Source organism: Pseudomonas fluorescens (assembly GCF_041354075.1).
In the GTDB taxonomy this organism is placed as follows: Bacteria; Pseudomonadota; Gammaproteobacteria; order Pseudomonadales; family Pseudomonadaceae; genus Aquipseudomonas; species Aquipseudomonas fluorescens_CE.
In genome coordinates this window covers 1-50,235 of sequence record NZ_JARZGC010000032.1, presented here as the reverse complement: position 1 = coordinate 50,235, position 50,235 = coordinate 1, and the positions used below count along the sequence as shown (strand labels likewise).

49 protein-coding genes are annotated in these 50,235 nt (G+C 61.2%); 30 read left to right on the top strand and 19 right to left on the bottom strand.

The window, feature by feature from the left end:
• Positions 1–75: 75 nt before the first annotated feature.
• From msrQ to QIW53_RS25865, 6 genes are all read right to left on the bottom strand, one after another.
• Complete coding sequence (gene msrQ / locus QIW53_RS25890; RefSeq protein WP_371052419.1) at positions 76–696, bottom strand: protein-methionine-sulfoxide reductase heme-binding subunit MsrQ; 621 nt, start codon at positions 694–696, stop codon at positions 76–78.
• Positions 696–1,709, bottom strand: a complete 1,014-nt coding sequence (gene msrP / locus QIW53_RS25885; protein WP_371052418.1) for a protein-methionine-sulfoxide reductase catalytic subunit MsrP — start codon at positions 1,707–1,709, stop codon at positions 696–698. The genes msrQ and msrP overlap by 1 nt, the downstream gene beginning before the upstream one ends.
• A gap of 57 nt (positions 1,710–1,766) precedes the next feature.
• A complete protein-coding gene (gene pssA, locus QIW53_RS25880) occupies positions 1,767–2,621 on the bottom strand; it encodes a CDP-diacylglycerol--serine O-phosphatidyltransferase (protein ID WP_371052417.1) in 855 nt (284 codons plus the stop codon).
• 146 nt (positions 2,622–2,767) lie between these two features.
• On the bottom strand, positions 2,768–3,784 hold the full coding sequence (gene ilvC, locus QIW53_RS25875) for a ketol-acid reductoisomerase (RefSeq protein WP_003228216.1): 1,017 nt from the start codon (positions 3,782–3,784) through the stop codon (positions 2,768–2,770).
• Between the two features lie 48 nt (positions 3,785–3,832).
• On the bottom strand, positions 3,833–4,324 hold the full coding sequence (gene ilvN / locus QIW53_RS25870; protein ID WP_040064172.1) for an acetolactate synthase small subunit: 492 nt from the start codon (positions 4,322–4,324) through the stop codon (positions 3,833–3,835).
• A gap of 2 nt (positions 4,325–4,326) precedes the next feature.
• Entirely contained in the window at positions 4,327–6,051 is a 1,725-nt protein-coding gene (locus tag QIW53_RS25865; protein WP_371052416.1) for an acetolactate synthase 3 large subunit, read from the bottom strand.
• 400 nt (positions 6,052–6,451) lie between these two features.
• On the opposite strand from QIW53_RS25865, the gene QIW53_RS25860 reads away from it, so the two are divergent.
• Entirely contained in the window at positions 6,452–6,874 is a 423-nt protein-coding gene (locus QIW53_RS25860; protein ID WP_371052415.1) for a DUF4124 domain-containing protein, read from the top strand.
• Between the two features lie 13 nt (positions 6,875–6,887).
• On the opposite strand, the gene QIW53_RS25855 is transcribed toward QIW53_RS25860, so the two are convergent.
• The 3 genes from QIW53_RS25855 to mrcB are packed head-to-tail and all read right to left on the bottom strand — an operon-like array spanning position 6,888 to position 10,292.
• Entirely contained in the window at positions 6,888–7,223 is a 336-nt protein-coding gene (locus tag QIW53_RS25855) for a YqcC family protein (protein WP_371052414.1), read from the bottom strand.
• The gene (locus QIW53_RS25850; protein ID WP_371052413.1) at positions 7,223–7,951 is read right to left on the bottom strand and encodes a tetratricopeptide repeat protein; all 729 of its coding nucleotides are present in this window, start codon (positions 7,949–7,951) and stop codon (positions 7,223–7,225) included. Before QIW53_RS25850 ends, QIW53_RS25855 begins: the two co-directional genes overlap by 1 nt.
• Positions 7,952–7,967: 16 nt before the next feature.
• On the bottom strand, positions 7,968–10,292 hold the full coding sequence (mrcB, locus tag QIW53_RS25845; protein WP_371052412.1) for a penicillin-binding protein 1B: 2,325 nt from the start codon (positions 10,290–10,292) through the stop codon (positions 7,968–7,970).
• A 117-nt stretch (positions 10,293–10,409) separates the two neighbouring features.
• Here mrcB and QIW53_RS25840 point away from each other — a divergent pair, with 117 nt between their 5' ends.
• From QIW53_RS25840 to QIW53_RS25825, 4 genes are all read left to right on the top strand, one after another.
• Complete coding sequence (locus QIW53_RS25840; RefSeq protein ID WP_371052411.1) at positions 10,410–11,966, top strand: bifunctional aminoglycoside phosphotransferase/ATP-binding protein; 1,557 nt, start codon at positions 10,410–10,412, stop codon at positions 11,964–11,966.
• A 90-nt stretch (positions 11,967–12,056) separates the two neighbouring features.
• Positions 12,057–12,401 (top strand): pentapeptide repeat-containing protein, encoded by a 345-nt coding sequence (locus QIW53_RS25835; protein ID WP_371052410.1) that lies wholly within the window; start codon positions 12,057–12,059, stop codon positions 12,399–12,401.
• 242 nt (positions 12,402–12,643) lie between these two features.
• Positions 12,644–12,916 (top strand): TfoX/Sxy family protein, encoded by a 273-nt coding sequence (locus QIW53_RS25830; protein WP_009050884.1) that lies wholly within the window; start codon positions 12,644–12,646, stop codon positions 12,914–12,916.
• Positions 12,917–12,931: 15 nt separating this feature from the next.
• Positions 12,932–13,732 carry a Crp/Fnr family transcriptional regulator gene (locus QIW53_RS25825; RefSeq protein ID WP_371052408.1) on the top strand — a complete coding sequence of 267 codons (801 nt, stop codon included), beginning with the start codon at positions 12,932–12,934 and terminating at the stop codon, positions 13,730–13,732.
• Positions 13,733–13,963: 231 nt separating this feature from the next.
• On the opposite strand, the gene QIW53_RS25820 is transcribed toward QIW53_RS25825, so the two are convergent.
• The 4 genes from QIW53_RS25820 to QIW53_RS25805 are packed head-to-tail and all read right to left on the bottom strand — an operon-like array spanning position 13,964 to position 17,518.
• Positions 13,964–14,815 (bottom strand): ChaN family lipoprotein, encoded by an 852-nt coding sequence (locus QIW53_RS25820; protein WP_371052407.1) that lies wholly within the window; start codon positions 14,813–14,815, stop codon positions 13,964–13,966.
• Between the two features lie 17 nt (positions 14,816–14,832).
• Positions 14,833–15,600, bottom strand: coding sequence for a heme ABC transporter ATP-binding protein (locus tag QIW53_RS25815; RefSeq protein WP_371052406.1), 768 nt, complete (start codon positions 15,598–15,600; stop codon positions 14,833–14,835).
• Entirely contained in the window at positions 15,600–16,583 is a 984-nt protein-coding gene (locus tag QIW53_RS25810; RefSeq protein ID WP_371052421.1) for a FecCD family ABC transporter permease, read from the bottom strand. Before QIW53_RS25810 ends, QIW53_RS25815 begins: the two co-directional genes overlap by 1 nt.
• 50 nt (positions 16,584–16,633) lie before the next feature.
• Positions 16,634–17,518, bottom strand: a complete 885-nt coding sequence (locus tag QIW53_RS25805; protein WP_371052404.1) for a heme/hemin ABC transporter substrate-binding protein — start codon at positions 17,516–17,518, stop codon at positions 16,634–16,636.
• A 167-nt stretch (positions 17,519–17,685) separates the two neighbouring features.
• Here QIW53_RS25805 and QIW53_RS25800 point away from each other — a divergent pair, with 167 nt between their 5' ends.
• The gene (locus QIW53_RS25800) at positions 17,686–18,003 is read left to right on the top strand and encodes a Rieske (2Fe-2S) protein (protein WP_371052403.1); all 318 of its coding nucleotides are present in this window, start codon (positions 17,686–17,688) and stop codon (positions 18,001–18,003) included.
• Here QIW53_RS25800 and sfsA read toward each other — a convergent pair.
• Positions 18,000–18,713 (bottom strand): DNA/RNA nuclease SfsA, encoded by a 714-nt coding sequence (sfsA, locus tag QIW53_RS25795; protein ID WP_371052402.1) that lies wholly within the window; start codon positions 18,711–18,713, stop codon positions 18,000–18,002. The two genes, QIW53_RS25800 and sfsA, sit on opposite strands and share 4 nt — an antisense overlap.
• Positions 18,713–19,885: a pyridoxal phosphate-dependent aminotransferase gene (locus QIW53_RS25790; protein WP_371052401.1), complete on the bottom strand. Its 1,173-nt coding sequence runs from the start codon at positions 19,883–19,885 to the stop codon at positions 18,713–18,715. The genes sfsA and QIW53_RS25790 overlap by 1 nt, the downstream gene beginning before the upstream one ends.
• Before the next feature lie 335 nt (positions 19,886–20,220).
• Here QIW53_RS25790 and dksA point away from each other — a divergent pair, with 335 nt between their 5' ends.
• The 15 genes from dksA to QIW53_RS25715 all read left to right on the top strand — a co-directional run bounded on the left by dksA (position 20,221) and on the right by QIW53_RS25715 (position 40,075).
• On the top strand, positions 20,221–20,664 hold the full coding sequence (dksA, locus tag QIW53_RS25785; RefSeq protein WP_371052400.1) for an RNA polymerase-binding protein DksA: 444 nt from the start codon (positions 20,221–20,223) through the stop codon (positions 20,662–20,664).
• A 199-nt stretch (positions 20,665–20,863) separates the two neighbouring features.
• Entirely contained in the window at positions 20,864–21,751 is an 888-nt protein-coding gene (gene gluQRS, locus QIW53_RS25780; RefSeq protein ID WP_371052399.1) for a tRNA glutamyl-Q(34) synthetase GluQRS, read from the top strand.
• Between the two features lie 77 nt (positions 21,752–21,828).
• The gene (locus QIW53_RS25775; protein WP_003176118.1) at positions 21,829–22,005 is read left to right on the top strand and encodes a hypothetical protein; all 177 of its coding nucleotides are present in this window, start codon (positions 21,829–21,831) and stop codon (positions 22,003–22,005) included.
• Entirely contained in the window at positions 21,989–24,943 is a 2,955-nt protein-coding gene (locus tag QIW53_RS25770; protein ID WP_371052398.1) for a sensor histidine kinase, read from the top strand. Before QIW53_RS25775 ends, QIW53_RS25770 begins: the two co-directional genes overlap by 17 nt.
• 22 nt (positions 24,944–24,965) lie before the next feature.
• Complete coding sequence (locus QIW53_RS25765) at positions 24,966–26,402, top strand: sigma-54-dependent transcriptional regulator (RefSeq protein WP_371052397.1); 1,437 nt, start codon at positions 24,966–24,968, stop codon at positions 26,400–26,402.
• Positions 26,403–27,087: 685 nt separating this feature from the next.
• Positions 27,088–28,491 (top strand): polynucleotide adenylyltransferase PcnB, encoded by a 1,404-nt coding sequence (locus QIW53_RS25760; protein WP_371052396.1) that lies wholly within the window; start codon positions 27,088–27,090, stop codon positions 28,489–28,491.
• A gap of 4 nt (positions 28,492–28,495) precedes the next feature.
• Positions 28,496–28,981 (top strand): 2-amino-4-hydroxy-6-hydroxymethyldihydropteridine diphosphokinase, encoded by a 486-nt coding sequence (gene folK / locus QIW53_RS25755; protein ID WP_371052395.1) that lies wholly within the window; start codon positions 28,496–28,498, stop codon positions 28,979–28,981.
• A gap of 363 nt (positions 28,982–29,344) precedes the next feature.
• Positions 29,345–30,145, top strand: coding sequence for a 3-methyl-2-oxobutanoate hydroxymethyltransferase (gene panB, locus QIW53_RS25750; protein WP_371052394.1), 801 nt, complete (start codon positions 29,345–29,347; stop codon positions 30,143–30,145).
• Entirely contained in the window at positions 30,142–31,002 is an 861-nt protein-coding gene (panC, locus tag QIW53_RS25745; RefSeq protein WP_371052393.1) for a pantoate--beta-alanine ligase, read from the top strand. The genes panB and panC overlap by 4 nt, the downstream gene beginning before the upstream one ends.
• Before the next feature lie 146 nt (positions 31,003–31,148).
• On the top strand, positions 31,149–31,529 hold the full coding sequence (gene panD, locus QIW53_RS25740; RefSeq protein WP_371052392.1) for an aspartate 1-decarboxylase: 381 nt from the start codon (positions 31,149–31,151) through the stop codon (positions 31,527–31,529).
• A gap of 219 nt (positions 31,530–31,748) precedes the next feature.
• A complete protein-coding gene (gene pgi / locus QIW53_RS25735; protein ID WP_371052391.1) occupies positions 31,749–33,413 on the top strand; it encodes a glucose-6-phosphate isomerase in 1,665 nt (554 codons plus the stop codon).
• 211 nt (positions 33,414–33,624) lie between these two features.
• Positions 33,625–35,562, top strand: coding sequence for an acetate--CoA ligase (gene acs, locus QIW53_RS25730; RefSeq protein WP_371052390.1), 1,938 nt, complete (start codon positions 33,625–33,627; stop codon positions 35,560–35,562).
• Positions 35,563–35,725: 163 nt separating this feature from the next.
• The gene (locus QIW53_RS25725; protein WP_371052389.1) at positions 35,726–36,742 is read left to right on the top strand and encodes a class I SAM-dependent rRNA methyltransferase; all 1,017 of its coding nucleotides are present in this window, start codon (positions 35,726–35,728) and stop codon (positions 36,740–36,742) included.
• Positions 36,743–36,833: 91 nt separating this feature from the next.
• On the top strand, positions 36,834–39,779 hold the full coding sequence (locus tag QIW53_RS25720) for a DUF748 domain-containing protein (RefSeq protein WP_371052388.1): 2,946 nt from the start codon (positions 36,834–36,836) through the stop codon (positions 39,777–39,779).
• Entirely contained in the window at positions 39,779–40,075 is a 297-nt protein-coding gene (locus QIW53_RS25715) for a DUF2845 domain-containing protein (RefSeq protein ID WP_371052420.1), read from the top strand. The genes QIW53_RS25720 and QIW53_RS25715 overlap by 1 nt, the downstream gene beginning before the upstream one ends.
• 289 nt (positions 40,076–40,364) lie before the next feature.
• Here the strand turns inward: QIW53_RS25715 and QIW53_RS25710 are convergent, their stop codons facing one another.
• Both QIW53_RS25710 and QIW53_RS25705 read right to left on the bottom strand, forming a co-directional pair.
• A complete protein-coding gene (locus QIW53_RS25710; RefSeq protein ID WP_201194845.1) occupies positions 40,365–40,715 on the bottom strand; it encodes a BON domain-containing protein in 351 nt (116 codons plus the stop codon).
• Positions 40,716–41,013: 298 nt separating this feature from the next.
• Complete coding sequence (locus tag QIW53_RS25705; protein ID WP_371052387.1) at positions 41,014–41,418, bottom strand: pilin; 405 nt, start codon at positions 41,416–41,418, stop codon at positions 41,014–41,016.
• A gap of 225 nt (positions 41,419–41,643) precedes the next feature.
• On the opposite strand from QIW53_RS25705, the gene pilB reads away from it, so the two are divergent.
• The 5 genes from pilB to yacG are packed head-to-tail and all read left to right on the top strand — an operon-like array spanning position 41,644 to position 46,255.
• A complete protein-coding gene (pilB, locus tag QIW53_RS25700) occupies positions 41,644–43,344 on the top strand; it encodes a type IV-A pilus assembly ATPase PilB (RefSeq protein WP_371052386.1) in 1,701 nt (566 codons plus the stop codon).
• A gap of 2 nt (positions 43,345–43,346) precedes the next feature.
• Positions 43,347–44,564, top strand: a complete 1,218-nt coding sequence (locus QIW53_RS25695) for a type II secretion system F family protein (protein ID WP_371052385.1) — start codon at positions 43,347–43,349, stop codon at positions 44,562–44,564.
• Position 44,565: 1 nt separating this feature from the next.
• Complete coding sequence (locus QIW53_RS25690; RefSeq protein ID WP_371052384.1) at positions 44,566–45,438, top strand: prepilin peptidase; 873 nt, start codon at positions 44,566–44,568, stop codon at positions 45,436–45,438.
• Positions 45,435–46,058 (top strand): dephospho-CoA kinase, encoded by a 624-nt coding sequence (gene coaE, locus QIW53_RS25685; protein ID WP_371052383.1) that lies wholly within the window; start codon positions 45,435–45,437, stop codon positions 46,056–46,058. The genes QIW53_RS25690 and coaE overlap by 4 nt, the downstream gene beginning before the upstream one ends.
• A complete protein-coding gene (gene yacG / locus QIW53_RS25680; RefSeq protein ID WP_192308969.1) occupies positions 46,055–46,255 on the top strand; it encodes a DNA gyrase inhibitor YacG in 201 nt (66 codons plus the stop codon). Before coaE ends, yacG begins: the two co-directional genes overlap by 4 nt.
• Positions 46,256–46,264: 9 nt before the next feature.
• Here the strand turns inward: yacG and QIW53_RS25675 are convergent, their stop codons facing one another.
• Together QIW53_RS25675 and QIW53_RS25670 are read right to left on the bottom strand one after the other, a co-directional pair.
• Entirely contained in the window at positions 46,265–46,480 is a 216-nt protein-coding gene (locus tag QIW53_RS25675) for a hypothetical protein (protein ID WP_371052382.1), read from the bottom strand.
• 64 nt (positions 46,481–46,544) lie between these two features.
• Entirely contained in the window at positions 46,545–47,234 is a 690-nt protein-coding gene (locus QIW53_RS25670) for an energy-coupling factor ABC transporter permease (RefSeq protein WP_371052381.1), read from the bottom strand.
• A gap of 182 nt (positions 47,235–47,416) precedes the next feature.
• Here QIW53_RS25670 and QIW53_RS25665 point away from each other — a divergent pair, with 182 nt between their 5' ends.
• The 4 genes from QIW53_RS25665 to QIW53_RS25650 are packed head-to-tail and all read left to right on the top strand — an operon-like array spanning position 47,417 to position 50,154.
• Complete coding sequence (locus QIW53_RS25665; RefSeq protein ID WP_371052380.1) at positions 47,417–48,043, top strand: DUF1780 domain-containing protein; 627 nt, start codon at positions 47,417–47,419, stop codon at positions 48,041–48,043.
• Positions 48,040–48,579, top strand: a complete 540-nt coding sequence (locus tag QIW53_RS25660; RefSeq protein WP_371052379.1) for an MOSC domain-containing protein — start codon at positions 48,040–48,042, stop codon at positions 48,577–48,579. The genes QIW53_RS25665 and QIW53_RS25660 overlap by 4 nt, the downstream gene beginning before the upstream one ends.
• Positions 48,580–48,621: 42 nt before the next feature.
• Positions 48,622–48,795 carry a DUF3094 family protein gene (locus QIW53_RS25655; protein ID WP_371052378.1) on the top strand — a complete coding sequence of 58 codons (174 nt, stop codon included), beginning with the start codon at positions 48,622–48,624 and terminating at the stop codon, positions 48,793–48,795.
• A gap of 60 nt (positions 48,796–48,855) precedes the next feature.
• Positions 48,856–50,154, top strand: a complete 1,299-nt coding sequence (locus tag QIW53_RS25650; protein ID WP_371052376.1) for an NAD(P)/FAD-dependent oxidoreductase — start codon at positions 48,856–48,858, stop codon at positions 50,152–50,154.
• The last annotated feature ends 81 nt before the right edge of the window (positions 50,155–50,235 follow it).

Below are 50,235 nucleotides of genomic sequence, written 5' to 3'. Positions count from 1 at the left end.
CAAGGAGTTTTCCGTTTCGACTGCGCCGGAAGTGGGGCGAATTATAGACGTCCAGAATCTGCCGTCAACCCCTAATTATGCTTTTCTTGCGGAAGAGGACTTTTTAGCCGCCAGACGGGGAATCCGACGCGACACCGGCGGCAGGCGCAGCACTAATAGCAGCACACCTATCGAGGCATACACTGCCCACTCCTTGAGATCGGCACGCACAATCCACAACATGTGCACCAACCCGAGCACGAGAATGATGTACGCCAGCCTGTGCAACTTCTTCCAGCGAACCCCCAAACGTCGCTGGCTGAAGCGATTGGACGTGACGGCCAAGGCCAGCAGCCCCAGAAAGCCGAGCGTCCCGACAATGATGTACGGCCGCTTGCGCAACTCGACGCCGAGTTGAGACCAGTCGAAGCCAAGAATGAACGCCAGATAGCTGCATAGATGCAGAACAACATAGGCGAAACACCACAAACCCAGTTGCCGCCGGACCGCTATCCATCCCGCCCAACCGCTGAGCTTCTGCAGAGGCGTCATGCTCAAGGTTATCAGCAGCAGAATGAGTGTCCCGAGCCCCAGCCGATCAACCAGCACCTTGCCAGGGTCCGGCCCGAGCAAATCCGCCCAGGCCTGATAGAGCCAGAGCAACGGCCATATCGCCGTCACTGTGAATACCCCTGCTCGCCACAACGGATATCGCATCAGTAATTCTTCCGCAGATCGAGCCCTGTATATAACGAAGCGACTTCATCCGCATAACCATTGAACATCTGCGTGTCGCGTACATTGGGCTTGAACAGCCCGCTCGGCAAACGTCGCTCCCGCGCCTGGGTCCACCGGGGGTGATCCACCGTTGGATTGACGTTGGCGTAGAAACCGTACTCATCCGCCGCGATACTCTGCCAGGTGGTTTTCGGCTGTTCGCTGACCAGGCTTATCCGCACGATGGATTTGATGCTTTTGAATCCGTACTTCCAAGGCACCACCAGGCGCAAAGGCGCGCCGTTCTGGTTCGGCAACTCACGCCCATACATGCCCACGGCCAGAATGGCCAAAGGGTTCATCGCCTCATCCAGTCGCAACCCTTCTACATAAGGCCAGTCGATCAAGGCAAAACCGGAACGTTGTCCCGGCATGCTCTTGGGATCCTGCAGGGTTTCGAAGCGAATGAATTTCGCACTGGAGGTCGGCTCGACCTGCTTGAGCAGCGCTGAAATGGGGAAGCCGATCCACGGAATGACCATCGACCAGGCCTCCACACAGCGCAGACGGTAGATTCGCTCCTCCAACTGGTAAGGCTTCATGAAGTCTTCCAGCGCATACCGCCCCGGCTTCCCCACCTCCCCGTCCACCACCACGCTCCAGGGCTCGGTTTTCAGCGTACCGGCATTGGCTGCAGGGTCACCTTTATCGGCACCGAACTCGTAGAAGTTGTTGTAGTGGGTGGCGTCCTTGAACGGCGTGATGGCTTCGTCCTTGACGTTGACCGCACCCCACTGCACTGAAGGAAGCTTGTCGGCGAACCAGGCAGGCGCCTTGCCGGGCTCGACATCAGCGTAGCGTGCGGCATCGGCAGCACCGGCCCAGCGTGGCAGACCGCTCACTGCCAGACCGGCAGCCGCAGCGCCCAGCACAGCTCGACGGGATAGATAGAGGGATTCAGGCGTCACGTCCGACTCATGGCAGTCGGACGCTTTGGGGATCTTGATCAGCATGATAACTCCGCAGCACTGGAGACAGATGCACCAATAGACTGCGGAGTATGAAGGAAATTACGCGTTCTTGTGCCGACGAAGGCGTAACAGATATTGCACTGGACCAGACGCTGCATACGCCAGGAACACCAGCAGCAGAATACGAGGTGGATCACTGAACACCACGGCGAATACCAGGACGACGGCCAGGATGGCCACGAAAGGTACGCGCCCTTTCAGGTCCAGTTCCTTGAAGCTGTTGTACTTGATGTTGCTGACCATCAGCATGCCGGCAGCCGCCACCATCAGCGCCACCAGAAACGACATTTTGGAACCCTGAATGCCGTAATCGCTGAAGGCCCAGACAATACCGGCAACGACACCTGCAGCAGCCGGACTGGCCAGGCCGATGAAGTAACGCTTGTCGGCAGTCCCGACCTGAGTGTTGAAACGCGCCAGGCGCAGCGCGGCACCCGCGACATAAATGAAGGCAACCATCCAGCCGACCTTGCCCATGTCACCCAATGCCCAACCGAATGCCAACAAGGCGGGCGCGACACCGAAGGCGACCATATCCGACAGCGAGTCGTATTCGGCACCGAAGGCGCTCTGGGTATTGGTCATTCGTGCCACGCGACCATCGAGGCCGTCGAGCACCATGGCCACGAAGATCGCGATGGCGGCAAAGGCGAAATACTTGCTGGCGCCAGTGGCATCGCCGGCACTCAAGGCGCTCTGCGCGCTCATCGAGTTGATGATGGAGTAGAACCCCGCGAACAGGTTCGCGGTGGTAAAGAGATTGGGCAGAAGATAGATACCACGATGCCTGACTTTACGGCCTTCGGCGTCACGCCCTTCTTCAATATGCTCATCGATGGGCAACAGGCTTTCGGCGTCGGAAGCCTGGTTTGGCTCTTCGGGGCGTTCGCTCATGGACATTACCTTGCAACGGGGTGAAAAATTTCGACAAGTGTCTGGGACGACGGTTCGGCCACAAACGATGCAGCTTTATACCAGAACCGACCCCCTCAAACGAAAAAACGCGGCCTGGGCCGCGTTTTTTCACACAAGTGCGCGACTTAGTTTTTGGCTTTGTCGACGATCTTGTTGGCACCGATCCACGGCATCATGGAGCGCAGTTGCTCACCGATGATTTCGATACCGTGAGCGGCGTTGTTACGACGCTTGGCGGTCATCGAAGGATAGCCGGTTGCGCCTTCGCTGATGAACATCTTGGCGTATTCGCCGTCCTGAATACGTTTCAGGGCGTTGCGCATGGCCTGACGGGATTCGGCGTTGATCACTTCCGGACCGGTCACGTACTCGCCGTACTCGGCGTTGTTGGAGATCGAGTAGTTCATGTTGGCGATACCGCCTTCGTACATGAGGTCAACGATCAGCTTCAGTTCGTGCAGGCACTCGAAGTAAGCCATTTCCGGCGCGTAGCCAGCTTCAACCAGGGTTTCGAAACCGGCTTTTACCAGTTCAACGGTACCGCCGCACAGAACGGCCTGTTCGCCGAACAGGTCGGTTTCGGTCTCGTCCTTGAAGGTGGTTTCGATGATGCCGGTACGGCCGCCACCGACGCCAGCGGCGTAGGACAGGGCTACGTTCTTGGCGTTGCCCGAGGCGTCCTGGTAGATCGCGATCAGGTCAGGGATACCGCCGCCTTTGACGAACTCGGAACGCACGGTGTGGCCTGGAGCCTTCGGCGCGATCATGATCACGTCGAGGTCAGCGCGCGGTACAACCTGGTTGTAGTGAATCGCGAAGCCGTGGGAGAAGGCCAGGGTGGCGCCCTTCTTGATGTTCGGCTCGATTTCGTTCTTGTACAGCGAGGACTGGAACTCGTCCGGGGTGAGGATCATGACCAGGTCGGCCGCTGCAACAGCGGAAGCCACGTCGGTCACTTTCAGGCCATGGGCTTCTGCCTTGGCAACGGTCGCCGAACCTTTACGCAGGCCCACGGTAACGTCTACGCCGGAGTCTTTCAGGTTGCACGCTTGGGCGTGGCCCTGGGAACCGTAACCAATGATGGCAACTTTCTTGCCCTGGATGATCGACAGGTCGCAGTCTTTATCGTAGAAAACTTTCATGAATTTCCCCTATATATCCAGGCCGTTCAGGCCATTCGCTAATTTGGTTTAGATGCTGAGTACTTTGTCGCCGCGTGCGATACCGGTGACGCCGCTACGGACGGTCTCCAGGATCGAAGCGGTGCCGATGGACTGAATGAAGCTGTCGAGCTTGTCGCTGGTACCGGTCAGTTGAACGGTATAGACGCTGGCGCTGACATCGACGATCTGCCCACGGTAAATATCGGTAGTGCGTTTGATCTCGGCGCGCTGGGCACCGGTGGCCTTGACCTTGACCAGCATCAGTTCGCGCTCGATGTGAGCACTCTCCGACAGGTCCACCAGCTTGACCACTTCGACCAGCTTGTTCAGGTTCTTGGTGATCTGCTCGATGATCTCATCGTGGCCCACCGTGGTCAGCGTCAGACGCGACAGGGTCGGGTCTTCGGTTGGCGCCACGGTCAGGCTTTCGATGTTGTAGTTGCGCTGCGAGAACAGGCCGACTACACGAGACAAAGCGCCGGGTTCGTTTTCCAGAAGCAAGGAAATAATGTGCCGCATGATTAGGTACGCTCCGTCTTGCTCAGCCACATATCGCGCATGGAGCCGTCTTTGATCTGCATCGGGTAGACGTGCTCACTGGTGTCGACCGAAACGTCGATGATCACCAGGCGATCCTTCATGGCAAACGCTTCCTCCATCTTCGACTTCAGATCCTTCGATTCGGTGATGCGTACGCCAACGTGACCATAGGCTTCGGCCAGCTTGACGAAATCAGGCAGCGATTCCATGTAGGAATGCGAGTGACGACTGCCATAGCTCATGTCCTGCCACTGGCGAACCATACCCAGAACACCGTTGTTCAGGATGACAATCTTGACCGGCAGACCATATTGCAGACAGGTGGACAGTTCCTGAATGTTCATCTGGATGCTGCCTTCACCGGTCACGCAGACGACATCGGCATCCGGGAAGCTCAGCTTGATGCCCATGGCCGCCGGGAAACCGAAGCCCATGGTGCCCAGGCCACCGGAGTTGATCCAGCGGTTCGGCTTGTTGAACTTGTAGTACTGCGCCGCGAACATTTGGTGCTGGCCCACATCGGAAGCCACGTAGGCCTCGCCCTTGGTCACTTCGCACAGGGTCTCGATCACGGTCTGTGGCTTGATCTGGCTGCCGTCGCCCTTGTCGTAAGGGAACAGGCCCCGATCACCGCGCCATTCATCCACCTGCTTCCACCAACTGGCCACGGACTCCTTGTTCGGGGTCTCGCCGATTTCCTTGAGGATCGCAACCATTTCGGTCAGGACGCTCTCGACCGGACCGACGATAGGCACGTCGGCCTTGATGGTCTTGGAGATCGAAGCCGGGTCGATGTCGATATGAATGATCTTGGCGTTCGGGCAGAACTTGGATGCGCCGTTGATCACGCGATCGTCGAAACGCGCGCCGACCGCAAGAATCACGTCGGCATGGTGCATCGCCAGGTTCGCGGTGTAGCTGCCGTGCATGCCCAGCATGCCGATGAACTGACGGTCGTCGCCCGGGTAGGCACCCAGGCCCATCAAGGTATTGGTCACTGGCAGGTTGAGCATTTTCGCCAGCTCGGTCAGCGGCGCGGAGCCGCCACCGAGGATCACGCCACCGCCGGAGTACATCACCGGACGCTTGGCCGCCAGGAGCATTTCGGCTGCCTTGCGGATTTGCCCGGAGTGCCCACGAACGGCCGGGCTGTAGGAACGCAGCTTGGCTTTTTTCGGGAAGATGTATTCGAACTTCTCGGCCGGGTTGGTCATGTCTTTCGGAATGTCGACAACGACCGGACCTGGGCGACCGGATTGCGCCAGGTAGAACGCCTTCTTCATGACTTCCGGAATTTCCGACGCGTGCTTGATCATGAAGCTGTGTTTCACGATCGGCCGGGAAATACCGATCATGTCGGTTTCCTGGAATGCATCGGTACCGACCATGGTGCTCGGCACCTGGCCGGAAATCACCACCATCGGAATGGAGTCCATGTAAGCGGTGGCAATACCGGTAATGGCGTTGGTCGCGCCCGGACCGGAGGTCACCAGTACTACGCCGGCTTTACCGGTGGCACGGGCATAACCGTCAGCCATGTGGGTCGCGGCCTGTTCGTGACGAACCAGGATGTGGGTCACTTCCGGTTCTTTGAACAGGGCATCGTATACATGAAGAAGAGCACCACCCGGGTACCCGTAGATATATTTGACGCCTTCGTCACGCAAAAAGCGGACGAGCATCTCACCGCCAGATAAAAGCTCCACGTTGTTCACCTCTAAAACGCCAGAATACCGTCCATGTCAGAAAGGACGGGTCTTAATAGGTTTACTTCTCGGCAGAGCATGAGCGACGGTGGTCGCCGACTACGTCAGCACTGACTGAGCAAGTATTGGGATCGTCCCAAGTGTTGCGGGCCTTTCCCACCCAGCGCGAGGTAACGCGTTGCGGGTGTAACAGGTCGGCGCGGATGTGCGCCTCATGATCTGCCGAGTGGGTCTGCTTCTGGCAGTCCCTCTACAGCGGACTTTGGATTCTTCTGTTTCGTCCCCTGCAAGTCAAGTCGTCTATGTGCTTTATTGAAGTAAGCACATGAGAAAGCAAGAAAAAACCGCGAAACAGCTACTGTGTTAGCTTCAATTGCGCAACCCAATACAAGGAAATGGCATGCGAACGTTTTTCCTGACCGCCAGCCTGCTGCTGAGCTTCAGCCCGCTGGGCATGGCCGCCCCCATCTACAAATGGGTCGACGAGCAAGGCGTCACCCACTTTGACGCACAACCACCTCAAGGCGGACAAGCGACGACCGTGATCACGCCCGCCGTACCGCCGGGCAAGCCGACAGCGCCCTTGCCCGCCAACACCATCGGCGATCAACAGGCCATCGACAAGTCGGTGAAGCAGCAGGTCGCCGAGCAGCAGGCGCAGCTGAAAGTGTTCTGCGAACAGGCCCGGACGAATCTGGCGCAACTGCGGAACAATCCGCGATTACGGGAGGATGTCGAAGGTGAGATGCGCCGCCTGAGCGAGGAACAGCGTCAGGAGCGCACCACCGAAACACAACGGCAGATTGCCGAGAATTGCCAATGACGAGCGAGCGGAATCAGCGTGACGCCGTGATCAGCAGGTCGAATTCCTTGAGCAGCACCTGCAACTGGCGATCCCGGCCCTGGACATTACGGGAAGCGAAGACCATCTCGGCCATCTCCTGAATGCCCGAGGCGTTGGGCAGCGGCAAGTCCTGCTCCAGGATGATTTTCATGCGAGGCAGGAAAATCCACTGCAGCCACTGTTCGAAATCCAGCGTATCGACCGAAAAGGGTTCGACACTGGACAACGCTTCGGCTGAGGGCGGGACCTCGTCCCACCAGCCCTGAACACGCAACTCGCGCTCGATCAGCAGCAGCTGTTCGGCAACCTTTGGAAAGCGGACGTCCATCACGACGAAACCTTGGCCTTCTGACGAGCCAGTGCGGCGCCGGCAGAATCACCTTGCTTCTCACGCGCCTGAGCAATCAATTCCCACAAACTGGCCTGAAGCGCCGGACGCCCGTTGGCGAACGTCAGGCCACGACGGGCAAATTGCTCGGCCTGGGGCGCGTCGCCCTGGGCCATGCGGACCTGGGCCAGGCGATAGAGCACTTGCGGCTCCCGGGGCGCAACGCGCTGGGCACGCTCGAGGCTGGAGGACGCGCCATTGAGGTCACCACCCGCCTGCTGCTGTTGGGCGGTGGTCAGCAGTGCCAACACCGGACCATCCAACTGCTCATCGGCGGACAAGCCACCGGTGCTCGCCGAGGGAATCCCGCTCGGAGTCGAAGGCATGCTGTAGCTGCCTTGATTGATCGGCGCCGACTGGACCGGCGAGGTGTCGATCGGGCCCGGCGTGATCGGGCCCGGCGTGATGGGTGAAGTGCTGATCGGAGCTGACGTCACCGCGCCACCACCCGGGACCATCACCACCACGCCCGTATCGCCTTGTGGAATCTCCTGACTCTGGACCGGACGCTGCACCGTCGTCTGACGGTAACCGCCATTGGCCGACACCCGCTCGCTGTTGGACACGGCACTGCCGGAATCCACGACCGGAATGGAGCCGCGCTGTACGGTGGAGCAACCGCTGAGCAAAGCCACGGTGGCCACCGCTGGAATCAACCACTTGTTCACTTGAAACCCTCTTTGCTTAGTTCATCCAGCCTTTGACCCAATCCATCACCGTTTCGCCGGAAGCGGGGCTTTCCCCACCACACGCAGCGCCGGGAGGCGGTTCGCTGCCGCGAATATACGGCATCTGCACGGCACCTGGGCAATTGGCATCGGAGCCCTGCCCGGTTCGCGAGTCGACCCACGCCTGAACCACGTTGTCCGGTTGCGGCATGTCCAATGGCAGCGGGTCGGCCTTGCGCATGAAGCTGGTCCAGACCTGCAACGCACCCGTGGCGCCGGTGAACGGTGTCTTGCCGTTATCATCGCGCCCCAACCAGACCACCGCCAGCAAGTCCTGACTGAAACCGGCGAACCAGCTGTCGCGCGAGTCGTTACTGGTACCGGTCTTGCCCGCCAGGGTCAGGGTTTTCGGCAGCACGTTGTAAACCGAGCTGCCCGTGCCTTCACGCATGACCCGCTGCATGGCGTTCTGGATCAGATAGATGGACGCCGGATCAAAACGTTGCTGGATCTGGAACGGATAGCGCTTGAGCGGCTCGCCTTCGGCCGTCAGTACGCTACGAATCCCGCGCATCGGCGTATTGAACCCACCGTTGGCGAGCGTCTGGTACATGGTCGCGACTTCGATCGGGGTCATGCCACCCGCGCCCAGCAACATCGACGGGAAGGCCGGGAACTCGCGGTTCACGCCCAGCCGCGCCACGGTCTTCAGGACGTTGGGCACGCCCACCGCCAACCCGAGACGTGCAGTGGACAAGTTGTAGGAATGCGCCAGCCCCTGATACAGGAAGACGGTGCCGTGGGAGCGGCGATCATAGTTCTGCGGTTTCCAGACCTGGCCGTCCGCGCCCTTGACCGAGAAGGCTTCGTCCGACAGCCAACTGGTCAGGCTGTACTGGCTCGGTTTCTCAAGCGCCGTGAGGTAAACGGCCGGCTTGATCAGCGAGCCGATCGGTCGCACCGCATCCAGCGCCCGGTTGAAGCCGGCGAAACTCGCCTGGCGACTGCCGATCATGGCCTGGACTTCTCCGGTTTCCGGATTGGTCACCACCATCGCCGCTTCGACGTCATCGGACCCCTTGCGTCCGGCCAGGCGCTTGAACGTGTCGTTGACCGACGCTTCGGCTTTCATCTGCAGGATCGGGTCGAAACTGGTGAAGATTCGCAGGCCTTCTTCGGTCAAGTCTTCGTCACGATAGTCTTCGCGCAACTGGCGTTTGACCAGATCGATGAATCCTGGGAACGAACTGTCGGCGAGCTTGCCCCGCGTGGTCACGCCCAGCGGCATCTTCTTCGCCGCCGCGACTTGCTCGGCGGTCGCAACGCCTTGCTGCTCGAGCACATCGAGTACGAGGTTGCGCCGTTCCAGCGCCCGCTCAGGATTACGCCGGGGGTTGTAATAGGACGGGCCCTTGACCATGCCGACCAGCATGGCCACCTGATGCAACTTGAGCTCGGACAATGGCTGCCCGAAGAAGAACTGGCTCGCCAGACCGAAGCCGTGAACCGCACGCTGACCGTCCTGACCGACAAACACTTCGTTGAGGTAGGCCTCGAGGATCTCGCGTTTGTCGTAATGCAGCTCGAGCAACATCGCCATCATGGCTTCGGTGAGCTTGCGGGTCAGGCTGCGTTCGCTGGTCAGGTAGAAGTTCTTCACCAACTGTTGCGTCAGGGTACTGCCGCCCTGAGTCATCTTGCCGCCCGAGGTGTTGACCCAGATGGCGCGGGCAATCGACTTGGGCGATACGCCCCAGTGGCTGTAGAAATCCCGGTCTTCGACGGCGACCAGGGTTTCGAGCAGGTAAGGCGGTACCTGATCGAGCTTGATCAGAATACGGTCTTCAAGGTTTTTCGGGTAAATCCCGCCAATCAGCAGCGGCTCAAGACGCACCACCGACAACTTCCCGCCGCTGGTCGACGAGAGTTCGGCCACATAGTCGCCGGAGAATCGCACGCGCACGGGCTGCGCCTTCTCCAGGCCTTCATAGAACTGGAAACCGCGGGTGTTCAAATCAACGGTGTTGCCATTGACCGAAGCGGCGCCGGGACCGTTGCTCACGCTTTCGCGACGATAACCCAGGGCATCGAGTTCGGTCAGGAAATCCTCTTTGCTCAGCTTCTGGCCGGTAAACAGCTCGAGCGGGCGCGCATACACCTTCGCCGGGATGGTCCAGCGCTTGCCGGAGAACTTCTCCTGGACGATGGCATCGAGGTAAACGGCGAATCCGGCGAGCAGCACAAGGCCGACCAGACTGAGTTTGATAGCCCAGCTCAACCAGGGACGCAGGCCCCGGGCAGGTGGTTTTTTGGGGGTACGGGGGGATCGGGTACGAGTCATGGCGCCGGATTATACGCACTTTATCCATCGTCAACAGGAGCCATCCGAGGTTTGCGTCGGACGGACTTGCCGCCATAATGACCGCCATGAATTTCGTCAGACTTTGAAGGAACACCTGTGAGCCAGTCACTGATCGCTGCCCTGCAAAACCCGGCCCTCTACCCGCACGCAGTAGACGGATTCCAAGTCATCGAAACGCACATCTCCTGGGTGATTCTCACAGGTCCCTTTGCTTATAAAGTGAAGAAACCGGTCAATTTTGGTTTCCTCGACTTCACCAGCCTGGAGGCCCGCGAGCATTTCTGCGGCGAAGAGCTGCGCCTGAACCAGCGCCTGACCGATGATTTGTATCTGGAAGTGTTGCCGATTACCGGCAGCGTCGAGGCGCCACAACTGGCAGGCGACGGTCCGATCCTCGACTACGCGCTGAAGATGCGCCAGTTCCCGCAAAGCCAACTGCTCAGCACCCTGCAAGCCAACGGTGAGCTGACCACCACGCACATCGACGAGATGGCCGTGCAGATCGCACAATTCCACCTCAACGCCCCGAAAGTGCCCGCCGAACACCAGGCCGGCACCCCGGACAGCGTCATGGAGCCCGTACGGCAGAACTTCGAACAGATTCGTCCGTTCCTGAGCGACAAGGCCGACCTTCTGCAACTCGACGCGCTGCAAGCCTGGGCCGAAAGCAGCTTCGAACGCCTCAAGCCCCTGTTTGCCGAGCGCAAGGCCCAGGGCTTCATCCGCGAGTGCCACGGTGACATCCACCTGGGCAATGCCACGGTGATTGACGGCAAGGTCGTGATCTTCGACTGCATCGAATTCAACGAACCGTTCCGCTTCACCGACGTTTATGCCGACACCGGTTTCCTGGCGATGGACCTCGAGGACCGCGGCCTGAAATGCCTCGCCCGTCGCTTCATCAGTCAGTATCTGGAGTTGACCGGCGACTATCAGGGCCTGGAAGTGTTGAACTTCTATAAAGCCTACCGTGCGCTGGTTCGCGCCAAGGTCAGCCTGTTCAGCATGCCGGCCGAGGCCAACCCGGTGCAGCGCGCCACGACCCTGCGCCAATACCGCAACTACGCCAACCTGGCAGAAAGCTACAGCACCATTCCTTCTCGCTTCCTGGCCATTACCCACGGCGTTTCGGCGGTTGGCAAAAGCCACGTGGCCATGCGCCTGGTGGAGGCGCTCGGGGCGATTCGCCTGCGTTCCGACGTGGAACGCAAACGCATGTTCGGTGAGCAGACAGTCGCCAACGATCCTCAGGCCGGCATCTACAGTGCCGACGCCAGCACCGCGACCTATGCCCGCCTGCATGAAATCGCTGGCGTGATCCTGCATGCCGGTTTCCCGGTGGTGATCGATGCCACGTACCTCAAGCGCGAGCAGCGCGATGGGGCTGCGCAAATCGCCGAAGCCACCGGTGCGCCATTCCTGATCCTCGACTGCGAAGCGCCGCAGGCCGTGATCGAAAGCTGGCTGGCCCAGCGTCAGGCAGACAAAAACGATCCATCCGACGCGACCCTGGACGTTATCGCAGGTCAACAAGCCAGCCGTGAAGCGCTGACGCCTGCGGAGATTCTGTGCAGCAAACGCGTCCTGACCAATGAAAGCGGGACCCTCGACACCGTCGTTGCACAGATCCGTCAACGCTTGCCGGGCCTGTAAAAAGTATTTCACTCGTGAAGCCCTCATCGGCTTCACGATTGTAACGTGGTGGCATTATACTGGCGTCATAAAACCAACAGGTGACGTGACATGAGCCAGCCCAAACTTCTCGACACACCGCTCTATGCTTTGCTGCACAAAGACGACATCAAGGGTTTCAACAACGAACGCCCAGCAGATGGACCCGTCGACATGGTCGGGGGTGATTTCCGTGGCCTGGACCTGCGTGAACTGAATGCCGACGGCGTCGACTTCACCAATGCCTATTTCCGTTCCGCCGACCTGCGCGGCATCGACTTCACCCGCTCGAAGCTGGAAGGCGCAAGCCTGGCTCACGCGCAGATCTCCGGCGCCTACTTTCCACCGGAACTGAGCGCCGACGAGATTCTCATGTCGATGAACTTCGGCACACGCCTGCGCTATCGCGCACGCTGATAAAACGGCTTGCTGAAAAGTCCGGCGCCCCCGCCTAGCGCTGGACTGCGGATGTTTTTTCGTTCGCGCACTGACGACCTCCCCTCTTTTTCCTCCTGCCGACAATCTCCCACGTCGCTCGCCCAGCGTGCGTCTTAGAAGCATTTGCTCCGAATCCGAGCAAACAATCACGCTTTTCCTACTGATGGCTACACTCCTGAGAAGCTCGTCCACGCACCGCTCGGCTATCGCAAGGAGGCTTGATGAATGATGAACTGCAGCATCTGAAGAACCTTGGCAAGACGTCAGCGCAATGGCTGCATGCCGTGGGCATTCATAGCGCCTCGGATTTGCGTCGGCTGGGGGCTGTGGATGCTTATCGGGCCGTGCGTACGCGCGGGTTTCGGGCGTCCAAGGTGCTGCTGTACGCCATCGAAGGCGCTCTGATGGATGTGCACTGGAACGACATTCCCGCCGAGCGCAAGGAAGCCCTGAATAAACAGCTGGATGCCATTTCATCACGCCACAAGAACTGAACGGGCCCTGCCACCATGTATTTGCTTGGGGAACAACCGGCCTACGCCGACGCACTGATCAATCGACTGCAAAATATCCCGGCCCGCTTGCTCGAGCATTTATCTGCGTGCGGCCCGGCATTGGAGTTTTCGGCGATCGACGATCTGGCAGCGGCATTGCCCGGCGATCAATTGTTCATTCTCAAGAACGGTCTGCTGCACGGCTGCATCGACGAGCGCCCGTTGTTCTATCTGCACGAGGGCGACCTGGTCGGTTTGCGCCAGGACGCCGACCTGCCCCGCTGTCGCCTGTGCACCGACAGCCCGATAGCCCTGACGCCCTACTTGCGTTCCGAGGTGTTCCGGCACATCTACGCCGACGCCGAGCGCTCGGAGCTGTTCCTGCAGTACCTGGCGGGGCAAACCGCCCTGCTGTCCGATGCGGTAGCACGCCTCAAACAACCGGACTTTCGCAGTACCAACGGCTTTCAGCGCGTCGCGCGCGGCGACGCACTGATCCATCAGGGCGATGAGGCCGATCACGTCTTCGTGATTATCGAGGGCCATGCCGAAGCCTTCGTCGACGGACACAAGGTCGGCGATATTCCCAAGGACGAGATTTTCGGCGCCATGGCCGTCTTCACCGGCGAGAAACGCAATGCAACCGTGATCGCCAGCGAACCGAGCACCGTCATGCTGATTCCCAAAGACCAGTTTCTCAGCCTGACCCGCAGCAACGCGAAGATCGCCCACAGCCTGATCGAGAGCATGGCCCGCAGGATAGATCTCCTGAATAAACAGGTAACACATCTGAGCTCGCTGAAAAACCTGCCTTGAGCCAATGTTTACGGGCAGTTCCTGCAACCAGGGCGACGAATCTCAAATAAATGAACAATCAGCGGTTGACTTGGTAATGAGAATCGATATGATTATCACAACTGGTCGCGAGACTGGTCGATATTTGAACAGCCCTTGGTTCGGACTCTCAGATATCTCCTCATCAGGCTAATCACGGTTATTTGACCCGGCTCTTGCCGGGTCTTTTTTTGCCTGTGGAAAAGTCCGTCCTTATTTGCCGAACTGTTTGCGCATCTGCGCACAGTAATCCGGCGCCGGCGTGACGGGGGTGTACCAGACGTAGTCGGCCTCAGCCGCCGTCACCTCGGTGCCCCGCTGGGCCAGCATCAGTACCGTCGGCGCTTGCGTCTCTCCCAGATCCAGGGCGTGTATCGGTGCCCCGACATCCTTGCGCGCGTGGTAGCCCCCCGCCAACAGCAATGCCGGGGCGGGAGCGGCCAACAATCGTTCGGCCATACGCCGGTCGCGCTGTTGCTGGACGGCGAGCATGGCCGGCATCTGCGATTCGGGCAGCAGGCCGCAATGGGATTCGCTGACCTGGGCCAGCAGTGCGGCCCTGACGGGCTCGGCGTTGGTGCGCGCACCGCTCAATGTCGGCTGATCGGCGTAAACGGCACGAACCTCGGCAGCCTCCAGATTGGCAGCCAGCAGCGGATACGGCTGGGTCAGGGCAAAACGGACGATCGGGCCATACAGGCTCCAGTCCCAACCCGACTGCCAGGCCAATGCGTCAGGCAAATCAGCCGGCAAGGTTGGCGCCCGGCGGACGTCATCGACGCGTGTCTGTTGGTCCGGCGTGAGCATTTCCAGCAACAGGCTGCCTTGCGGACGCTGATCCCCCAGCGCCTGCAACAACCAGCCCTGCACCTCGTGGTGATCGCGGTTGTCGTGCTGCTCACCGACGATCAGCCGCGAGGCGCTGGCCAGCCGCACGACCAGCTCCTGCGCCGACAGCGCCTGCCCGCTGTGCAAATCACGAATGTCAGCAACGACCGGCGGCGGCGCTGAAACATGTTGGCAGGCGCTCAGCATCAAACCCGCCAGAATCAATCCTGCACGCATGCACTCCCCCTTCAGATTCAGCGGGCGATGATCAGCGGATGCCCGCGTTCCGGATGCTGTTGGACCAACACGTCCAGGCCGAACACCGCCTTGAGCGGCTCCGGACGCAACACTCGCTCGGGCGTATCGAGTGCGACCGGGCGCCCGCCTTCGAGCAAGAGCAGGCGGTCACAATAACGCGCCGCGAGGTTCAGATCATGCAGGATCACCAGCACCGCCGCACCACGGTCGGCGAATGCGCGCACCGCTTGCAAGGTGGTGTGCTGGTGCAATGGATCGAGCATCGAGGTCGGCTCATCCAGCAAAAGTGTCTGGCCCGCCTCGCCGGGCCAGAGCTGCGCCAGCACACGCGCCAGGTGCACCCGCTGGCGCTCGCCACCGGACAACGCCAGATAACTGCGCGCCATCAGGTGCCCGGCATCGGCTGCCTGCAACGCAGCCAGGATAATTTCCTCATCCCGAGCCCGGCCACTCTGGTGCGGCAAGCGCCCCATGCCGACCACCTCTTCGACACGGAAGGCGAAGTCCAGGGTCGACACCTGTGGCAACACCGCCAGGCGCTGGGCTCGCCGGGCACCGGTCCACTCCCGCAGCTCGCGATCATCAAGCCAGACGCTGGGTTGATCGGCGTGCAACTCGCCGCCCAATGCGCCCAGCAGCGTGCTTTTTCCGGCACCGTTGGGGCCCAGCACGCCGAGCACTTCCCCGGGCCTGAGTTCCAGCGTGATGTCCGTCAGGACGAGCTTGCGGCCTCGGTGGATGTGCAGATTCTGCGTTCGCAACATCAGGCACGCCCCCTGAGCAGCAAATACAGAAAGAACGGCGCACCGATAAACGCAGTGACAATGCCGATCGGCAGCTCGGCTGGCGCCAGCGCCAGGCGCGCCACCAGGTCGGCAAACAGCAGCAGACTCGCGCCCGCCAGCACCGAGGCTGGCAACAGCACGCGATGATCGGGACCTGCCAGCAGACGCACCAGGTGCGGCACCACCAGCCCGACGAAGCCGATCATACCGGCCGCCGCCACCGCTGCACCCACGCCCAGCGCCGTGCAAAACACCAGTTCCCGCTTGAGTCGCTCGACATCGACGCCCAGATGACCGGCCTCCGATTCCCCCAGCAACAACGCATTCAGGGCTCTGGCCCGGCGCGGCAACCATAACGCCACGCCGGCCGTGATCAGCAGCAGCGGCCAGAGTCGCGAGTAACTGGCGCCATTGAGGCTGCCCAGGTTCCAGAACGTCAGGGTGCGCAGGGTCGCGTCGTCCGCCAGATAGGTAAACAGCCCCACGGCGGAGCCGGCCAAGGCGGTCAAGGCGATACCGGCCAGGAGCATGATGGCGACGTTGGTCTGCCCGTTGCGTCGCCCCAGCCGATACACCAGCGCGGTCACTCCCAGTCCGCCAATGAACGCACACAGCGACAGCAGGTACGGCCCGAAGGATTCCGGCAAGCCACCAAAGGCCATTCCGCCGACAATCGCAATGGCCGCCCCCAACGCCGCACCACTGGAAACGCCCACCAGCCCGGGATCAGCCAACGGGTTGCGAAACAAGCCTTGCATCGCCACGCCCGACAGCGCCAACACGCCACCCACCGCCAGCCCCAACAGCGTGCGCGGCAGGCGAATCTGCCCCAGAATCAGCTCGGCCTGCTCCAGCCCGTCAGGCGCAATGGGCACGCCAAGCAGGCGCAAACTGGCGCGCAGGGTATCCAGCAGAGGCAGGCTGACCGGTCCCAGCGCCAGCGACAACCAGATGGCCAGCAAACACAGGAGGCTCAGGCCGATGAACAATACACGGGGCTTTACCAGCACGGTCATGGGGCGGCGTTACCCCCAGCCAGACCGGGATAGAACAGCTCACTGAGCTTTTTCACCGCAGCAGGCAGCCTTGGGCCCAGCCCACCCACCAGCAGCGTCGGGTCAAGTTCCATGACGCGCCCATCCTTCGCCGCGCGGGTCGAGGACAGAATCGGATTTTCCTTGAACAACGCGGCGCGGGCCGCTTCGCCCGTCAAAGCGCGGTCGGCGAACACCAGCACTTCGGGGTCCAGGCTGATCAATGACTCGTTGGAGAACGGCTTGTAACCGGTGTGGGTCGCCAGATTGTGCCCACCCGATTTCTGGATCAGCCAATCGGCCGCCGTGTCCTTGCCGGCGATCAGTGGCTTGCCGCCCGCATGCCCGACCAGCAAGAGCACGCCGGGTGACGCCTGGGTCAACTGAACCTTGGTGATGCCAACCTTCTGCTGCTCGAGTTGCTGCTGGTAGCCCTGGAACAACTGCACCGCCTTGTCCTCTGCGCCGAGCAATTTGCCTAGGTGCTGCAAATTGCCCTGCAACGTCGGCAGATCGGGCTTGGCGGAAAACAATTCGACTTGCACGCCTGCCGTACGAATCTGCGACAGCACCGGCGGCGGGCCCATTTCCTCGGTGCCCACCAGTATTTGCGGGCGCAGGCTCAACACGCCTTCGGCCGACAACTGCCGCTGATAACCGATGCTGGGCAGCGCCTTGAGGGATGACGGGTGCTGGCTGGTGGTATCGACACCCACCAGTTTGGCTTCACCGCCCAGCGCACTGACCCATTCCGACAGGGCGCCACCGGCACTGACCCAACGCTGCGGCAATTCGGCCGCCGCAACGTGGTGGCTGACGAAAAGTCCGGCACACAGTGCGACAACGCGGGAACTCAGGCGCATAAACAACTTCCTTTGCAAGGTTTTTCCCAGGCATCCAGGGGCCAGGCCAAGTATCCTCGGCGTGCGCCACCTGTTTCCTACGGACAAGCGGCCATTTGATAATTGTTTTCATTTGAACGTCAAGCTCGGACATATTCAGTCACGAGCCGCCGACGTTGAGGATAGTCATGAAGTTTCTTTGCGCTGGCGCTGAGCTGGCGGACTCCAGCAGCCGCGGCTTTGACATCGACGGCCAGAAGCTGCTTGCCGTGCGTCGCAGCGGCCAGGTCTATGTCTATCTCAATCGCTGCCCGCACCGAGGCGTCGGACTGGAATGGACCCCCGACCAGTTCCTCGACCCCAGCAACAGCCTGATCCAGTGCGCCACCCACGGCGCACTGTTCCTGATCGAAGACGGCGAGTGCGTGGCCGGCCCCTGCGCCGGAGAATTTCTGACCCGCATTGACAGCCGCGAAGACGACCAGGGCATCTGGATCAACCCTTAACGGTCGAGCATCACGTCCAGACGACGCTCGACCCGCATCCCTTCATGGGTCAAACCCACGCCATAAGCCAGCACCTCGACCCCGCAGGCCACGGCTTCGCGCAAGGCCGAGGCGTAGGCCGCATCGATCTCGTCCGCAGGGCGCACTGCCTCGATACCGATGAGGCACACGCAATACAGCTGCACCGCCCGGATACCGTCCCGGGCCAGGTGAGCCAGCTCCCTCAAATGCTTGGCGCCCCGCTGGGTCACCGCATCAGGGAACGCCGCGACGGCTGTACCATCGAAGCCCAGGGTCACGCTTTTGACCTCCACGTACGCCGGCCCACTCGGGTAATCCAGACGAAAATCGATGCGACTGCTCTCCTGTCCATAGGCCACCTCACGCTTGAGTCCGGTGAAACCGTTGAGCTCGGCGATCACCCCGCCGCGCAGCGCCTCTTCGATCAAGCCATTGGCGCGCCCGGTGTTCACGCAAAACAGCCGGCCCTGCGGGGTTTCGCCGATCTCCCAGGTCCCCGGCAACTTGCGTTTCGGGTCGTTGGAGCGACTGAACCACACCTGCCCGCCTTCGACCTGGCAATTGAGCATCGAGCCGGTGTTCGGGCAATGAATGGTAAGGAACTCGCCATGAACGGTCTCGATATCGGCGAGAAATCGCTTGTAACGCCGGATCAGGCGGCCTTCTTCCAGTGGGGGATCAAAACGCATCAGCCTTGCCAGCTCCGCAAACCGCGAGCAATGCGCTCGACCGCCTCCTGCAGTCGCGGCAGGCTTTGGGTGTAGGCAAACCGCACGTGATGGCCGGCCTGGTAGCGCCCGAAGTCCAGGCCCGGGGTAATTGCCACATGCTCGGATTCGAGGAAGTGACGGCAAAACGCGAAGGCATCGCCGCCGAACTGACTGATATCGGCGTACAGATAGAAGGCGCCTTCCGGCTCCACGGCAATATTGAAGCCCAGCTCACGCAGGGCGGGCAGCAGGAAATCCCGGCGCCGTCCAAACTCAGCACGCCGCTCTTCGAGAATGGCAATGGTCGCCGGTTCGAAACAGGCCAGGGCCGCCTGCTGGGCCATGCTGGGAGCGCTGATGTAGAGGTTTTGCGCCAGCTTCTCCAGCTCGCCGACCGCCCCATCCGGCGCCACGAGCCAGCCAAGCCGCCAGCCGGTCATGCCGAAATACTTGGAAAAACTATTCAGGACAAAGGCACTGTCGTCGACTTCCAGCACGCTGGCGGCATCGGTGCCATAGGTCAGGCCATGGTAGATCTCGTCCACCACCAGATGGCCATGACGCGCCTTGATCGCGCCCGACAGGCCGGCCAATTCGTCGCGCGTCAAGATCGTTCCGGTCGGGTTGGCCGGCGATGCCACCAGCGCGCCGACGCTGTCGTGGTCCCAATGACGCTCGACCAGATCCGGCGTCAGTTGATAACGCACCTCCGGCCCCACCGGCACCAACTGCGCCGCGCCTTCCACCAGACGCAGGAAATGCCGGTTGCACGGGTAGCCCGGATCCGCCAGCAACCAGTGCTTGCCCGGGTCCACCAGCAGGGCGCTGGCCAACAGCAACGCACCGGAACCGCCAGGCGTGATCAGGATTCGTCGGGGGTCGATGTTCAGGCCGTAACGCTGTTGATAGAAGCCTGAAATGGCCTCACGCAGTTCGGGGATGCCCCGCGCTGCGGTGTACCGGGTCTTCCCCGCCGCCAGCGCCGCCTGACCAGCCTGGATGATCGGCTCGGCGGTGGTGAAGTCCGGCTCGCCAATTTCCAGGTGGATCACGTCGTGGCCGGCGGCTTGCAGTTCGTTGGCCCGCGCCAGCAGCGCCATGACATGGAACGGTTCGATTGCACGACTGCGGGCACTGTAGGGCTGAGCCATTGGCCTTCCTTCAACAAAAGGGAAAACACCGATTCTACCCAAGCGCAGGAACGAGCGAGAACCTAAAGCGGTCAGACCCTTGAGACCCTGGCCACAAACGACTCAAGCGAGTGCGCGAGGTTTGACTAAAATCATTAATTGATCAGGCCTCCATTACCGCCAGACAGGGCTTTGCGAGCATTTGCAAGCCCCCCGGGCCGTGCCCTCGACATCCGGGAGTAGCGCGGTCCGATTCGATCTGGTAAGTTCGCCCGCTTGCAGCCGCAGGGCCGGCGGGTGCCGGTGATGGAGCAATCCTGCGCAGATGGATTACAAGAGTAGAGGCGGTCTATTTCATGTCCACCCAAGCAAAGCAACAGCCAGTCCCGTCGATCAGCGGCTTCGAACCCTATGTGGAAAAGCCGGGCGAGGAGTACATGGGCAAGCCCATGCGCGCTCACTTCACCAAGGTCCTGAACAAGTGGAAACAGGACTTGATGCAGGAAGTCGACCGCACGGTTGATCACATGAAGGACGAAGCGGCCAACTTCCCTGACCCGGCAGACCGTGCCAGCCAGGAAGAAGAGTTCGCCCTCGAACTGCGCGCCCGTGATCGTGAGCGCAAGTTGATCAAGAAGATCGACAAGACCCTGCAACTGATCGAAGACGAAGAGTACGGCTGGTGCGAATCCTGCGGCGTCGAGATCGGCGTCAAGCGTCTGGAAGCCCGTCCGACTGCCGACATGTGCGTCGACTGCAAGACCCTGGCGGAAATCAAGGAAAAACAAGTCGGCAAGTAATGACGACTTGATTCAAGAACGGAGCGTGCGAACGCTCCGTTTTTGTTTCTGATATTTGCCGATCCCTGCTCTGGGTGGGAGCGGGCTTGCTCGCGAATGCGATGGGTCAGTTATTTCATATTTGAATATCAGACCGTATTCGCGAGCAAGCCCGCTCCCACAAAGGGCGTGGTGCACACCTGAAATTGATATTGCCCCCATGAAATCCTGTACCTACATCGGCCGCTTCGCCCCCACACCCAGCGGACACCTGCATTTCGGTTCGCTGGTCGCCGCGCTGGCCTCGTATCTCGACGCGCGCTCGGTGGGCGGGCGCTGGCTGGTGCGCATGGAAGACCTCGATCCGCCCCGGGAAGAGCCCGGCGTGCAGATAGCCATCCTCAAGGCGCTGGAAAGCTACGGTTTCGAGTGGGATGGCGACATGGTCCGCCAGAGCGACCGTCACCCAGCCTACGCCGAGATGCTCGATCAGCTGTTCAATCATGGCCTGGCCTACGCCTGCACCTGTTCGCGAAAACAGCTCGAGCCCTATCACGGCATCTATCCGGGGCTGTGTCGCAATGCGGGACATGGCAGCGAAGACGCGGCGATCCGCTTGCGTGTCCCCGAGCTGGAGTATCACTTCATCGACCGGGTGCAGGGGGAATTTCGCCAGCACCTGGGGCGTGATGTCGGCGATTTCGTGATCCGTCGCCGCGACGGCCTGTACGCCTATCAACTGGCCGTGGTACTCGATGACGCCTGGCAGGGCATTACCGACATCGTTCGTGGCGCCGACCTGCTGGACTCCACGCCGCGCCAGCTCTACCTGCAGGAATTGCTCGGCCTGTCGCAACCGCGCTACCTGCACATTCCGCTGATCACGCAACCTGACGGCAACAAGCTGGGTAAATCCTACCGCTCGCCGCCGCTGACCGAAGATCAGGCCACCCCATTGCTGCTGCGGGCGTTGCGCGCCTTGGGGCAGGATCCGGGGAGCGAACTGCTGTACGCAACGCCCCGGGAAGTGCTGAACTGGGGAATTGCGCACTGGGATGCCACGAAGATCCCGCGCACACTCAACCTGCCCGAAGCGCAACTACAGTGATCAGACTTGCAGTGGCGCCCCCATCCGTTACCATCGCCGCACGTTTTCGGGCACGCGCATAAAAAAGAGAGGCCGGGATGTACATCTATCGCTTGGTCCTGCTTCTGGTGGTGGGGATCTATCTGTTCTCCCCCGCCATCATGGATTGGTGGATCGACGCCACGGGCGCCTGGTATCGCCCCTATCTGCTGTGGCTGATCCTGATCGTCGTGACCTTCATCCTGCAGAGCCAAAAAGATGCCGATGAGCTTTAGCCTGACCCAGATGATCCTGATCAGCGCCGCCTACCTGGCCGTGCTGTTCGGCGTCGCCTGGATCAGCGAACGGGGCATGATCCCCCGGGCGATCATTCGCCACCCGCTGACCTACACCTTGTCGCTGGGGGTCTATGCCAGCGCCTGGGCGTTTTATGGCACGGTCGGCCTCGCCTATCAGTACGGCTACGGATTTCTGTCCAGTTATCTCGGGGTCTCCGGTGCATTCCTGCTGGCGCCGGTGTTGCTGTATCCGATCCTGAAGATCACCCGCACCTACCAGCTGTCGTCCCTGGCCGACCTGTTCGCGTTCCGCTTTCGCAGCACCTGGGCCGGCGCACTGACCACGGTGTTCATGCTGATCGGCGTGTTGCCATTGCTGGCGCTGCAGATCCAGGCGGTGGCCGACTCCATCAGCATTCTGACTCGCGAGCCGGTGCAGCATCGCGTGGCATTGAGCTTCTGTGCGCTGATTACCCTGTTCACGATTTTTTTCGGCTCGCGCCATATCGCCACCCGCGAGAAGCATGAAGGCCTGGTGTTCGCGATCGCCTTCGAATCGGTGATCAAGCTGATCGCCATCGGTGGCGTCGGCCTGTACGCCCTCTACGGTGTCTTCGACGGCCCGCAACAGCTTGAATTGTGGTTGCTGCAAAACCAGACCGCCCTCGCCGCCCTGCACACACCGTTGCAGGAAGGCCCGTGGCGCACGTTGTTGCTGGTGTTCTTCGCCTCGGCGATCGTCATGCCGCACATGTACCACATGACCTTCACCGAAAATCTCAATCCGCGCTCGCTGGTCAGTGCGAGTTGGGGCCTGCCGCTGTTCCTGCTGCTGATGAGCCTGGCGGTGCCGCTGATTCTCTGGGCCGGCCTGAAACTGGGGGCCACCACCAACCCGGAATTCTTCACCCTGGGCATCGGCATCGCCGCCAACAGCAAAGCGCTGGCGCTGCTGGCCTATGTCGGCGGGTTATCGGCGGCCAGCGGCCTGATCATCGTCACCACCCTGGCCCTGTCCGGGATGGCGCTGAACCACCTGGTGCTGCCGCTTTACCAGCCGCCGGCCGAAGGCAATATCTATCGCTGGCTGAAATGGACCCGGCGCGCCTTGATCGTCGCGATCATCATGGCCGGTTACGGTTTCTACCTGCTGCTGGGGGCGGAGCAGGACCTGGCCAACCTCGGCATCGTCGCCTTCGTCGCCACTCTGCAATTCCTGCCGGGCGTGCTCTCGGTCCTGTACTGGCCGACCGCCAACCGGCGCGGTTTCATCGCCGGCCTGCTGGCGGGGGTCCTGGTGTGGCTGGTGACCATGCTGTTGCCGCTGGTCGGCAACCTGCAGGGTTTTTACATTCCACTGCTGAACATGATCTACGTGCTGGACGACACCAGTTGGCACATGGCGGCGATTGCCTCGCTGGCCGCCAACGTCCTGATGTTCACGCTGATTTCGTTGTTCACCAACGCCAGCACCGAGGAAGCCAGCGCGGCCGAAGCCTGCGCCGTGGACAACGTGCGTCGCCCGCAGCGCCGGGAACTGCATGCCGCCTCACCCCAGGAATTTGCCACCCAACTGGCCAAGCCCCTGGGCGCCAAGGCCGCGCAGAAAGAGGTCGAGCAGGCCCTGCGCGATCTCTACCTGCCGTTCGACGAACGCCGGCCGTACGCCCTGCGTCGCTTGCGTGACCGGATCGAGGCCAACCTCTCCGGGCTGATGGGCCCGAGCGTGGCGCAGGACATGGTCGAGACCTTCCTGCCGTACAAGGCTGGTGGTGAGAACTATGTCACCGAAGACATTCACTTCATCGAAAGCCGTCTCGAGGATTACCACTCGCGCCTGACCGGCCTGGCCGCCGAACTCGACGCCCTGCGTCGCTATCACCGCCAGACCCTGCAGGAATTGCCGATGGGCGTCTGTTCGCTGGCCAAGGATCAGGAAATCCTGATGTGGAACAAGGCCATGGAGGAACTGACCGGAATCGCTGCGCAGCGCGTGGTCGGTTCGCGCCTGAGTACCATCGCCGAGCCGTGGAAAGGCCTGTTGCAAGGCTTCATCAATGTGCCGGACGAACACTTGCACAAACAACACCTGGCCCTTGATGGCCAGACTCGCTGGCTGAACCTGCACAAGGCGGCCATCGACGAACCGCTCGCGCCGGGCAACAGCGGCCTGGTGCTGCTGGTGGAAGACCTGACCGAAACCCAGATGCTCGAAGACAAACTGGTGCACTCCGAGCGTCTGGCCAGCATCGGTCGCCTCGCGGCAGGCGTGGCCCATGAAATCGGCAACCCGATCACCGGCATTGCGTGCCTGGCGCAGAATCTGCGCGAAGAACGTGAAGAAGACGGCGAGCTCAAGGAAATCAGCGGTCAGATCATCGAACAGACCAAACGCGTGTCGCGCATCGTGCAGTCGCTGATGAGCTTTGCCCATGCCGGCACTCACCAGCACAACGACGAAGCCGTCTGTCTGGCCGAAGTGGCCCAGGATGCCATTGGCCTGCTGGCCTTGAACCGGCGCAATTTCGAAGTCCAGTTCTACAACCTGTGCGACCCCGAGCACTGGGTCGAAGGCGATCCGCAGCGCCTCGCCCAGGTATTGATCAACCTGCTCTCAAACGCCCGTGACGCCTCGCCTCCCGGCAGCGCGGTACGGGTAAAAAGCGAAGCCGGCGAACACACGGTCGACCTGATCGTGGAAGACGAAGGCAGTGGCATACCAAAGAACATCATGGACCGTTTGTTCGAACCCTTCTTCACCACCAAGGACCCCGGCGAAGGCACCGGTCTGGGCCTTGCACTGGTCTATTCCATCGTTGAAGAGCATTATGGACAAATCACCATCGACAGCCCGGCTGATGTACAAAGCCAACGCGGCACCCGTATCAGGGTGACTTTGCCGCGTCATGTCGAAGCGACGTCCGCTGTGAACTGAGACCGTCGAGAGTATCGAATCAATGCCGCACATTTTGATCGTCGAAGACGAAACCATCATCCGCTCCGCCTTGCGCCGCCTGCTGGAACGCAATCAGTACCAGGTCAGCGAAGCCGGTTCAGTGCAGGAAGCACAAGAACGCTTCACCATTCCCACGTTCGACCTGATCGTCAGTGACCTGCGCCTGCCGGGCGCACCGGGCACCGAGCTGATCAAACTGGGTCAGGGCACCCCGGTGCTGATCATGACCAGCTACGCCAGCCTGCGTTCGGCGGTCGACTCCATGAAGATGGGCGCGGTGGACTACATCGCCAAGCCTTTCGATCACGACGAAATGCTCCAGGCCGTCGCCCGGATCCTGCGTGACCGCCAGTCAGCCCCGACAGCCAGCGAATCGCCGGCCGGCAAAGCCGCCAATGGTGCGGCGAAACCGGGCGTCGACAGCAGCAATGGCGAAATCGGCATCATTGGCTCCTGCCCGCCCATGCAGGACCTGTACGGCAAGATCCGCAAGGTGGCGCCGACCGACTCCAATGTCCTGATCCAGGGCGAGTCCGGCACCGGCAAGGAACTGGTGGCGCGGGCCCTGCACAACCTGTCCAAACGGGCCAAGGCGCCGATGATTTCGGTGAACTGTGCGGCGATTCCGGAAAGCCTGATCGAATCCGAGCTGTTCGGCCATGAGAAAGGCGCCTTTACCGGCGCCAGCGCCGGGCGTGCCGGCCTGGTGGAAGCAGCCGACGGCGGCACCCTGTTCCTCGATGAAATCGGCGAATTGCCGCTGGAAGCCCAGGCGCGACTGCTGCGCGTGTTGCAGGAAGGCGAAATTCGCCGGGTCGGCTCGGTCCAGTCGCAGAAGGTCGATGTGCGCCTGATCGCCGCGACCCACCGCGACCTCAAGAGCCTGGCGAAAATCGGCCAGTTCCGTGAGGACCTGTATTACCGCCTGCACGTGATCGCCCTGAAACTGCCGGCGTTGCGTGAGCGCGGTGCCGACGTCAACGAAATCGCCAATGCGTTCCTGGCTCGGCAGAGTGCGCGGATCAACCGTACCGACCTGAAGTTCGCTGCCGATGCCGAGCAGGCGATTCGTCACTACTCCTGGCCGGGTAACGTGCGCGAGCTGGAAAACGCTGTCGAACGTGCGGTCATCCTGAGCGAGAGCCCGGAGATTTCGGCCGAGCTGCTGGGGATCGATATCGAACTGGGCGACCTCGACGATGACGAGTTCATCGGTCTGGCCCCGCAGCAGGGTAACGGTGCGGCCAACAGCAGCCATGAACCGACCGAAGACCTGTCACTGGAAGATTATTTCCAGCACTTCGTCCTCGAGCATCAGGATCACATGACCGAAACCGAGCTGGCGCGCAAACTGGGTGTCAGCCGCAAGTGCCTGTGGGAACGCCGCCAGCGCCTGGGCATCCCCCGGCGCAAGACCGGGGTGGCCAGCGAGAGCTGAACGTTACCTCCGGGTGCGCGAGCCACCCATGACTGTGTGAAAAAACTGTTACCGCCGTTTTTTCACGTAACAGAAGCCGGGGCTTACGGTAACGAAGCCCCGGTTTTTTTCGGCCTCGAAAAACCCCTCCGGCAGGCCTAACCCCTTGTTTTGCTGGGCTTCACAAAAGTTGGCACGCACCCTGCTATATGTTTGGTACAAGAACAATAACAAGCGATGCATAAGACAATAAAAATAAGACGAATCGACTCACGCACAATAAAAACAAGACGGCGAGAGGCGCAGCTAACTGATTCTTTTGGAGAGGCGTTGTATTTGGGGCATGCCCCACGACCAGGCCGAGAACAACAAAAACTGTCCTAAGACAGAGCCTGAACTGGTTGGATCGCAAGATCACTGCAACACAGCGACCAAAGCAATCCGTTTGCTCTTGGCTCCCGATTGGGAGGGTCATGAAGGAAATCTTCATGGCGAGGGCACTCAACAAAAACAAAAAGCCCGAAACCAATAACAAAAATAGAGCATGCAACTACTTCTTGGGGAGCTTCGGCTCCCCTTGTAGTTTCCGCCCCTCAGGACCTTCCCTACAGTGTCCTACACCATCCTCTGACTAAATGCTAGAATCCCCGCCCATCATGCGGTCATTCTTCGTTTTGGCCGAACATTCCTTCAAACAGTGCATCCCATGCTGAAGAAGCTGTTCCAGTCACTCCGTACTCCCAAGCGTATTACGCAACACATCCGCAGCACGCCTGAAGTGCTCAACAGCGGTCAACATTCGCTGCAGAAGGCGCAATTCAGCCGTTATGCGGTGAATATCGTCGAACGCCTGCAGAGCGCCGGTTATCAGGCTTACCTGGTTGGCGGTTGCGTGCGCGACATGATGCTCGGGATCACACCCAAGGATTTCGACGTCGCCACCAGCGCCACACCGGAGCAGGTTCGTGCCGAATTCCGCAACGCGCGAATCATCGGCCGCCGCTTCAAGCTGGTGCACATCCATTTCGGCCGCGAAATCATCGAAGTCGCGACCTTCCGCGCCAATCACCCGCAAGACGACGAGGAAGAAGACAGCAACCAGTCCTCGCGCAACGAAAGCGGGCGCATTCTGCGTGATAACGTCTACGGCACTTTGGAAGAGGACGCGCAACGTCGCGACTTCACCATCAACGCCCTGTATTACGATCCGGTCAGCGAGCGCATCCTCGATTACGCCAACGGCGTACACGATATCCGCAACCACCTGATCCGCCTGATTGGCGATCCCAAGCAGCGTTACCAGGAAGACCCGGTACGGATGCTGCGGGCCGTGCGGTTTGCCGCCAAGCTGAATTTCGGCATCGAAAAACACAGCGCCCTGCCGATCCGCGACCTGGCGCCGATGCTGCGCGAGATCCCGTCGGCCCGCCTGTTCGAAGAAGTCCTCAAGTTGTTCCTTTCCGGCCACGCGGCGGACACCTTCGAAATGCTGGTCGACCTGCAACTGTTCGATCCGCTGTTCCCGGCCAGCGCCGAGGCCCTGGAATACAACCCGACCTACACCCACACCCTGATCAGCGAAGCCCTGATCAACACCGACCTGCGCATCAAGCAGAACAAGCCGGTAACGCCGGCGTTCCTGTTTGCCGCCTTGCTCTGGCCTGCCCTGCCGGCCCGCGTACTGCGCCTGCAGGAACGTGGCATGCCGCCGATTCCGGCCATGCAGGAAGCGGCGCACGAACTGATTGCCGAACAGTGCCAGCGGATCGCGATCCCCAAACGCTTCACAATGCCGATCCGGGAAATCTGGGACATGCAGGAGCGCCTGCCGCGCCGCAGCGGTAAACGCGCCGACCTGTTGCTGGACAACCCTCGCTTCCGTGCCGGTTACGACTTCCTCCTGCTGCGTGAAAGCGCCGGCGAGCAAACCAACGGCCTGGGCGAATGGTGGACCGATTATCAGGACGCCAACGACAGCGAACGGCGGGACATGATCCGCGACCTCAGCGGCAAGGACGACGGCGACTCAGGCGCTCCCCGCAAACGGCGCCGCAGCACGGGCGCCAAACGCAAGCGCACGGCCGGCGCCCCGAGCGGCAGCGGCGAGTAAACGCATGGAACGCATCTACATCGGCATGGGCAGCAACCTGGCTGACCCAGCCGAACAATTGCGCAGCGCGCTCGACTCGCTGGCGCACTTGCCCCAGACGGCGCTGGTCGGGGTTTCCGCGTTTTACCAAAGCGATTCGCTGCTGCCCGGGCAACCGCGTTACACCAATGCGGTGGCCGCCCTCGACAGCGCACTGGCACCGCTGGCACTGCTCGATGCACTGCAAGCCATCGAAAATGGCCAGGGCCGCGAGCGCCTGGAGCGCTGGGGCCCGCGCACACTGGATCTGGATATCCTGCTGTTCGGCGACCGGCTGATCGACGAACCGCGCCTCAAAGTGCCCCACTACCACATGCAGGAACGCGCCTTCGTCCTGTATCCGCTCGCCGAACTGGCGCCAGCGGACATGCGCTTCGCAGACGGCCGTCGCCTGAGCGAACTGCTCGCTGCCTGCCCGTTCGTCGGGCTGGAACGCCTGCCGCAACACTGAATAGCCACCTGTAGGAGCGAGCACGCTCGCGATAGCGGTGGGTCATTCAGTATATGTGTGCCTGAAACACCGCTATCACGAGCGTGCTCGCTCCTACAGGGAATGCCGTGACCCCAAGCCCCTCTGCTGCTGAATCGCATCAGTCCCCATCGGTAACACCCCTGTCGTAACAATGCGGTAACACACGTAATTGACTTCCCGAGTTCTCCTCACGACTATAGGCGTCCCGCTGCCGCCAACACGGCGTTAAAGGGCGCAATCCAGGCCTTAAAAGCACGACAACAGACCGTGCGCCTGTATTTATCGAAGAATCACGCGCGTTACTCGCAGTAGTTTCCATAGCGCCTGAATGAGGAACCTTTCATGCCAGCCATCACCCTGACCACGCTGCAAGGTCTGAAGCAAAAAGGTGAAAAAATCACCATGCTGACCTGCTATGACGCAACCTTCGCCCATGCCTGCAATGAGGCCGGTGTCGAAGTGCTGCTGGTGGGCGACTCCCTCGGCATGGTTCTGCAAGGTCACGACAGCACTCTGCCGGTGACCACTGCCGACATGGCTTACCACGTCGCAGCCGTCAAACGCGGCAACACCGACGCGTTGATTCTCGCCGACCTGCCTTTCATGGCCTATGCCACCCTCGAACAAACCATGATCAACAGTGCCGCGCTGATGCAGGCGGGTGCGCACATGGTCAAGGTCGAAGGTGCGCTGTGGCTGGCGGACTCGATCCGCCTGCTCGCCGAGCGTGGCATCCCCGTCTGCGCGCACCTTGGGCTGACGCCCCAGGCCGTGAACATCCTCGGCGGTTACAAGGTCCAGGGTCGTAACGAGAACCAGGCACGGCAGATGCGCGCCGATGCCATTGCCCTGGAGCAGGCCGGTGCCGCCATGCTGTTGCTGGAGTGCGTACCGAGCGAACTGGCCCAGGAAATTACCCAGGCAGTGGGCATCCCGGTGATCGGCATCGGTGCGGGCAACGGCACCGACGGCCAGGTACTGGTGCTGCACGACATGCTCGGTCTGTCGATCACTGGCCGCGTGCCCAAGTTCGTGAAGAACTTCATGCACGGCCAAACCAGCATTCAGGCGGCGCTCGGCGCTTATGTCGCCGAGGTCAAGGCGACGACTTTCCCTGGCATCGAACACGGATTCTCTGCATGAACACCGTAAAAACCCTGCGCGAACTGCGTGCCGCCGTGGCTCGCGCCCGTGGCGAAGGCAAGCGCATCGCCTTCGTACCCACCATGGGCAACCTGCACAGTGGCCATGTCGCCCTGATTGCCAAAGCCTCGCAACGGGCGGATTTCGTGGTCGCGAGCATTTTCGTCAACCCGCTGCAATTCGGCGCCGGCGAAGACCTCGACAAGTACCCACGGACCCTGGCGGCGGATCAGGAAAAGCTGCACGAAGCCGGCTGCCACCTGCTGTTCGCTCCGACCGTTGAAGAAATGTACCCCGACGGCATGGCCAGCCAGACCCGCGTCAGCGTTCCACAACTGTCCGAAGGCCTGTGTGGTGCGAGCCGCCCGGGACATTTCGAAGGTGTGGCAACGGTGGTCAGCAAGTTGTTCAACATGGTCCAGCCGGACCTGGCGATCTTCGGTCAGAAGGATTTCCAGCAACTGGCGGTCATCCGCGCCCTGGTGCACGACCTGAACATGCCGATCCAGATCATCGGCGAGCCGACCGTACGCGCCGACGATGGCCTGGCGCTGTCGTCACGCAATGGTTTTCTCAATGAGGAGCAGCGGGCCGTGGCCCCGGTGGTCTATCGCACGCTGTCTTCGATTGCCGAGAGCATCAGGCAGGGCGAACGCGATTATCCGGCGCTGATCGCCGCGCAACGGCAGCAACTCGAAGCCGCCGGCCTGCGCACCGACTACCTGGAAATCCGCCAGGCGCTGACCTTGCGTCCCGCCACGGCACAGGATCGCGACCTGGTGATCCTGGTGGCAGCGTTCCTCGGCACCACGCGGTTGATCGATAACCTGCATCTGGATCTCGACGCTTCCGTCTGAACACCACATCCATACCTGTAGGAGCGAGCATGCTCGCGATGGTCGTCAGCGATGACGTGGGATGCCTGATACCCCGCGGCGTGCTTGAGTCCATCGCGAGCATGCTCGCTGCTACAGGGAAATCATACGACCCGGGGAAACCACTCATGCACGCCATCATGCTCAAGGCCAAGCTGCATCGCGCCGAAGTCACCCATGCTGTTCTCGATTACGAAGGTTCCTGCGCCATCGACGGCGAATGGCTGGACCTGTCCGGCATCCGTGAGTACGAACAGATCCAGATCTACAACGTCGACAATGGCGAACGCTTCACCACCTACGCGATTCGCGGTGAAGAAGGTTCGCGGATGATTTCGGAAAACGGCGCTGCGGCGCACAAGGCCAAGGTCGGCGATCGCGTGATCATCTGCGCCTATGCCCACTACAGCGAAGCCGAGCTGCTCAACTTCAAGCCGCGTATGCTCTACATGGCGCCGGGTAACGAGTTGAGCCACACCAGCAACGCCATCCCGGTTCAGGTTGCCTGATCGCATCGCCTTCCCGTTTGTCGGACCGTTCCCTGCCCCATGTACAAAAAAGTACCGGGAACGGGTCAGACAAAGTCAAGACAGATTGCAGCGCGAGGTTTACTGTATTCGCCCTGTGCCATGAAATCGTGTCGACGCAGTTGCCCGGACGCCCACCCGCAGCGCTCCGGGATTTTTAGTGTTCAAAAGGCCGTTCAAGTAAAAAGGAAACCCGCAGCGATGGCGTACTACCGCACTCCTCACGACGTGACCACCCTGCCCGCCTGGCAGGCGTTGAAAGATCACCGCCAAGCCATGCAGGATTTCAGCATGCGCGAGGCCTTTAATGCCGACCCGCAGCGTTTTACTCAATTCACCCTCAGCAGCTGCGGGCTGTTTCTCGACTACTCGAAGAACCTGATCAACGCCGAAACTCGCAACCTGCTGGTGGGTCTGGCCAACGAAGTCGACCTGCAAGGCGCGATCAAGGCGCTGTTCGAAGGCGAAATCGTCAACTCGTCCGAAGGACGTCCGGCCCTGCACACCGCGCTGCGTCGCCCGGTCGGCGACAAGCTGTCGGTCAACGGCGTCAACGTGATGCCCGAAGTGCACAAGGTGTTGAACCAGATTACCGACCTGGTGGGCCGCATCCACGACGGCCTGTGGCGCGGTTACACCGAAAAGCCGATCACCGACGTGGTCAACATCGGCATCGGTGGCTCGTTCCTCGGCCCTGAGCTGGTGTCCGAAGCGCTGCTGTCCTACGCGCAAAAAGGCGTGCGCTGCCACTACCTGGCGAACATCGACGGCAGTGAGTTCCACGAACTGGCCCTGAAACTGCGCGCCGAGACCACGCTGTTCATCGTCTCGTCGAAGTCCTTCAACACCCTCGAAACCCTGAAGAATGCCCAGGCCGCGCGCGCCTGGTACCTGGCGCAGGGCGGTTCGGAAGCCGAGCTGTACCGTCACTTCATTGCCGTTTCCAGCAACAACGCGGCTGCCGTCGCCTTCGGCATCCGCGAAGAAAACATCTTCCCGATGTGGGACTGGGTCGGCGGGCGCTACTCGCTGTGGTCGGCCATCGGCCTGCCGATCGCCCTGGCCATCGGCATGTCGAACTTCAAGGAGCTGCTGTCCGGTGCCTACACCATGGACCAGCATTTCCAGAGCGCACCGTTCGAACAGAACATGCCGGTGCTGCTGGCCCTCCTCGGTGTCTGGTACGGCAACTTCTGGGGCGCGCAAAGCCATGCGATCCTGCCGTACGACCACTACCTGCGTAACATCACCAAACACTTGCAACAACTGGACATGGAGTCCAACGGCAAGAGCGTGCGCCAGGACGGCACGTCGGTGTCCACCGACACCGGTCCGGTGATCTGGGGCGGCGTCGGCTGCAACGGTCAGCACGCGTATCACCAGTTGCTGCACCAGGGCACCCAACTGATCCCGGCCGACTTCATCGTGCCGATCGTCAGCTTCAACCCGGTGGCCGACCACCACCAATGGCTGTACGCCAACTGCCTGTCGCAAAGCCAGGCGCTGATGCTGGGCAAAACCCGCGCCGAGGCCGAGGCCGAGCTACGGGACAAGGGCATGGCCGAAGCCGAGGTGCAGAAACTGGCGCCGCACAAGGTGATTCCGGGCAACCGTCCGAGCAACACCCTGGTGGTCGAGCGCATCAGCCCACGCCGCCTGGGCGCGCTGGTGGCGATGTATGAACACAAGGTCTTCGTGCAAAGCGTGGTCTGGGGCATCAACGCCTTCGACCAGTGGGGCGTGGAGCTGGGCAAGGAACTGGGCAAGGGCGTCTACAACCGCCTGGTCGGCAGCGAAGAGACGCCGGCTGAAGATGCGTCGACCCAAGGGCTGATCAATTACTTCCGCGGTCGTCACCGCGGCTGATACCCAGCTGCGCCGCTATTCCTGCGGGAGCGGGCTTGCTCGCGAATGCGTCATGTCAGTCGACGAATATATCGATTGATCTACCGCAATCGCGGGCAAGTCCGCTCCCACAGTGTTTTGAGGCGGGCCCAAAATTTCGGGGTTCGGGTTGAACCCTTGCGCCACTCGGCGCATCTTTATTCCTGTCGCAAAACAAGAATAAGGAACCGTCATGTTCGATATCAGCACGTTCCCCAAAGCCGATGCTGTCCGCCGGGCTGCACAGTTGAGTCAGGACGACTACCAACGCCTGTACCGCCAATCCATCGAACACCCCAGCGAGTTCTGGGCCGAGCAAGCCAAGCGTTTTCTCGACTGGAGCAAACCCTGGGACACCGTGCAGCGCTACAACCTGAAAACCGGTGAAGCCAGCTGGTTCGCGGGCGGCCGGTTGAATGTCAGTTACAACTGTATCGACCGCCACCTGGAAAAACGCGGCGATCAGGTCGCCCTCATCTGGGAAGGCGACGACCCCGCCGAATCCGCCCAGATCACCTACAAGAAGCTTCACCACCACGTCTGCCGCCTCGCCAACGTGCTCAAAAGCCGTGGCGTGAAAAAAGGCGACCGCGTGTGCATCTACATGCCGATGATCCCCGAAGCGGCCTACGCGATGCTCGCCTGCACGCGCATCGGCGCGGTGCACTCAGTGGTGTTTGGCGGCTTCTCCCCCGATTCGGTGCGCGACCGCATTCTCGACGCCGACTGCCGCACCGTGATCACCGCCGATGAAGGCGTGCGTGGCGGCAAGTACGTCGCCCTCAAGGAGAAGGTCGACAAGGCGCTGTTGAGCTGCCCGAATGTCAGCACGGTGATCGTCGTCGAGCGCACCCAGGGCCAGGTGAACTGGGTCGAGGGCCGTGACCTCTGGTATCACCAGGCGCTGCGTGACGTCAGCGACGAGTGCCCGCCCGAACCGATGGACGCCGAAGACCCGCTGTTCATCCTCTACACCTCGGGCAGCACCGGCAAACCCAAGGGCGTGCTGCACACCACCGGCGGTTACCTGCTGCAAGCGGCCATGACCTTCAAGTACGTGCTCGACTACCGCGACGAGGAAGTGTTCTGGTGCACCGCCGACGTCGGCTGGGTCACCGGCCACAGTTACATCGTCTACGGACCGCTGGCCAACGGCGCGACCACGCTGATCTTCGAAGGCGTGCCGAGCTACCCGAACAGCTCGCGCTTCTGGCAGGTCATCGACAAACACAAGGTGAACATTTTCTACACCGCCCCGACCGCCCTGCGCTCGCTGATGCGCGAAGGCGCCGAGCCCTTGAAGGAAACGTCGCGGGCGAGCCTCAGATTACTCGGCAGTGTCGGTGAGCCGATCAACCCGGAAGCCTGGGAATGGTACTTCAACGCGGTCGGCGAACAGCGCTGCCCGATCGTCGACACCTGGTGGCAGACCGAAACCGGCGGCATCATGCTCAGCCCGCTGGTCAGCGCCCAACGGATCAAACCCGGCTGCGCCACGCAACCGATGTTTGGCGTGCAACCGGTGCTGCTGGACGAAGTCGGCAAGGAAATCAAAGGCGCCGGCAGCGGCGTGCTGGCAATCAAATCCAGCTGGCCGGCGCAGATCCGCAGCGTGTACGGCGATCCGCAGCGCATGGTCGACACCTACTTCAAACCCTACCCCGGCTACTACTTCACCGGCGACGGCGCGCGCCGCGACGAGGACGGCGACTACTGGATCACCGGACGCATCGATGACGTGATCAACGTCTCCGGCCACCGCATCGGCACCGCCGAGGTGGAAAGCGCCCTGGTGCTGCACGACAACATCGCGGAGGCTGCGGTGGTCGGTTACCCCCACGATGTCAAAGGCCAGGGCATCTACGCCTTCGTCACGCCCATGAACGGCACCCAACCCAGCGACGAGCTGAAAAAAGAGCTGCTGGCCCACGTCAGTCAGGAGATCGGCAGCTTCGCCAAGCCGGACCTGATCCAGTGGGCGCCGGCCTTGCCGAAGACCCGTTCGGGCAAGATCATGCGGCGAATCCTGCGCAAGATCGCCTGCAACGAACTCGACAGCCTGGGTGACACCTCGACCCTGGCCGATCCGAGCGTGGTGCAGGAGCTGGTTGATAAGCGTTTGAATCAGTGAAAAGCATCGTCGGAATGCCGCCTAGAGCAGGCGCGCTCCCACAGGGGATCTGTGACGTTCACACATCACCTGTGGGAGCGCGCCTGCTCGCGATTGCCTCACCGCGCAATAGCGCCAAACTGTTAAACTCCCGCGCCTGAATTCTTCCTGCAAGGCGCACCGCATGTCTTCCTTGAACCAGGCGCTGCGCGCCGCCCTCGATCGTCGCCAGGACCTGCTGGCCGAACTGCATCAGCAGGGCACCGACTGCTATCGCCTGTTCCATGGCAGCCAGGAAGGCGCCGGCGGCCTGACCATCGACCGCTACGGCCCGCAATTGCTGGTGCAGAGTTTCCACCAGACACTGGAACGCGAGGCGCTGCTGGAAGTCCACCAGACGATCAATCACCATCTGGGGCTCGACACCCTGCTGGTCTACAACGACCGCTCCCGGGGCAACTCGCGGATCGACCGTGAAGACCCGGTGTACCGCGCCGACGAGGCCGCGCTGCAGGACCTGGTCGGTCACGAGTGGGGCCTGAACTACCGGGTTCGCGGCCGTCATGCCGGCCAGGACCCGTTGCTGTTCCTCGACCTGCGCAACACCCGTGGCTGGGTCAAGGATCACAGCCAGAACAAAAGCGTGCTGAACCTGTTCGCCTACACCTGCGGCGTCGGCCTGAGCGCGGCGGCCGGCGGCGCACGCGAGGTGTGCAACCTGGACTTCGCCGAGGGCAACCTCGCCGTGGGCCGCGAAAATGGCCTGCTCAACCCGCAACTGCCGGCGATGCAATTCATCCAGTCCGATTACTTCCCGGCGATCCGCCAACTGGCCGGCCTGCCCATCAGCCAGCGTCGCGGGCAGAAACTGCCCAGCTATCAGCGTCTGGAACAGCGCCAGTACGATCTGGTGTTGCTCGACCCACCGGCCTGGGCCAAGAGTGCATTCGGCACCGTCGACCTGCTGCGTGACTACCAAAGCCTGCTCAAGCCTGCGTTGCTGACCACCGCCGACGATGGCGTGCTGATCTGCTGCAACAACCTGGCGAAAGTCAGCATGGACGACTGGCGCGAACAGGTATTGCGTTGTGCCGAGAAAGCCGGGCGCCCGGTGCGCGAATGGACCGTGATGAAGCCGGGCGGCGATTTCCCCTCGATGGACCAGCAGCCACCGCTGAAAACCCTGATCCTGCAGCTCTGAGCTCGTCGGACAAATCTGAAAGTGCGGGACAGCTCATTTACTTCGGAACCGGAAACGCGTGCCATACTCCAAGGCACTCCGATTCAGACAGATGAAGCTGCACATGCCCAAAGGATTGATTCGCGCTATCGGCGCCCTGTTGACCGCCCTGGCCCTCTACAGCCTGCTGGGGTTTCTGATTCTGCCGGGCATTGCCTTGCGCGTGGCCAATCAACAACTGGCCAACTACGCGACCACACCTGCCACGCTGCAGCGCATCGAACTCAACCCGTTCAGCCTTGAAGTCACCCTGTGGGGCCTGAGCATTGGCGAACCGGGCAAGGAACAGGTCGGCTTCGAGCGCCTGTACGCCAACCTGCAACTCGACAGCCTGTGGACCAAGGCGCTGCATCTGGCCGACGTCGAACTGGACAAACCCAAGACCGAAATCCTCTTCGACAAGGACGGCAAGCTCAACCTGCTCGGCCTGTTCAAGGTGCCGGCCAGCGAGCCCACCCCGGCCGACCCTGAGGCCAAGCCCTTCCCGCTGCGCATCGAGCGCATCAACCTGGCCGGCGGCAACGTGCATTTCCTCGACGAACGCCCCAGCGAACCGATCGAATTCCTCTACGACGCACTCGACTTCGAGCTGAAAAACCTCAGCACCCTGCCCGAAGACAGCGCCGACATGACCCTGGTAGCCGCCGGTCCCAATGGCGGGCAGATCGACTGGACGGGCAATTTCAGCCTCACCCCGATCGCGTCCGAGGGCAAGCTGAAGATCACCGACGGCAAGATGAAAGCCTTCTGGCCCTACGTGCGCGATGCAGTGCCGTTGGTACTCGAAGACGGGGTTGTGAGCCTGAGCACCGACTACAAGCTCAACCTGGCCAAGGAAACCGAGCTGCTGCTGAGCAACGTCGCGGTCAGCGTCGCGCCGTTTGCCATCAAGGCCCCGGACGGTCGGCCGCTGGCGAAACTCGAGCGGCTGGAGGTGACTGACACCACCGTGGACCTGGCCAGACAGCAGGTGGTGGTGGGCAAGATCCGCAGCCAGAAACTGGAAACCTGGGCAGCGCTGGAGGCCGACGGCCAACTCGACTGGCAAAAACTGTTCGCCAGCCAACCGTCCAAAGAGGCCGCCAAAGCCAAGGCCGAACCGGCCAGCACACCCGCAGCCGCCGACTCGCCGAAAGAGCCCGTGGCCGCGAGCAAACCCTGGCAGGTCCTGCTCAAGGATGTGCAACTGCGCGATTACCAGGTGCACCTGGCAGACCGCAAGGCACAACCCGCTGTCACCCTGGACCTGAACCCGCTGAACCTGGACCTGCAGAATTTCGACAGTCTCAACGGCTCGCCCTTTACCCTCAAGCTCGATACGGGCGTGGGCAAGCAAGGCCGGATCACGGCCGACGGCGAGGTCAATCTGGCGCCGGTCAGTGCCCAGTTGAAGGTGCAGACCAAGGACATCGACCTGCGAGTCGCCCAGTCCTATATCAACCCGTTCATTCGCCTCGAATTGCGCAGCGGCATGCTCGGCAGTGATCTGGCGGTCAACCTGAAAAGCACCGAGCCGTTGGCGCTCAGCGTCACCGGGCGTGCGCAGATCGATCAGCTGCACACCCTCGACACCCTGAAGACCCGCGATTTCCTCAAGTGGCAGCAAGTGGTGGTCGAGGGCCTGAACTATCAGCACGGCGACAGCCTGTCGATCGACAAGGTCAACCTGCTCCAGCCCTACGTGCGCTTCATGATCAACGACGACCGCACCACCAACGTCGATGACCTGTTGATCCCGCAGCCGCCCGACACCGGCGCCAAACCCGCCGCCAAAACAGCGGGCAAGGACAAACCGCTGGGCATCCACATCGGCGGCATTGCCATCAACGACGGCTCGGCCAACTTCGCCGACTTCAGCCTGACCCCCAACTTCGCCACGGCAGTGCAACAGCTCAACGGTCAGATCGGCACCATCGACAGCCGCCAGGCAAAACCGGCGACCGTGGACGTCAAGGGCAAGGTCGATCGCTACGCACCCGTAACCATCAAGGGCTCGGTCAACCCGTTCGACCCGATGGCCGCCCTCGACATCGCCACCAGTTTCAAGCGTGTGGAACTGACCACCCTGACACCCTATTCCGGCAAGTTCGCCGGCTACCGGATCCGCAAGGGCCGGCTCAATCTCGACCTGCATTACCTGATCACCAAGGGCCAGCTCAAGGCGGAAAACAAGGTGGTGGTCGAGCAACTGCAACTGGGTGAAAAAGTCGACAGCCCGGATGCGGTCAGCCTGCCGTTGAAACTGGCGATTGCCCTGCTCAAGGACGTCGACGGCAAGATTTCCATCGAGCTGCCGGTGACCGGCGACCTGAACAACCCGCAGTTCAGCGTCATGCCGATTGTCTGGCAGACCTTGCGCAACCTGATCGTCAAGGCCGCTGCCGCACCGTTCAAGCTGATTGGCGGGTTGGTCAGCGGGGGTGGCTCCGAGGACCTGGGCACGGTGTCGTTCGCGCCGGGCTCCAGTGACCTGGGCAAGGACGCCGAGGGCTCGCTGATCAAGCTGTCCCAGGCCCTGAAGGAACGCCCTGCCCTGCGCCTGGAAATCGAGGGCACCGCCGCTGCCAGCAGCGATGGCCCGCTGATCGCCGAGCAACGCCTGGAGCGCGAATACCAGTACAACTACTACAAGATGCTTCAACGTCGTGGCGACAAGGTGCCGGCACAGGCTTCCTTGCTGCAAGTCCCGGACGGCGAGAAAGGGCCGTTGCTGGAAGGCATCTACCGCACCCGCCTGAAAACCCAACCACCGGCTGAGTGGAAAGACCTGGGCAAGGAAGAACGCACGGCGCGGATGCGCGCCGACGTGATCAAGTTCTGGAGTGCCAGCGACGTGCTGCTGCGCCAACTGGGCCAGGACCGCGCCAGCAGCATCAAGGATTACCTGGTGGACAAGGGCCAACTGGCCGACGACCGCGTGTATTTCATCGACGCCAGCCTCGGCGAGGCGGAAAGTGACGGCCGGGTCGTGACACCCCTGCACCTGGATGCCGAATGATGATCAGGTATTGGCTGATCGGTCTGACCCTGGCGATGGCTGCGTCCCACGCCAGCGCCGCCGACACCCTGCGCTGCGGCAGCCAATTGGTCAGCGTCGGGGACCGCGCGGGTGAGGTGCTGCAGAAATGCGGCGAACCCGTGAGCCGCGACCTGCTGGGTTACAAACGCAGCGCCAACCGTCGAGAAGAGTTTCAGGTCGAAGAATGGACCTATGGGCCCAATGGCGGGATGTACCAGTATCTGCGGTTCGAAGGCAACCGGCTGCGGCAGATCACCAGCAAGCGGGGTAATTGACGCATTCCCCCTGTAGGACTGGACTTGTCCTGGGCGGCGTTCCGACGATGGACGTCAACGATGACGCTGCTTGCCTGACACCCAGCGGTGCCTTGCAGTCCATCGCGAGCATGCTCGCTCCTACAGGGAGGGCGTTGTTCAGGCTGAAATAGAACAGGCCCCGAGCACGAATGCGCGGGGCCTGTAATGGCCACTTCCGTGTGGCCGTCGCATGAACTCAAAATAACGGTAGACGTATAACTCGGCCCGGCTACCGCTTCTTCTCCCGGTTCAGGCGAGAAGCCTTGCCTTACTCGGCTTTCAGGCCGTCAGCGGAGACCGCTTTAACGCCTTTGATTTTCTTGGCAATAGCCACGGCCACGTCTTTCTGCGATTCGGTCACAGCGGTAGTGGACGACAGGGAAACCACGCCTTTGTTGGTTTCAACCTTGATATCGGTGCCTGGAATGCCTTTCTCGGTGACCAGGTCGGCTTTGACTTTGGTGGTGATCCAGGTATCGGAGGTCGCTTCCTTGGCTTCAGTCATTTCACCGGCAGCCAGCACCATTGGCGCTTGGGTAGCCTGAGCAGCGAATGCAGCGTTGGCCATGGTGAGGGTCAGCGCGGTAGCAGTGGCAGCAGCGATAGCGAACTTCTTCATACGAGTAACTCCTGTTTTTCTGGAAAAGTCTGCTGGGTGTCATGTCAGCAGGGTTACTGGGTATGTTGCGAACGCTGTGCCAAGTTTGAGACAGACAATAAATCGTTATAAATCATACAGTTAAGAAAACGAGCAATTTTCGAAATCATGCAAAATGCATGAGTTTGATTTTTTCTACATGCAAGTTGCGGATTTGGGCGTGGGCCTAAGGCCATGAATTTGCGAACCTTTTACTCTCACGCGGGAAAAAAGGTAAAAAAACCGCCTCTTTCGAGGCGGGCTTGGTATTACGTCAAGATCAACCGTTCGGGCAGCCTACAGGCGCATATTCGGCAGCTGCGGTGGTAGTGCAGGACCAACCGCTGGCAGGGTCACGAACCATTGTGATTGTCGCAGTGGATACGACAGATGGTGCCCCCTTGAGCGTGCAGACCATCCCAGGCTTAGGCGTCGTAACGACGCTAAAGGTACAGTGCTGCGAGTTGGCGCTTGCGCCTATATCCGATGTGGAGGGTGATGACGTACCCGTATTGAGTTTATCCTCATAATTGACCTTCAGAGCCGCCAACTCCCCTACCCCCGCAGTCACCTTCGCCCGCGCTTGGTACTTGGAGTACGCCGGAATCGCAAACGTCGCCAGGATCCCGATGATCGCCACCACGATCAGCAGCTCGATAAGGGTAAAGCCTTTCTGATTATTCATAGACACGCTCCATGCATGAGTCGGAATCTCATGATCTGAACAAGGCCGAGCACGGCCCGTGCCAAGACGCTGCGGCCCAATTGATTGGGCACCGAAGCCGCGTGAGCCCAGGAGCGCCACCCAAGGCCCGCACTTTCTGACACTTTTTGTCACTTCAACGCCACGGGTTTGGCTCGATCCCTTGACTAGGCTATAAGTCATGAACTGCCTGCGTCCGGTATTCCCATGAATGACATCGCTCTAAGCGGCCTGGCCAAACAACTGGTCCTGGCCGAACTGCTCACTGAAAAAAGCGCGCAACAGGCGTCTCAACAAGCTCAACGCCAGAAGCTCTCGCTGGTCAGCTATCTGGTGCAAAACAAGCTCGCCAGAAGCCGCCAGGTGGCCGAAATTGCTTCGGAGCATTTCGGCATGGCGTTGCTGGACCTGCACCATCTGGACAAGGAGTCGCAACCCAAGGGCCTGGTCAGCGAAAAACTGGTTCGCCAGCACCACGCCCTGCCGCTGTGGCGGCGCGGCAACAAACTGTACGTCGGTGTTTCCGACCCGACCAACCACCAGGCCATCAACGACATCCAGTTCAGCACCGGGCTGACCACCGAAGCCATTCTGGTCGAAGACGACAAACTCAGCGACGCCATCGAGAAGTTCTTCGACAGCCACGCCACCGGCCTGGAGGACATGCCTGACATCGACCTCGATGGCGTGGACATCGAGTCGATCGATGACACTCGACAGGACGGCATCGTCGGCCAGGATGCCGACGACGCGCCGGTGGTGCGCTTCGTTCACAAGATGTTGCTCGACGCCATCAGGGGCGGCTCATCCGACCTGCACTTCGAGCCCTACGAAAAGACCTACCGCGTGCGGGTGCGCACCGACGGCATGCTGCGCGAAGTCGCCAAGCCGCCGATCCAGCTGGCCAACCGCATTGCCGCGCGCCTGAAGGTCATGGCCAGTCTCGACATCTCCGAACGACGCAGACCCCAGGACGGGCGGATCAAGATGCGCCTGTCCAAGAGCAAGTCCATCGACTTCCGGGTCAACACCCTGCCGACCCTGTGGGGCGAGAAGGTGGTGATCCGGATTCTCGATCCGTCCAGCGCGCAGATGGGTATCGACGCCCTCGGCTACGAGCCCGAGCAGAAAGACCTGTACATGGAGGCGTTGAAGCAACCGCAAGGAATGATCCTGGTCACCGGCCCCACCGGCTCGGGCAAGACCGTCTCGCTCTACACCGGGCTGAACATCCTCAATACCGTGGACATCAACATTTCCACGGCCGAGGACCCGGTGGAGATCAACATGGAAGGCATCAACCAGGTCAACGTCAATGCCAAGCAGGGCATGGGCTTTCCCCAGGCGCTGCGTTCATTCCTGCGCCAGGACCCGGACGTGATCATGGTCGGCGAGATCCGCGACCTGGAAACTGCCGAGATCGCCATCAAGGCCGCCCAGACCGGCCACCTGGTGCTCTCGACCCTGCACACCAACAGCGCGGCAGAAACCCTGACCCGTCTGCACAACATGGGCATCCACGGCTTCAATATCGCCACCTCGGTCAGCCTGATCATCGCCCAGCGCCTGGCGCGCAAGCTGTGTACCCATTGCAGGAAACCGCTGGATATTCCCCGCGAGGTGTTGCTCCGGGAGGGGTTCCCCGAGGAACGCATCGGCCAGTTCACGATCTATGAGCCGGTCGGTTGCGATCATTGCAATGGCGGCTACAAGGGGCGCGTGGGGATCTATGAAGTGGTGAAGAACACAGCGGATCTGCAGCGACTGATCATGGCCGAAGGCAACTCGCTGGAAATCGATACCCAGATGCGCAAGGACGGCTTCAACGACCTGCGTACCTCAGGGCTGATCAAGGCCATGCAGGGCATCACCAGCCTTGAAGAAATCAACCGGGTCACCAAGGACTGAACATGGCGGTCAAGGCAGCGAAAATCAACGTGTACGCCTGGGAAGGCACCGACCGCAAAGGCACGAAGATGACCGGCGAGCTCAGCGGTCAGAACCCGGCGCTGATCAAGGCGCAACTGCGCAAACAAGGTATCAACCCTGGCAAGGTGCGCAAGAAGTCCGCTTCTCTGCTCAACTTTGGAAAACGCATCAAGGCCCAGGACATCGCCCTGTTCACCCGGCAGATGGCGACGATGATGAAAGCCGGGGTGCCGCTGCTGCAGTCATTCGACATCATCGGTGAAGGTTTCGACAACCCGGCCATGCGCAAGCTGGTGGACGAGGTGAAACAGGAGGTGGCGGCCGGCAACAGCTTTGCCGCTGCGCTGCGCAAGAAGCCGGAGTATTTCGACGAGCTCTATTGCAACCTGGTGGACGCCGGTGAGCAGGCCGGTGCGCTGGACACCCTGCTGGAGCGGGTCGCGACCTACAAGGAAAAGAGTGAAAGCCTCAAGGCCAAGATCAAGAAAGCCCTGACCTACCCGACCGCCGTGGTGTTGGTCGCGATCATCGTCACCGGCATTCTGCTGGTCAAGGTGGTGCCGCAGTTCGAATCCGTCTTCAAGAACTTCGGCGCGGAACTGCCGGCCTTCACGGTGATGGTCATCGGCCTGTCCAAAATCCTGCAGGAATGGTGGTGGGTCGCCCTGGGCCTGATGATCGCCGCATTCTTTGGTGTGCGCCATGCCTCGAAAACCTCCCAGGCCTTTCGCGACACCGTCGACACCTGGCTGCTGAAACTGCCGCTGATTGGCACCTTGCTCTACAAGTCCGCCGTGGCCCGTTATGCGCGCACGTTATCGACCACTTTCGCCGCCGGCGTGCCGCTGGTCGAAGCGCTGGATTCGGTGGCCGGTGCCACGGGCAACGTGGTGTTCAAGCGTGCCGTGCTGCGGATCAAGCAGGACGTGTCGACGGGGATGCAGCTGAATTTTTCCATGCGCACAACCGGCGTCTTCCCCAACATGGCGATCCAGATGACCGCCATTGGCGAAGAATCCGGCGCCCTGGACGACATGCTCGACAAGGTCGCCAGTTTTTACGAGGCCGAGGTCGACAATATGGTCGACAACCTCACCAGCCTGATGGAGCCGTTCATCATGGTGGTGCTGGGTGTTGTCGTCGGCGGCCTGGTGGTGGCAATGTACCTGCCCATTTTCCAACTCGGTGCAGCGATCTGACATGCCGTGGGATGAACTCCTGATCCTCCACCCGCTGACATTTGTCGTCATCGCACTGGTCCTCGGCCTGCTGGTCGGCAGTTTCCTCAACGTGGTGGTCTGGCGGCTGCCGAAAATGCTCGCCCGCGAGTGGCGCCAGCAGGCCCATGAAATCCTCGGCCTGCCGGAAGAAACGCCCCAGCCGACCTACAACCTGTTGTTGCCGCATTCCCATTGCCCGCACTGCGACCATCGAATTCGCGCCTGGGAAAACATTCCGCTGCTCAGCTACCTGTGCTTGCGTGGGCGCTGCTCGCAATGCGCGGCGCCGATCAGCAAACGCTACCCGTTGACCGAACTGGCCTGTGGCCTGCTGTCGGCCTTCATTGCCTGGCATTTGGGTTTCGGCTGGCCGGCGGTGCTGGTGCTGGTGTTGAGCTGGGGCCTGCTGGCCATGAGCCTGATCGACGCCGAGCATCAATTGTTGCCCGACGTTCTGGTGCTGCCCTTGTTGTGGCTGGGGCTGATCGTCAACAGCTTCGAGCTGTTCGTGCCGTTGCACGACGCGCTGTGGGGCGCCATCGCCGGCTACATGGCGCTGTGGACGGTATTCTGGCTGTTCAAGCTGATCACCGGCAAGGACGGCATGGGCCACGGTGATTTCAAGTTGCTGGCCATGCTGGGGGCCTGGGGCGGATGGCAGATCCTGCCGCTGACGATCCTGTTGTCGTCGCTGGTCGGGGCCGTGATCGGGGTGATTTTTCTGAAGCTGCGCGATGCCAGACACTCGACGCCGCTGCCCTTTGGCCCCTATCTGGCAATTGCCGGCTGGATTGCCTTGCTCTGGGGTGGTCAAATAACCGACTTCTATTGGCAGTTTGTCGGTTTGAAATGAATACCCCTGCACAAAAACCCTGGATTCTCGGCCTTACCGGCGGCATCGGCAGCGGCAAAAGCGCGGCAGCCCAGCACTTCATCGACCTGGGCATTCATGTGGTCGATGCCGATCACGCGGCGCGCTGGGTCGTGGAGCCAGGTCGTCCGGCGCTGGCGCGGATCGTCGAACACTTTGGCCCCGGCGTGTTGCAGGCCGACGGCCAACTGGATCGCGCGGCACTGCGCAAGCTGATCTTCGAAGACCCGCAAAAGCGACGCTGGCTCGAAGCGCTGCTGCATCCATTGATCGCCGGGGAGATCGTCGAGCATCTGGGCCAGGCACAATCGCCTTACGCGATTCTGGTGTCGCCGTTGCTGATCGAATCGGGGCAATACACCATGACCCAGCGCGTGCTGGTGATCGATGCGCCCGAGCAGCTACAGATCGAGCGCACCCTGCAGCGCGACCAGACCAGCGAGCAGCAGGTCCAGGCGATCCTCAAGGCGCAATCGAGCCGTCAGGATCGCCTGAGCCACGCCGACGATGTGGTGGTCAACGACCGCGACCTCGCCTGGCTGCACAGCGAGGTCGAGCGCCTGCATCACTTTTACTTAACCTTGCGTGGAGGCCAGTCATGAGCCCAATCCCGACCGTCGATTGCCCAACCTGCGGCGCCCCTGTCGAATGGAGCCCCGAGAGCACTTTCCGGCCTTTCTGTTCGGATCGCTGCAAACTGATCGACCTGGGCGCCTGGGCATCGGAGGAACACAAGATTCCGGTGAGCCCGGACGCCGAAGACGATCTGTTCAGCGAAGACTTCGAACCGCGTCACTGAGGACCACGTTCAGGGCCGCATGAATCCGTAGTCCTGACCTTCATCGAGGTTTTCGGCGAGAAACTGCAACTCATCGGCCAGGTCCTCGACACTGCGCACCGCCCTGCTCTGCTGCACCACCGCACTGAGCAGGGCGCGCAGGCTCAGCCCCGGATCAAACCCGACTTCCTGCGCTGCATCCAGACTGTGGCGCAGTTCCTGCCTTGCCCATTCGTAGACACTCATTTCGATGCTCCTGAAAGGTTTTTCCGAGCATGAATTCGTCTGGTTTTTTTGCATTTGATGTGGATCAAGATTTCGGGTCGTCATCCTTCCAGGGCGCCGAAAGGTAGCGGGTGCGGTTGAAGGTCTCCAGCCATTCGGGGCAAAACACCACCAGCGCACTGACCACCATGCCGTTGATGAAGGCCTCCGGAAAGATGATCAACCACAGGTAGCCGACAAAGTCTTCCAGCCAGTAAGGCATGGCGAACAGGCCGTCATACCACAGCAGCCAGAGGGCCAGGAGCAGACACAGCAACGCCGACAACGCTGCGGCAAAAAAACCGGAAACGAAGATGTAGACGAAGAGATTTCGCGGCTGGGCGCGCTCCACCAGAATCGCGCAGCACTCGGTGACCAGGACGGGCAACGCGATCAACAAGGCGCCGTTGACCCCGACGGCGGCGAGGTCCTGGCGCCCGAGCAGCACCAGGCCGGCTTGCGCGACCAGGCCACCGACGATTGCCAGGGGCCAGTCCAGCAACAGGGTCACAGCGGTCATGCCGAGAAAGTGATAGGACACGCCGGTATCGAAATCCCGTCGTACCAGCCACAACATGAACAGCGCGAACACCGTGCCGAACAGCAGATGCTGGCGCCGGCTGTCGGTGAACAACTCGACCCAGGGCGTGCGCCAGACCGCCCACGCAATCACGGGCAGGTAGACCAGCCAGCCGACCAGCAGGGTTTGCTGTGAGAGCACTTGCGCGCCAATCATCGCCCGGTTGTCTCACGTCCCGCTGGCACACAGCCTGGCGGTACCAACGACCAATCGTTCACCTTCGACCCCTTGTTCGTTCGCCTATGCACAATGGCCATCAGTCTACACCGCCTGCCCGGTGACCACCTTTACCGGTAAACGCTTTCAGCTTGTCGCATTTGAACGCTAAGCTTGGGCCTATGGATGACTCCGACTACTTACGCCTGCTGACCATCGCGGCCGAGCAAGCCAACGCGTTCCTGTCCAATGCCCGCAAATGGGAGCGTGAGCGTTGGGTCTGCCAACGCCTGCTGCAAGGGCTGAACATTCCTTACCGGGTCGACGAATTCGCCCCTGCCGGGGAACCGCCGGACGTGCTGTTTCGCGAGGCCAATTTCGAAGTGTTCTTTGTCCTCGACGAGGGGCGGCGTCTCAACGACGAATGGCGCGATGAGCTGCAACGGCGGCGCAGCGCGTTTTCACTCAGTTCACTGGTGCGTCGCGAGGCCAAGCCCAAACGCATTCCGGCCAACGAGTTTCTGCTCAGACTGGCGCCGACCTTGCGCAAGAAGGCCCACAACTACAAGGAGCGCGGCATGGACCTGGGTGAGCTGGACATCATTGCGTTCGCCAGCCTCAAGCGCGAAGTGCTCGACCTCAACAGCCATTTCCCACCGCCCACCGAATACCTGCGCCAGGGCTGGCGCTCTTTGTCACTGGTGGGACCCACCTTCGCCCGCGTGCTGTTTGCCCACCCGGATGCGCCGGACTTCCTGCGCGGCAACCTGGGCCGCAGCATCCTGTTCGATGTCGGGATCAGCCTGTGAGCCCGCTGCAGGAATTGATCGCCGAGGTGCCGCAGTCGGGCCGCGTGCGCTGGATCGGCGTACGCCCGGACCGGCATGCGCCGATGATCGAGCTGGACGCAGTGGAGGCTCGCCTGGAAGCCGGCCTGACCGGTGATCGCGCTCGCCCCGGTGTGCGCAATGCGCGCCAGGTGACGCTGATCCAGTGGGAGCACCTGGCCGTCATCAGCGCGCTGATGGGCCGCGCCGATGACCAGCCGGTATTGCCGCAGGACCTGCGGCGCAACATCGTCGTCAGCGGCATCAACCTGTTCAGTCTCAAGGGCCGACGCTTCAGGATCGGTCAGGCCATCTTCGAAACCACCGGCTGGTGCCAGCCCTGTGCGCGTCTGCAGGACAACCTCGGCCCGGGCACCTTCCAGGCTGTTCGCGGGCATGGTGGAATCACCGCGCGGGTGATCCAGAGCGGCATCATTCGCCTGGACGACAGGATCAGCGTCGAGCCTCTCACCGATAGCGGCTATGCTCCGTTCATACTGGATAAAAGCCGTGTGTAACGTCTTCCCATTCCGCAACGTCTATCCCTGACGAGGCCCGATATGACCAGCCGCCTGAACCCCGACGACCAAAAGCATGTCGAAGAGTACCTGCAGTTGTCCCAGCACCGAGTCGAGCGCCGGCCCTTTCGGCCGTGGATGCTCCTGGTGATGGTGCTGGCGGTGACCATCAGCCTGGGCCTGTTGAGCCGATTCATCAGTTACCTGACGCTATGAGCTGCCTGGCGCTCGCGCGGATAACTGCACCGATTTCCTTTAGCCTTGCGAGTTATCCCCATGTCCCATCGTATTGTCATTGTCGGCGGCGGCGCCGGCGGTCTGGAGTTGGCTACCCGTCTGGGTAAGACTCTGGGCAAGCGCGGCACGGCCAGCGTGATGCTGGTCGACGCGAACCTGACCCACATCTGGAAACCGCTGTTGCATGAAGTGGCGGCCGGCTCCCTGAACTCCTCCGAAGACGAACTGAACTACGTTGCCCAGGCAAAATGGAACCACTTCGAGTTCCAGCTGGGGCGCATGAGCGGGCTCGATCGCAGCCTGAAGAAAATCCAGCTGGCGGCGACCTACGACGAAGCCGGCCTGGAATTGGTGCCGGCACGCGAAGTGCCTTATGACACCCTGGTGATTGCGGTCGGCAGTACCACCAACGATTTCGGCACCCAGGGTGCGGCCCAGCATTGCCTGTTCCTCGACACCCGCAAACAGGCCGAGCGCTTCCACCAGCAGTTGCTCAACCATTACCTGCGCGCTCACGCCGGGCAAACCGATGCGGTGCAACAGATCAGCGTGGCCATCGTCGGTGCCGGCGCCACCGGCGTGGAACTGGCGGCCGAACTGCACAACGCGGCCCATGAACTGGCGGCCTACGGGCTGGACCGGATCAAGCCGGAAAACATGCACATCACCCTGATCGAAGCCGGGCCACGGGTGCTGCCCGCCCTGCCGGAACGCATCAGCGGGCCTGTGCATAAAACCCTCGAGAAACTCGGCGTCAACGTCATGACCAACGCAGCGGTCAGCGAGGTCACCGCCGACAGCCTGATCACCGCCGATGGCAATGTGATCAATGCCGGCCTCAAGGTCTGGGCCGCCGGGATTCGCGCACCGGTTTTCCTCAAGGACATCGACGGCCTGGAAACCAACCGCATCAACCAGTTGCAGGTGCTGCCGACCCTGCAGACCACCCGTGACGAAAACATCTTCGCCTTCGGTGACTGCGCGGCCTGTCCACAACCGGGCACCGACCGCAACGTGCCGCCGCGCGCGCAGGCGGCGCATCAGCAGGCTTCGCTGCTGGCCAAATCGCTGAAGCTGCGCATCGAAGGCAAGTCACTGCCTGAGTACAAGTACACCGACTACGGCTCGCTGATCTCGCTGTCGCGTTTTTCGGCTGTGGGTAACTTGATGGGCAACCTCACCGGCAGCGTGATGCTCGAAGGCTGGCTGGCGCGGATGTTCTATATCTCGCTGTACCGCATGCACCAGATGGCGCTGTACGGGATGTTCCGCACGGCGATGCTGATGCTGGGCAGCAAGATCGGTCGCGGAACCGAGCCGCGCCTGAAGCTGCACTGATCAAACACCGGCCTGTGGGAGCGGGCTTGCTCGCGAATGCGGTGGATCAGTCAACATCCGCGTTGACTGATCCACCGCATT

Bases quoted from the DNA above. Each gene is read 5' to 3' on its own strand.
- ilvC (WP_003228216.1), bottom strand. From the start codon at position 3,784: ATGAAAGTTTTCTACGATAAAGACTGCGACCTGTCGATCATCCAGGGC.
- QIW53_RS25820 (WP_371052407.1), bottom strand. From the start codon at position 14,815: ATGCGTGCAGGATTGATTCTGGCGGGTTTGATGCTGAGCGCCTGCCAA.
- gluQRS (WP_371052399.1), top strand. From the start codon at position 20,864: ATGAAATCCTGTACCTACATCGGCCGCTTCGCCCCCACACCCAGCGGA.
- QIW53_RS25800 (WP_371052403.1), top strand. From the start codon at position 17,686: ATGAAGTTTCTTTGCGCTGGCGCTGAGCTGGCGGACTCCAGCAGCCGC.
- QIW53_RS25775 (WP_003176118.1), top strand. From the start codon at position 21,829: ATGTACATCTATCGCTTGGTCCTGCTTCTGGTGGTGGGGATCTATCTG.
- QIW53_RS25825 (WP_371052408.1), top strand. From the start codon at position 12,932: ATGTATTTGCTTGGGGAACAACCGGCCTACGCCGACGCACTGATCAAT.
- QIW53_RS25705 (WP_371052387.1), bottom strand. From the start codon at position 41,418: ATGAATAATCAGAAAGGCTTTACCCTTATCGAGCTGCTGATCGTGGTG.
- QIW53_RS25675 (WP_371052382.1), bottom strand. From the start codon at position 46,480: ATGAGTGTCTACGAATGGGCAAGGCAGGAACTGCGCCACAGTCTGGAT.
- QIW53_RS25855 (WP_371052414.1), bottom strand. From the start codon at position 7,223: ATGGACGTCCGCTTTCCAAAGGTTGCCGAACAGCTGCTGCTGATCGAG.
- QIW53_RS25830 (WP_009050884.1), top strand. From the start codon at position 12,644: ATGAATGATGAACTGCAGCATCTGAAGAACCTTGGCAAGACGTCAGCG.
- QIW53_RS25650 (WP_371052376.1), top strand. From the start codon at position 48,856: ATGTCCCATCGTATTGTCATTGTCGGCGGCGGCGCCGGCGGTCTGGAG.
- acs (WP_371052390.1), top strand. From the start codon at position 33,625: ATGTTCGATATCAGCACGTTCCCCAAAGCCGATGCTGTCCGCCGGGCT.
- QIW53_RS25720 (WP_371052388.1), top strand. From the start codon at position 36,834: ATGAAGCTGCACATGCCCAAAGGATTGATTCGCGCTATCGGCGCCCTG.
- folK (WP_371052395.1), top strand. From the start codon at position 28,496: ATGGAACGCATCTACATCGGCATGGGCAGCAACCTGGCTGACCCAGCC.
- pilB (WP_371052386.1), top strand. From the start codon at position 41,644: ATGAATGACATCGCTCTAAGCGGCCTGGCCAAACAACTGGTCCTGGCC.
- yacG (WP_192308969.1), top strand. From the start codon at position 46,055: ATGAGCCCAATCCCGACCGTCGATTGCCCAACCTGCGGCGCCCCTGTC.
- panB (WP_371052394.1), top strand. From the start codon at position 29,345: ATGCCAGCCATCACCCTGACCACGCTGCAAGGTCTGAAGCAAAAAGGT.
- QIW53_RS25715 (WP_371052420.1), top strand. From the start codon at position 39,779: ATGATCAGGTATTGGCTGATCGGTCTGACCCTGGCGATGGCTGCGTCC.
- msrQ (WP_371052419.1), bottom strand. From the start codon at position 696: ATGCGATATCCGTTGTGGCGAGCAGGGGTATTCACAGTGACGGCGATA.
- QIW53_RS25805 (WP_371052404.1), bottom strand. From the start codon at position 17,518: ATGCGCCTGAGTTCCCGCGTTGTCGCACTGTGTGCCGGACTTTTCGTC.
- panC (WP_371052393.1), top strand. From the start codon at position 30,142: ATGAACACCGTAAAAACCCTGCGCGAACTGCGTGCCGCCGTGGCTCGC.
- pssA (WP_371052417.1), bottom strand. From the start codon at position 2,621: ATGAGCGAACGCCCCGAAGAGCCAAACCAGGCTTCCGACGCCGAAAGC.
- dksA (WP_371052400.1), top strand. From the start codon at position 20,221: ATGTCCACCCAAGCAAAGCAACAGCCAGTCCCGTCGATCAGCGGCTTC.
- coaE (WP_371052383.1), top strand. From the start codon at position 45,435: ATGAATACCCCTGCACAAAAACCCTGGATTCTCGGCCTTACCGGCGGC.
- QIW53_RS25760 (WP_371052396.1), top strand. From the start codon at position 27,088: ATGCTGAAGAAGCTGTTCCAGTCACTCCGTACTCCCAAGCGTATTACG.
- panD (WP_371052392.1), top strand. From the start codon at position 31,149: ATGCACGCCATCATGCTCAAGGCCAAGCTGCATCGCGCCGAAGTCACC.
- QIW53_RS25690 (WP_371052384.1), top strand. From the start codon at position 44,566: ATGCCGTGGGATGAACTCCTGATCCTCCACCCGCTGACATTTGTCGTC.
- msrP (WP_371052418.1), bottom strand. From the start codon at position 1,709: ATGCTGATCAAGATCCCCAAAGCGTCCGACTGCCATGAGTCGGACGTG.
- QIW53_RS25770 (WP_371052398.1), top strand. From the start codon at position 21,989: ATGCCGATGAGCTTTAGCCTGACCCAGATGATCCTGATCAGCGCCGCC.
- QIW53_RS25710 (WP_201194845.1), bottom strand. From the start codon at position 40,715: ATGAAGAAGTTCGCTATCGCTGCTGCCACTGCTACCGCGCTGACCCTC.
- QIW53_RS25815 (WP_371052406.1), bottom strand. From the start codon at position 15,600: ATGTTGCGAACGCAGAATCTGCACATCCACCGAGGCCGCAAGCTCGTC.
- QIW53_RS25835 (WP_371052410.1), top strand. From the start codon at position 12,057: ATGAGCCAGCCCAAACTTCTCGACACACCGCTCTATGCTTTGCTGCAC.
- QIW53_RS25655 (WP_371052378.1), top strand. From the start codon at position 48,622: ATGACCAGCCGCCTGAACCCCGACGACCAAAAGCATGTCGAAGAGTAC.
- ilvN (WP_040064172.1), bottom strand. From the start codon at position 4,324: ATGCGGCACATTATTTCCTTGCTTCTGGAAAACGAACCCGGCGCTTTG.
- pgi (WP_371052391.1), top strand. From the start codon at position 31,749: ATGGCGTACTACCGCACTCCTCACGACGTGACCACCCTGCCCGCCTGG.
- QIW53_RS25725 (WP_371052389.1), top strand. From the start codon at position 35,726: ATGTCTTCCTTGAACCAGGCGCTGCGCGCCGCCCTCGATCGTCGCCAG.
- sfsA (WP_371052402.1), bottom strand. From the start codon at position 18,713: ATGCGTTTTGATCCCCCACTGGAAGAAGGCCGCCTGATCCGGCGTTAC.
- mrcB (WP_371052412.1), bottom strand. From the start codon at position 10,292: ATGACTCGTACCCGATCCCCCCGTACCCCCAAAAAACCACCTGCCCGG.
- QIW53_RS25695 (WP_371052385.1), top strand. From the start codon at position 43,347: ATGGCGGTCAAGGCAGCGAAAATCAACGTGTACGCCTGGGAAGGCACC.
- QIW53_RS25765 (WP_371052397.1), top strand. From the start codon at position 24,966: ATGCCGCACATTTTGATCGTCGAAGACGAAACCATCATCCGCTCCGCC.
- QIW53_RS25860 (WP_371052415.1), top strand. From the start codon at position 6,452: ATGCGAACGTTTTTCCTGACCGCCAGCCTGCTGCTGAGCTTCAGCCCG.
- QIW53_RS25790 (WP_371052401.1), bottom strand. From the start codon at position 19,885: ATGGCTCAGCCCTACAGTGCCCGCAGTCGTGCAATCGAACCGTTCCAT.
- QIW53_RS25665 (WP_371052380.1), top strand. From the start codon at position 47,417: ATGGATGACTCCGACTACTTACGCCTGCTGACCATCGCGGCCGAGCAA.
- QIW53_RS25670 (WP_371052381.1), bottom strand. From the start codon at position 47,234: ATGATTGGCGCGCAAGTGCTCTCACAGCAAACCCTGCTGGTCGGCTGG.